Origin of the sequence: Prescottella equi, from assembly GCF_020171745.1 — a bacterium.
GTDB lineage: Bacteria > Actinomycetota > Actinomycetes > Mycobacteriales > Mycobacteriaceae > Prescottella > Prescottella equi_A.
The window spans coordinates 114932-172602 of the sequence record NZ_JAIVAH010000013.1 but is presented as its reverse complement, the minus strand read 5'-3'; the positions used below and the strand labels follow the sequence as shown (position 1 = coordinate 172602).

Here is a 57671-nt window from a genome sequence, read left to right as displayed (position 1 = left end):
CCTACAGCCTGTCCGAACCGCAGGCCGGCTCCGACGCCGCCGCACTGACGTGCCGGGCCACCGAGGTGGACGGCGGCTTCCACATCAACGGCAGCAAGGCGTGGATCACCAACGGCGGTCGTGCCGACTTCTACACGCTCTTCGCGCGCACGAGCGACGACGGCGCCCGCGGGATCTCGTGCTTCCTCGTGCCGAAGGAGACCGAAGGCCTCAGTTTCGGCAAACCCGAGGAGAAGATGGGTCTGCGTGCCGTCCCGACCACGGCCGCGCATTACGACGACGCCTTCGTTCCCTCCGAGCGGCTCATCGGCAAGACCGGACAGGGCCTGCCCATCGCGTTCAGCGCCCTCGACTCCGGACGCCTCGGCATCGCGGCCGTCGCCGTCGGCCTGGCACAGGGCGCGCTCGACGACGCCGTCGCATACGCCAAGGAGCGCAAGGCATTCGGCAAGCGCATCATCGACCACCAGGGTCTCGGGTTCGTCCTCGCCGACATGGCGGCCGCGGTCGACTCGGCCCGCGCCACCTACATCGACGCCGCACGCCGCCGCGACGCCGGGCTCCCCTACTCTCGCAACGCTTCAGTCGCGAAGCTCGTCGCGACCGACGCCGCGATGAAGGTCACCACCGACGCGGTGCAGGTCTTCGGCGGCTACGGCTACACGCAGGACTTCCCCGTCGAGCGGTACATGCGCGAAGCCAAGATCACCCAGATCTTCGAGGGCACCAACCAGATTCAGCGACTCGTCATCGCCCGCCAGCTCGCGGGCTGACGGACGTCAGTCCCCGCAGCAGCCGGAGCCGCCCGGTTCGATCGAAGTGCGCGTCTCCCGGGTGGCTTCGTTGCGGGCAGCCAGGTCCTCGTCCGCCGGGTAGTCGACGCGGACCAGTGAAAGCCCGTGTGCCGGAGCGACGGCGACTGCACTCGCACGCTCGCGCTCGGCGAGCAGGCCTGCCATCCATTCGACGGTGCGGCGACCCTCGCCGACCGCGAGCGCAGCACCGACCAGGCTCCGGACCATCGACCAGCAGAAGGCGTCGGCACTCACGAACGCCGTCAGTTCGTCGCCGACCTGCTCCCACTCGAACCGCTGCAGTTCGCGGACCGTCGTCGCGCCCTCGCGACGCTTGCAGAACGCCGCGAAATCGTGCAGACCCAGAAGCCGCGACGACGCCTCCCGCATCGCCTCGACGTCGACGTCCTTGGGCCACGCGACGGTGTCCCGGGCACGCAACGGCTCGACACCGTACCGCGCCGTGGTCAGCCGGTACTCGTAGTGCCGGCGAATCGCCGAGAACCGCGCGTCGAAATGCTCGGGCGCGAACGAGACATCCTTGACCCGAACATCTCTGGGCAGGAACCGGGCGAGTCTGCGGACCAGCCGCGACGGATCCTCGGGAATCATGTCCGCCGGGACGTCGACGTGCGCCACCTGACCACTCGCGTGGACACCGGCGTCGGTCCGTCCGGCGACCGTCAGCAGCACCGGGGTGCGGACGATCGCGCTCAGCTTCTCCTCGATCTCACCGCACACCGTGCGACGGCCGGGCTGACGCGCCCAGCCCGAGAAGTCGGTGCCGTCGTAGGAAATATCGAGCCGCAATCGAACGAACCCGCCGTCCCCGGAGGGAGCGGCGGGTTCGTTCGATTCAGCATGTGCCGAAACCAAGTGGACTAGTCCTTCTTGGCCTCGTCGGCGTCAGCTGCAGTCGCGGTCTCGTTCTCGACACCCTCGACGACGGCCTCTGCGTTCTCGACCTCGGCTTCGGTGGCGTCGGCCTCGACAGCCTCCACCACGTTCTCCTCGGCAGCCTGCGAAGCAGCGACGCGGCGAGCGCGGTCCGCCTCGGAGGTGACAGTCTTCTCCTTGACGAGCTCGATGATCGCCATCGGAGCGTTGTCACCCTTGCGGGGGACCGTCTTGATGATGCGGGTGTAACCGCCGTCGCGGTCGGCGTAGAACGGGCCGATCTCCGCGAACAGGCCGTGCACGACGTCCTTGTTGCGGATGACCTTGAGAACCTCACGACGGTCGGCAAGGGTTCCACCCTTGGCCTTGGTCACGAGCTTCTCGGCGTACGGACGCAGGGCCTTGGCCTTGGCCTCCGTGGTGGTGATTCGGCCGTGCTCGAAGAGAGCAGTCGCCAGGTTGGCGAAGATCGCCTTCTGGTGCGACGCCGACCCGCCGAAGCGGGCACCCTTCTTGGGCTTGGGCATTGGAGCTCCTCTGGGGCTCGCCCAGCACATTTGCCCATGTGCCGGGTGATACGGGTTACAGCTGTTCGGTCTCGGCGTAGTCCTGCTCGGTACCGTCAGCGTCGCTGAAGGAACCGGCATCCGTGTCGCTCCACGTACCGGTGGCGGCGTCGTAGCCGGCAACGGTGGTGGGATCGAAGGACGCAGGGCTGTCCTTGAGGGCGAGGCCGAGCGAATGCAGCTTGACCTTCACCTCGTCGATGGACTTCTGTCCGAAATTGCGGATGTCCAGCAGATCGGACTCGGTACGACCAACCAGCTCGCCGACGGTGTGAACACCCTCGCGCTTGAGGCAGTTGTAGGAACGGACCGTCAGGTCCAGATCCTCGATGGGGAGTCCGAAGGAAGCGATGTGATCGGCCTCGGCGGGCGAGGGTCCGATCTCGATGCCTTCTGCTTCGACGTTCAGCTCACGGGCCAGGCCGAAGAGCTCAACCAGGGTCTTGCCCGCCGAAGCGAGCGCGTCCCGTGCGGTGATGGAGTTCTTGGTCTCCACGTCGAGAATCAGCCGATCGAAGTCGGTGCGCTGCTCGACGCGAGTCGCCTCCACCTTGTAGGTGACCTTGAGCACCGGCGAGTAGATCGAGTCGACCGGGATACGGCCGATCTCGGCGCCGGACGCCTTGTTCTGGACGGCGGGGACATAGCCGCGACCGCGCTCGACGACGAGCTCGATCTCCAGCTTTCCCTTGTCGTTCAGGGTGGCGATGTGCAGATCCGGGTTGTTGACCGTGACGCCTGCCGGCGGAACGATGTCACCCGCAGTCACGACCCCGGGGCCCTGCTTGCGGACGTACATGGTGACCGGCTCGTCCTCTTCGGAGCTCACGACCAGGCCCTTGAGGTTCAGGATGATGTCGGTGACATCTTCCTTCACGCCGGGAACGGTGGTGAACTCGTGCAGGACGCCGTCGATGCGGATGCTGGTGACAGCAGCGCCGGGGATCGACGACAGCAGGGTGCGGCGCAGCGAATTGCCGAGGGTGTACCCGAAGCCTGGCTCGAGGGGCTCGATGACGAACTTCGAGCGGTTTTCAGCGATGACCTCTTCGGTCAGCGTGGGTCGCTGAGAAATGAGCATTGGATTTCCTCCTGTACGGGCGTCCGCCATATGACACCCACGATGGGAAAGGCTTGGGACCCGGGAGCGGCCGTTACCGACCGCTCCCAGGTATCACGCCTTACTTCGAGTAGTACTCGACGATCAGCTGTTCCTGCAGCGGAACCTCGATCTGTGCACGCTCGGGGAGCTGGTGCACCAGGATGCGGAGGCGTCCACCGACGACCTGCAGCCAGCCCGGGATCGGGCGATCGCCCTGGGTCTCACGAGCAACCTGGAACGGCAGGGTCGCCAGCGACTTCTCGCGGACATCGATGATGTCGTACTGCGAGACGCGGTAGCTGGGGATGTCGACCTTCTTGTTGTTCACGAGAAGGTGACCGTGCGTGACCAGCTGGCGCGCCTGACGGCGGGTGCGAGCGAGGCCTGCGCGGTACACGACGTTGTCGAGACGCGACTCCAGGATCTGGAGCAGGTTCTCGCCGGTCTTACCGGGGCGGGTGACCGCCTCCTGGTAGTAGCGACGGAACTGCTTCTCCATGACGCCGTAGGTGAAGCGAGCCTTCTGCTTCTCCTGCAGCTGGAGCAGGTACTCGCTCTCCTTGATGCGCGCGCGGCCGTGCTGGCCCGGCGGGTAAGGACGCCGCTCGAACGCCTGGTCGCCTCCGACGAGGTCGACGCGCAGACGACGCGACTTGCGGGTGATGGGTCCGGTATAACGTGCCATGTTCTTTTACCTATCCTTCCCGCTACTTAAACCCGACGCCGCTTGGGCGGACGGCAGCCGTTGTGCGGCTGGGGGGTGACATCGGAGATGGTGCCGACCTCGAGGCCTGCAGCCTGCAGCGAGCGGATCGCGGTCTCGCGGCCCGAGCCCGGGCCCTTCACGAAGACGTCGACCTTCTTGACGCCGTGCTCCTGCGCCTTGCGGGCAGCGTTCTCAGCGGCGAGCTGAGCAGCGAACGGCGTCGACTTGCGCGAGCCCTTGAAGCCCACGTGGCCCGACGACGCCCAGGAGATGACGTTGCCGGCCGGGTCGGTGATCGACACGATCGTGTTGTTGAAGGTGCTCTTGATGTGAGCGGCACCGTGCGGGACGTTCTTCTTGTCCCTGCGACGCGCCTTCTGGGTCTTCTTCGGACCGGTGCTACGTGACTTGGGAGGCATTACTTCTTCTTTCCTGCGACGGTGCGCTTCGGACCCTTACGGGTGCGAGCGTTGGTCTTGGTGCGCTGTCCACGCACGGGCAGACCACGGCGGTGGCGCAGGCCCTGGTAGCAGCCGATCTCGATCTTGCGGCGGATGTCCGCCTGCACCTCGCGGCGCAGGTCACCCTCGACCTTCACCGACTCCTCGATGTACTCGCGGAGCTTGGCGAGATCCTCGTCCGTGAGGTCCTTGCTGCGCAGGTCCGGGTTGACACCCGTGGCAGTCAGGATCTCCTTGGAGGTGGTACGGCCGATGCCGTAGATGTAGGTCAGTGCGATCTCCATGCGCTTTTCGCGAGGAAGATCGACACCTGCGAGACGTGCCATTTGGCATTCCTATCGGTGTGCGGAGGTCTGCTCCCAGTCCGTCCCCTGCGCATAAGACTCTGCGTTCCGATCGCAGTGGGGCCCCGGCCTCCGTGCCGGGGGTGGACCGGTACCTGCCCGTGAACGTGCTGAGCCCGGGTACCGGTTGGTGCTGAGAGGTCTTCTTTTGCTTGTTGCCAAGCAGATCTTCGAAGAAGCTGTGCTGCTGGGACTAGCCCTGACGCTGCTTGTGACGCAGGTTCTCGCAGATCACCATGACGCGCCCGTTACGGCGGATCACCTTGCACTTCTCGCAGATCTTCTTGACGCTAGGCTGAACCTTCACGTGCGTCTGATCTCCTGTTGTCTGTCCACCCGAGGGCAGACATAGTTCTCCCCGGCCGGGTGTGGCCGGGGAAGCTTTTACTTGTAGCGGTAAACGATGCGTCCACGCGACAGGTCGTAGGGCGAAAGCTCCACGACGACGCGGTCCTCGGGAAGGATGCGAATGTAGTGCTGACGCATCTTGCCGCTGATGTGTGCGAGGACCTTGTGGCCGTTTTCCAGCTCAATGCGAAACATCGCATTGGGCAGCGGCTCGACAACTCGTCCCTCGACCTCGATGGCCCCGTCCTTCTTAGCCATGTCCTCCGCGATCCGTTGAGTGGCGTATGGGTGCATCGGTTACCGTCACCGGTATCCGCTACAGCGGTGGCTCCAGTTGCCGGCCGAGAACGCCACTCCGACACCAGGTCGGACACGCAAACAACCGATACGCAGGGCGCACCGTTTTTCCATCCTACCGGCATTTGCCGACCAGGCCAAATGCGACCCCGTGTCGCAACGGTCCCCCAACCGAAGGAGTGAACCCCTCGCATGCGTGCCCTCGTCCAGCGAGTCACATCGGCGGCCGTCGCGGTCGACGGCGACGAAGTCGCCCGGATCTCCCCGCCCGAGGGCGGACAGGGACTGCTCGTCCTCGTCGGCGTGGGACACGACGACGATCCGATCGGCGCCGCGAACCTCGCCCGACGGGTGTGGCGCCTGCGCATCCTCGACGGCGAGAAGTCCGCGTCCGACGTCGACGCACCGATTCTCGTCGTCAGCCAGTTCACCCTGATGGCCGACACCCGCAAGAGCCGACGGCCGTCGTGGTCGGCGGCCGCACCGCGCCCCGTTGCCGAACCGCTCGTCGACGCGTTCGGTGCCGCCCTGCGTGAACTCGGCGCCACCGTCGAGGTCGGCCGATTCGGCGAACACATGCGGGTGAGCCTCGTCAACGACGGGCCGGTCACGGTGCTGCTCGAGGGCTGAGGCGCACCGCTCGACGCAGAAACCCCGGGCGGGCAGTGATCGGTCACTGCCCGCCCGGGGTTTCCGGGTAATTCTGCTCAGTTGTCGCCGGGACGGAGCGTGAGGATCCGCGGACCGTCCTCGGTGACGGCGACCGTGTGCTCCCAATGGGCGGCACGACTGCCGTCCGTGGTCACCACGGTCCAATCGTCGCCGAGCACCTCGGTCTCGTACGTCCCGAGGGTGAGCATCGGCTCGATCGCGAGGACCGACCCGATGACGAGGTGCGGACCCTTGCCGGGTGCTCCCTCGTTCGGAAGGAACGGATCCATGTGCATCTCGCGGCCGATCGCGTGCCCGCCGTAGCCGTCGACGATCCCGTAGGACCTGCCGTGCAGCTTCTCCGCGGCATGCGTGCCCAACTCGATGGCGTGGGAAACGTCGGTGAGGCGATTGCCCTCGACCATCGCCGCGATCCCCGCCTCCATCGACAGCCGTGTCGCCTCGCTCAGCTGAGCATCCGCCTCGCCGAGTTCACCGACACCGAACGTCCACGCCGAGTCGCCGTGCCAGCCGTCGAGGATGGCACCGCAGTCGATCGACACCAGATCACCCTCGACCAGGATGTCGTCCGCCGAGGGGATGCCGTGCACGACCCGATCGTTGACCGACGAGCAGATCGAGCCACTGAAACCGTGGTAGCCGAGGAACGACGGCACTGCGCCGGCGTCCCGGATCACCGATTCGGCGACTCGGTCCAACTCGAGGGTGCTGACACCGGGCTTGGCCGCGTCCCGCACCGCCACGAGGGCGGCGCCGACGATCGCGCCCGCCGCCGCCATGGCGTCGAGCTCACCCGCCGTGCGGAACGGTACGACCTTGCGCTTGCGGCCGAACGCCATTACTTCCCCAGCGCGGCCAGGGCGCGGGCGTTGACCTCTTCGACAGCGCCGACAGCGTCGACGGTGACGATCTGGCCGGCGTAGTAGTCCAGCAGCGGTGCCGTCTCCTCGCGGTAGACGCGCATACGGTTGCGGATGACGTCCTCGGTGTCGTCGGCGCGACCGCGGGAGAGCATCCGCTCCACCACGACCTCGTCGTCGACGTCGAACGCCAGCACGCCGTCGAGCTTGGCACCGAGACCCTCGAGGATGCCCTCGAGCGCCTTCGCCTGATCGACCGTGCGCGGGAACCCGTCCAGAAGGAAACCGTTGGCGGCGTCCGGCTCGGCCACGCGGGCCTTCACCATGTTGTTCGTGATCTCACTCGGGACGAGGTCGCCAGCATCGAGGTACTTCTTGGCCTCGAGCCCCAGCGGCGTCTCCTGTCCGATGTTCGCACGGAAGAGGTCTCCGGTGGAGATGTGCGGAACGCCCAACTTCTCCGACAGAATCGCGGCCTGGGTGCCCTTACCGGCACCGGGAGGACCAAGGAGGACAAGTCTCACTTGAGGAACCCTTCATAGTTTCGCTGCATAAGCTGGCTCTCGATCTGCTTCACAGTATCGAGGCCCACACTGACCATAATCAGCACCGCGGTGCCGCCGAACGGCAGGTTCTGCACACCGCCCGAATTGCCGATGTCGAGGAACAGATTCGGCAGGACCGCGATGGTGCCGAGGTAGATGGCACCCGGCAAGGTGATACGGCTCAGTACGTAGTTCAGGTAGTCGGCAGTCGGCCGCCCCGGACGGATGCCCGGGATGAAGCCGCCGAACTTCTTCATCTCGTCCGCGCGTTCCTCCGGGTTGAAGGTGATCGCGACGTAGAAGTAGGTGAAGAAGACGATCATGCCGAAGTAGATCAGGATGTAGACCGGGTTGGCCGGGTTCACCAGGTACTCGTTGATGAACCGCTGCCACCAGCTCGGATCCGTGCTCGTGTTGGCACCGGTGAGCTGCGCGATGAGGTTCGGCAGGTACAGCAGCGACGACGCGAAGATCACCGGGATGACGCCGGCCTGGTTGACCTTGAGCGGCAGGTACGTCGACGATCCGCCGTACATGCGGCGGCCGACCATGCGCTTGGCGTACTGCACCGGGATACGGCGCTGGCCCTGCTCGACGAACACGACACCCGCGATGATCGCCAGCGCCGCGACACACACGAGCGCGAAGGTCAGGCCGCCTCGGCTGTCGAGGATGGCCTTGCCCTCGGACGGGATGCGCGAGGCGATACCCGCGAAGATGAGCAGCGACATGCCGTTGCCGACACCACGTTCGGTGATGAGCTCACCGAACCACATGACGAGCGCGGCACCAGCCGTCATCACCAGCACGATGATGATCAGTCCGAACACGCTCTCGTCCGCAATGATCGGCTGGCTACAGCCCTGCAGTAGCTGACCGCGCGCAGCGAGCGCCACGATGCCGGTCGACTGCAGGATCGCGAGCGCGATCGAGAGATAACGCGTGTACTGCGTCATCTTCGCCTGGCCCGACTGGCCCTCCTTGCGGAGTTCCTCGAACTTCGGGATGACGACGGTGAGGAGCTGAACGATGATGCTCGCCGTGATGTACGGCATGATGCCGATCGCGAAGACCGACAGCTGCAGGAGCGCGCCGCCGGAGAACAGGTTGATCAGCGAGTAGATGCCGGCCGACTCGCCGCCGGAGACCTGGTCGATACAGGCACGGACGTTTCCGTAGTCGACACCCGGAGACGGCAGCGTCGCGCCGAGGCGATACAGGGCGACCAGACCGAGTGTGAAGAGGATCTTCCGCCTCAGGTCTACCGTCCTGAGGGCCGAGACAAAGGCGGAAAGCAAAGATCCTCCTGGCGCACGACTGACAGGGAAGCGAACCTATTGGTCCGTCCGGTGGATTGCAGAACTCTAGAACTCTAACAGTGACACATGAAATTACAGCCCAGTCCCGGGCTGTCCGGTCACCAGTATGCCTCGCTGGGAAGACCGCTGAACGAAGAATGGCCGCAACACCACCCCGAGGGACGGTGTTGCGGCCATGCTTGCGATCAGACGAGCCAGATCACAGCTCGGTGGTGGTACCACCGGCAGCGGCGATCTTCTCCTTGGCAGCGCCCGAGAACTTGTTCGCGGTGACCTGGACGGCAACCGCGATGTCGCCCTCGGCGAGCACCTTCACGAGCTGGTTCTTGCGAACCGCGCCCGCGGCCACGAGCTCGGCAACGCCGATCTGTCCACCCTCGGGGAACAGACGAGCGATGTCGCCGACGTTCACGACCTGGTACTCGGTGCGGAACGCGTTCTTGAAGCCCTTGAGCTTGGGCAGACGCATGTGAAGCGGCATCTGTCCACCCTCGAAGGCGGCCGACACGTTCTTGCGGGCCTTGGTGCCCTTGGTACCGCGACCAGCGGTCTTGCCCTTCGAACCCTCACCGCGACCGACGCGAGTCTTTTCGGTCTTGGCGCCGGGAGCAGGACGCAGGTGGTGCAACTTGATGGTCATGGTTAGACCTCCTCAACCGTGACGAGGTGGCGCACCACGTTGATCAGACCACGGTTCTGCGCGTTGTCCTCACGGAGGACCGACTGGCGAATGCCCTTCAGTCCGAGGGTGCGCATGCTGTCCCGCTGGTTCTGCTTGGTGCCGATGGTGCTCTTGACCTGGGTGACCTTGAGCTGTGCCATTACTTCACGCTCCCAGCCTGTGCACGAGCGCGGAGCATGCCGGCCGGGGCAACATCCTCGAGGGGCAGGCCACGACGGGCTGCAACCTCTTCCGGACGCTGCAGACCCTTGAGGGCGGCAACCGTCGCGTGCACAACATTGATGGCGTTGTCGCTACCGAGCGACTTGGCGAGGATGTCGGAGACACCCGCGCACTCCAGCACGGCACGCACCGCGCCACCGGCGATGACACCGGTACCGGGGCTGGCCGGACGCAGCATGACGACGCCGGCAGCCGCTTCACCCTGGACGGGGTGAGTGACGGTGGTACCGATCAGCGGCACGCGGAAGAAGTTCTTGCGAGCTTCCTCGACGCCCTTCTGGATGGCCGCGGGAACTTCCTTGGCCTTGCCGTAGCCGACACCGACGAGGCCGTTGCCGTCGCCGACGATCACGAGAGCGGTGAAGCTGAAGCGACGACCACCCTTGACGACCTTCGAAACGCGGTTGATGGAGACAACGCGCTCGATGTGGTTCGACTTCTCGGCGGCGTTGTCACGACGGTTGTCCCGACGATCACGGCCACCGCGGTTGTCGCCCTGGTTCGGGCCATTCTGTCCGGCGGGTCCGCTTCCGCCGTCACGCCTTTGACGTCCCGGCATCAGGCATTCCTTCCGTTAGTAATGTTGGTCATCAGAACTTCAACCCGCCTTCGCGAGCGGCATCCGCCAGGGCCGCGATGCGGCCGCTGTAGGTGTGGCCACCGCGGTCGAAGACCACGGCCTCCACGCCGGCAGCCTTGGCGCGCTCGGCGATCAGCTGACCGACCTTGGCGCCACGGGCGCTCTTGTCGCCCTCCAGCGCACGCACGTCGGCCTCGATGGTCGACGCAGCCGCCAGGGTCTTGCCTGCCAGGTCGTCCACCAGCTGCACGTGGATGTGCCGCGCGGAGCGGTTCACCACCAGACGGGGACGCTCCGGGGTGCCGGAGACCTTCTTGCGGAGACGGAAGTGACGACGCGCCTTCGACAGACGACGCGTCGTGGACGCGTCCTTGCCCAGCGGAATCCGCTTGGCTTTCTGGTTTGCAGTCTGGCTCATATCACTTACCCGTCTTTCCGACCTTGCGACGGACCTGCTCACCCTCGTAGCGGATGCCCTTGCCCTTGTACGGGTCGGACTTCCGCAGGCGGCGGATGTTGGCCGCGATCTGGCCGACCTTCTGCTTATCGATGCCGGTGATCGAGAATCGGGTCGGCGACTCGACAGCGAAGGTGATGCCCTCCGGAGCCTCGATCGGGACCGGGTGGCTGTAGCCGAGAGCGAACTCGAGGTCCTGCCCCTTCAGCGCCACACGGTAACCGACACCGTGGATCTCCATCTTGGTGGTGTAACCAGCGGTCACACCGACGATCATGTTCTGCACGAGGGTGCGCGACAGACCGTGCAGCGCGCGGCTGCGACGCTCGTCGTCGGGACGGGTGACCTCGAGGGCACCGTCCTCACCCTTTGCGACCGAGATCGGCTCGGCGATGGTCAGCGACAGCGAGCCCTTGGGCCCCTTGACCGCGACATCCTGGCCGGTGATGGTCACGTCGACGCCCGCGGGGACGGCAACCGGAATCTTTCCAATACGCGACATTCTGGTGGCCTCCCTTACCAGACGTAGGCGAGGACTTCCCCGCCCACTCCCTGATTGGCCGCCTGACGATCCGTGAGCAGACCGGACGACGTGGAAATGATGGCCACGCCGAGGCCGCCCAGGACCTTGGGCAGGTTGGTGGACTTCGCGTACACGCGCAGACCGGGCTTCGAGACACGACGCAGGCCGGCGAGGCTACGCTCGCGGCTCGGGCCGTACTTGAGGTCGACGATCAGCGTCTTGCCGACCTCGGCATCCTCGGTGCGGTAGTCGGCGATGTAGCCCTCGCGCTTGAGGATCTCGGCGATGTTCGCCTTGATCTTCGAGTGCGGCAGCTTCACCTCATCGTGGTACGCCGAGTTGGCATTACGCAGACGCGTCAAGAAGTCTGCGATCGGATCAGTCATGGTCATGAGTTGACCTGTGCACCTTTCTCGTTGGGGTTCCCATGCAACACCGGAGTCCGGTCCCGCTCCCCCGATCACTCGGAGGAGCGGGACCGGCCCGATCGTGGGCCTACAACGAAGTGGTTCTTTACTTCACCGTTCCCGCGGATGCGGGACGGAAGTCTTCTTCGGTTCGCTTACCAGGAGCTCTTGTGAACGCCCGGCAGCTCGCCGGCGTGTGCCATCTCGCGAACGCAGATTCGGCACAGACCGAACTTGCGGAACACGGAGTGCGGACGGCCGCACTTCTGGCAGCGGGTGTACGCGCGCACCGCGAACTTCGGCTTCTTGTTGGCCTTGTTGACCAGTGCCTTCTTAGCCATGGGCTCAGTTCTCCTTGAACGGGAAGCCGAGGTGCTTGAGCAGCGCACGGCCTTCTTCGTTGTTGGTGGCGGTGGTCACGACGGTGATGTCCATACCGCGCGGACGATCGATCTTGTCCACGTCGATCTCGTGGAACATCGACTGCTCGTTGAGGCCGAACGTGTAGTTGCCGTTGCCGTCGAACTGGTTGCCCGAGAGGCCGCGGAAGTCGCGGATACGGGGCAGCGCGATGGACACCAGACGGTCCAGGAACTCCCACATGCGGTCGCCACGCAGCGTCACGCGCGCGCCGATCGGCATGCCCTCACGCAGCTTGAACTGCGCGATGGACTTGCGGGCCTTGCGGATCTCGGGCTTCTGGCCGGTGATCAGCGTGAGGTCGGCGACCGCACCGTTGATCAGCTTGGCGTCACGGGCGGCGTCGCCGACACCCATGTTCACGACAACCTTGACCAGGCCGGGGATCTGCATGACGTTCGCGTAATCGAACTCAGCGTTCAGCGCGTCCTTGATTTCCGCACGGTAGCGGGCCTTCAGGCGCGGCTGGGTCTTGTTCTCGGTGGAGGTCATGTCAGATGTCCTTCCCGTTCTTCCGGGAAATGCGAACGCGCTTGCCGGTCTCCTCGTCAGTGCGGTAACCGACGCGGGTCGGGTTTCCGTCCGAGTCGACGACCATGACGTTCGAGACGTTGATCGGAGCTTCCTGCGTCACGATGCCGCCCGAGGAGGCGCCACGCTCGTTCGCGGAGACCGCGGTGTGCTTCTTGATGCGGTTAACGCCCTCGACGAGGACCTTGCCGGTCGCGGGGTAGGCCTGGATGACCTTGCCCTTCGCGCCCTTGTCCTTGCCGGCGATGACCAGCACGGTGTCACCCTTGTGCACCTTCATCACAGCACCTCCGGGGCGAGCGAGACGATCTTCATGAACTTCTTCTCGCGCAGCTCACGGCCGACGGGGCCGAAGATGCGGGTGCCGCGAGGATCGTTGTCCGCCTTGATGATGACGGCAGCGTTCTCGTCGAACTTGATGTAGGAACCGTCCGGACGACGGCGCTCCTTGGCGGTGCGGACGACGACGGCCTTGACCACGTCGCCCTTCTTCACGTTTCCACCCGGGGTTGCGTCCTTGACGGTGGCGACGATGATGTCGCCGATCCCGGCGTAGCGACGAGACGAGCCACCGAGAACGCGGATGCAGAGAATCTCCTTGGCACCCGTGTTGTCGGCGACGCGCAGTCGCGACTCCTGCTGAATCACTTACTTCTCCTTGACCTGGCTTGTTTCGACCAGTGCGAACCGCGACGGCTCGTGCTGATCGTGCGCGGCAGATTTCCGACCCGACGCGCGCGGTCCGTACCCGCCGATGGTGGGGCCACCACTGCTTTCACAGGGCAACCCCACCATCGTACTGGATACACTCTTCGGCTCTTACTTGGCCTTCTCGAGGACCTCGACCAGACGCCAGCGCTTGGTGGCCGACAACGGACGGGTCTCCATCAGCTGCACGCGGTCGCCGATGCCGGCGGTGCCGTTCTCGTCGTGCGCCTTGACCTTCGTGGTCCGACGGATGATCTTGCCGTAGAGCGGGTGCTTGACCCGGTCCTCCAGCTCGACCACGATGGTCTTCTCCATCTTGTCGGAGACCACGTAACCGGTGCGGACCTTGCGGCTGCCGCGCTCTTCGGTGCTGTTGGTGCTCACTGCCTTATCCTCACTCATGCCGCGTCACCTGCGTCCGGACCAGCGGCCAGGCCGAGCTCACGCTCACGCAGGACGGTGTAGATGCGCGCAATCTCGTGACGGACCGTGCGCAGCCGGCGGTTGTTGTCCAGCTGGCCGGTGGCCATCTGGAAACGAAGGTTGAACAGTTCTTCCTTCGCCTCGCGGAGCTTGGTGACCAATTCTTCCTCGGTCAGCTCGCGGAGCTCTGCAGCAGGGCTGGTGGTTGCCATCAGAACTGCTCCTCCCTCGTCACGATCCGGCACTTGCACGGGAGCTTGTGCATCGCGCGGCGCAGGGCCTCGCGGGCGATCTCCTCGTTCGGGTAGCTCATCTCGAACATGACCCGTCCGGGCTTGATGTTCGCGACCCACCACTCCGGCGAACCCTTACCGGAACCCATGCGGGTCTCGGCAGGCTTCTTGGTGAGCGGGCGATCCGGGAAGATGTTGATCCAGATCTTGCCGCCACGCTTGATGTGGCGAGTCATGGCGATACGAGCGGACTCGATCTGCCGGTTGGTGATGTAGGCGGGCTCGAGAGCCTGGATGCCGTACTCACCGAATGCCACCTGGGTACCGCCCTTGGCGGCACCCGAACGGCTCGGGTGGTGCTGCTTGCGGTGCTTGACCCGGCGCGGGATCAACATGCGTCAGCCCTCCTTCTGCTCGGTAGAAGCGGGAGCATCGGCGGTTGCGGTCGCAGCGCGACCGGCCTCGGTGCTGGTCGCCGTGGTGCCGGCAGCACCGGAGCGACGCGGACGGCTCGGACGCTCGCGACGCGGGCGCTCGGCCGGCGCAGCGGCGGACAGCTCACGCTTGCCGCCGACGATGTCGCCCTTGTAGATCCAGACCTTCACGCCGATGCGACCGAAGGTGGTCTTGGCCTCGTACAGGCCGTAGTCGATGTCCGCACGCAGCGTGTGCAGCGGAACGCGACCCTCACGGTAGAACTCCGAGCGGCTCATCTCGGCGCCGCCGAGGCGGCCCGAGCACTGCACGCGGATGCCCTTGACGTTCGGCTGACGCATGGCCGACTGGATGGCCTTGCGCATCGCACGACGGAACGCGACACGGTTCGAGAGCTGCTCGGCGACACCCTGTGCCACGAGCTGAGCCTCGGCCTCGGCGTTCTTGACCTCGAGGATGTTCAGCTGGACCTGCTTGCCGGTCAGCTTCTCGAGCTCGGCGCGGATGCGATCGGCCTCGGCGCCACGGCGACCGATGACGATGCCCGGACGCGCGGTGTGGATGTCCACACGCACACGGTCACGGGTGCGCTCGATCTCGACCTTCGCGATGCCCGCGCGCTCCATGCCGGTGGCGAGGAGCTTACGGATCGCGACGTCTTCCTTGACGTACTCCGCGTACTGCTTGTCTGCGTACCAGCGCGACTTCCAGTCGGTCGTGATGCCGAGACGGAAGCCGTGCGGGTTGATCTTCTGGCCCACTACTGACCACTTCCCTTCCGGCGGTTACGACCCGAGGCGGCACCCCGGTTCGCCACACTTTCCACAATGACGGTGATGTGGCTCGAACGCTTGCGGATCCGGAAGGCCCGGCCCTGTGCGCGCGGCTGGAACCGCTTGAGGGTCGCACCCTCGTCCACGAACGCCGTCGCGACGACGAGCGTGGCGGGATCCAGGTTCAGGTTGTTCTGCGCGTTGGCAGCGGCGCTGGCGATCACCTTCGCGACCGGCTCAGCCGCGGCCTGCGGTGCGAACTTGAGGATCGCGAGAGCCTCGTCGACCGACTTGCCGCGGACGATGTCCACGACACGGCGCGCCTTCATGGGGGTCACGCGCACATGGCGCGCGACCGCCTTCGCGGTGGGGTTCTGGGTTTCAGTACTCATCGACGCTTGCTCTTCCGGTCGTCCTTGATGTGGCCCTTGAACGTCCTGGTCGGTGCAAACTCTCCGAGCTTGTGGCCAACCATCGAATCCGAAACGAACACCGGAACGTGCTTGCGTCCGTCGTGGACGGCAAACGTGTGACCGATGAAGTCCGGAATGATCGTGGAACGACGGCTCCAGGTCTTGATGACCTGCTTGGTGCCCTTCTCGTTCTGCACGTCCACCTTCGCAAGGAGGTGGTCATCGACGAACGGGCCCTTCTTAAGGCTGCGTGGCATCCTTCACTCCCTCCTTGACTAGCGCTTCTTGCCGGTACGGCGACGACGGACGATGAGCTTGTCGCTCGCCTTGTTCTTGCGGGTGCGGCCCTCGGGCTTGCCCCAGGGGCTGACCGGGTGGCGACCACCGGAGGTCTTACCCTCACCACCACCGTGCGGGTGGTCGACCGGGTTCATGACCACACCGCGGACGGTCGGGCGGACGCCCTTCCAGCGCATGCGGCCGGCCTTGCCCCAGTTGATGTTCGACTGCTCGGCGTTGCCGACCTCGCCGACGGTGGCGCGGCAGCGCACGTCGACGCGACGGATTTCACCGGACGGCATACGCAGCGTGGCGTAGGTGCCTTCCTTGCCCAGCAGCTGGATGCTGGCGCCGGCGGAGCGGGCCATCTTGGCACCGCCGCCCGGACGCAGCTCCACAGCGTGGATCGTCGTACCGGTGGGGATGTTGCGCAGCGGCAGGTTGTTGCCCGGCTTGATGTCGGCGCCTGCGCCGGACTCGATCGGGGCGCCCTGCACCAGGCCCTTGGGGGCGATGATGTAGCGCTTCTCGCCGTCCGCATAGTGCAGGAGAGCGATGCGAGCGGTGCGGTTGGGGTCGTACTCGATGTGAGCGACCTTGGCCGGCACGCCGTCCTTGTCGTTACGACGGAAGTCGATCAAGCGGTAGGCGCGCTTGTGACCGCCACCCTTGTGACGGGTGGTGATACGACCGTGTGCGTTACGACCACCGCGACCGTGCAGCGGGCGAATGAGCGACTTCTCGGGCGTCGACCGAGTGATCTCGGCGAAGTCCGAGACGCTCGAGCCGCGGCGGCCCGGCGTAGTCGGCTTGTACTTACGGATTGCCATGAGTCTTCTCGTCCTCTATATCTCGTCAAGTCCCAGACGCTTACGCGACCGGGCCTCCGAAGATCTCGATGGGCTTGCTGTCGGCCGAGAGGGTCACGAGCGCACGCTTGGTGTCCTTGCGCTTGCCGTAACCGAAGCGGGTCCGCTTGCGCTTGCCCTGACGGTTGGCGGTGTTGACGCTGGTCACGGTGACGCCGAAGACCTTCTCGACGGCAATCTTGATCTGCGTCTTGTTCGAGTCCGGGTGCACCAGGAAGGTGTAGGTGCCTTCCTCGATCAGTCCGTAGGACTTCTCGGAGATGACCGGGGCCAGCAAGATGTCGCGGGGGTCGGCGATGGTGGTCACTTGCTCTCCTCCTCGTTCTTGGCCGGGCCCGCGATGAAGGTGTTCAGAGCCTCGAGGCTGAACACGACCTCATCGCTGTTGAGCACGTCGTAGGTGTTGAGCTGGTCGGGTGCGATGGGGTGCACGCCTTCCAGGTTCTGGACGCTCTTCCACGCAGCGATGTCCTCGCGGCCGACGACCAGCAGGAACTTCTTGCGGTCGGACAGCTCGCCCAGGAACGACTTCGCCGTCTTGGTGGACGGGGTCTGCCCGGCGACCAGCTCGGTGATGACGTGGATGCGCTCGCTGCGAGCCCGATCCGAGAGTGCGCCACGGAGAGCGGCAGCAATCATCTTCTTGGGGGTGCGCTGCGAGTAGTCACGCGGCTGCGGGCCGTGGACGACGCCACCGCCGGCGAACTGCGGCGCACGGGTCGAGCCCTGACGTGCGCGGCCGGTGCCCTTCTGGCGGTACGGCTTCTTGCCACCACCGCGGACCTCGCCGCGGGTCTTGGTGGAGTGCGTGCCCTGACGTGCCGCAGCGAGCTGCGCGACGACGACCTGGTGCATCAGAGCGATGTTCGCGGTCGCGTCGAAGATCTCGGAGGGGAGATCGACGGTGCCGTTGGTCTTGCCACCGGCAGCCTTGACGTCGAGGGTCAGCTTGGTTGCGGTCTCGGTCATGCCGAAGCACCACCCTTCACTGCGGTCTTGACGATCACGAGGCCGCCCTTGCGGCCGGGGATCGCACCCTTGATCAGCAGCAGACCGTTCTCGGCATCCACCTTGTGGACCGAGAGGTTCTGCGTCGTGATGCGGTCGGAGCCCATACGGCCCGACATGCGCATGCCCTTGAAAACGCGACCGGGGGTGGCACAGCCACCGATGGAACCCGGACGACGGTGGACGGCCTGCGCACCGTGGGAGGCGCCCTGGCCGGCGAAGCCGTGACGCTTCATGGTGCCGGCGAAGCCCTTGCCCTTGCTGGTGCCGGTGACGTCGACGTATGCGCCGTCCTCGAAGACCTCGGCCGTCAGCTCCTGGCCCACCTCGTACTCGGAGGTGTCGGCGACGCGGAACTCGACGACGTGGCGACGCGGGGTGACGCCGGCCTTGGCGAACTGGCCCGAGGTGGGCTTGTTCACCTTGCGCGGGTCGATGGCGCCGAACGCCAGCTGCACGGCGCTGTAGCCGTCACGCTCTTCCGTACGGATCTGGGTGACGACGTTCGGCCCAGCCTTGACGACGGTGACCGGAACGACCCGGTTGTTCTCGTCGAAGACCTGGGTCATGCCGAGCTTGGTGCCCAGGATTCCCTTGATCTGATTAGTCATTTGATATCTCCGCTGCGTCTTCCCAAGCTCACTGGATGTTCACGTCGACGCTGGCCGGAAGGTCGATGCGCATGAGCGCGTCGACCGTCTTCGGCGTCGGGTCGAGGATGTCGATCAGCCGCTTGTGAGTACGCATCTCGAAGTGCTCGCGCGAGTCCTTGTACTTGTGCGGCGAGCGGATGACGCAGTACACGTTCTTCTCGGTAGGCAACGGCACCGGGCCGACCACACGGGCCCCGGTACGGGTCACCGTCTCGACGATCTTGCGCGCTGATGCGTCGATCGCCTCGTGGTCATAGGCCTTGAGCCTGATGCGGATCTTCTGTCCCGCCACGCTTGTGTCCTTTTCTTGCCGCGTTTCGTAGAACCCGAACGAGCCGGGGACTACCTCGTCTGCACAGCCCTCGGCTGAAACACGACACGAACAACACACACTCGCGATCGAGACATCACTCGATCCGCTGCCGCTGTTCATGTGTCATGGTTCTCCGGTCCACGCGGTCGGGCGTGTCGCCCTGTCGCCCATTCCCGGGCCCCGGAAATCCCTTTCCAGGAGCCGCGAGAACCGCACCGGATGCGCCCGCGAGGGGCGCAAACTTCGGGTACTGCTTCCGTCTTGCATCGTCGTGACCAGGCACTTCGTCCCGATACTCGACTTTCATCCAGCCTGACTCGGGTCGCAACGGAGCGCGTCCCAGTCAAGGCAACCCGATCAGTATGCCGTAGCGGACCCCAGAGATCAAATCGCAGTCCCCCCGACATGCGAGGTCAGCGGCCAAATCGGACCCATCGAACTTACCGAAGAGTAAGGTTGCCGCCATGACGACTGCCCCGACCGCCACGTACCGAAGCTGGCAGAAGTTGCCCGCCAACGGATTCGGGCGCGCACTGTTCTCACTCGGCATGTGCGCGCGGGTGCCGTACTTCGCGACAGTGCTCCCTACCGTCGAGCGTCTCGAGCCCGGCCACTGCGAGGTGACCGCCCCGAAATGGTGGGGTGTGCACAACCACATCGGAACGTTCCACGCGATCGCGGCCTGCAACCTCGCCGAAGCAGCGATGGGCATGCTCGCCGAGGCAACCGTGCCGGCGAGCCATCGCTGGATTCCCAAGGCGATGAACGTGCGCTACCTCGCAAAAGCGCAGTCTCGCCTGCGGGCGACCGCGACCCTGGGCCCGATCCCGGACTTCTCCTCGGCCACCGACGGCGACGCGGGCATCGAACTCACCATCCCCGTCTCGGTCGCCGACAGAGCGGGGACCGAGGTCGTCCACGCCGACATCACCGTCTGGGTGACTCGCGCCTGACCGAGCGCCGGCCGCGACGCCGACCGGACTCGGAGCCGATATATTTGATCCGATCCCGATTTGTTGCACGCATCACACCAATGGGTCCCGAGGATCACTGTCCGATCGGGCACCCGCGAACGAGGCGGGCACACGCGTCCTGCCGAGGAGTAGTCATGGCCCCGCCCGCAACCCGGTCGACCGGAAACCTTCGACGCCGACCGCAGTTGTCCGATGACGTTGCCGTGCACGTGCGCAACGTGATCATGTCGGGTGGGGTGCGTCCGGGTGAGTTCATCCGCCTCGACGAGACTGCCGCCGAGCTGGGCGTGAGCGTCACCCCCGTGCGTGAGGCACTGCTGACACTGCGGGGCGAGGGACTAGTGGAGCTGGTCCCCCACCGCGGCTATGTCGTTGCCGCCCTGAGTCGCGACGACGTCAACGACGTCTTCTGGCTGCAGGGGCGAATCGCCGAGGAGCTGGCCGGACGGGCCGTCGACCACGTGGACGACGAGGCACTCGCCGAATTGACTGCGATCAACGATCAGCTGCGGCGTGCCGTCGAACTCGCGGACGCCGTCCGGATCGAGGAACTCGAGTTCGGCTTCCACCGGATCATCAATCGCCTGGCCGGGGCCCGGAAGCTGTCGTGGTTCCTGCTCGGTGCGACCCGTTACACCCCGGTCCACTTCTATTCGGCGGATCGAGAGTGGGGCGACGAGGCCGTGGCCAGCCACGCGCGGCTCGTCGCGGCACTGGCCGCCCGAGACCACGCCGGCGTCGCCGCCGAGACACGAGCACATTTCGACGACGGCGCGAAGCGCCTGGTGCGGCACCTCGAGACGATCGGGATCTGGGACTGACCGTTCGGTCGGTACCTTCCGGGAGGGGCCGCACGGTCCCGATCCCCGAAGCTCCGTCGGTCGTCGACGAGCTTGTGTCGGAGGCCACGCGGGTAACATTCTGCGACAGCGGCGGGAATACACGTCGACGATGGATGGACTCGTGGCCCCGAGGGGCGGTCAGCCATCCAACCCAGGTGAACTAGGCGGAGTGTCGATGCCAATATTCCAGGACGCAGCCGTGCTCGTCGACGACGTCCACAAATCCTTCGGAGACGTGAAGGCTCTGCAGGGCGTCAGTTTCGAGGCCAAGCGCGGAACGGTTCTGGGCATTCTCGGCCCCAACGGCGCGGGCAAGACGACGACGGTGAAGGTCCTGTCGACGCTTCTGCGCCCCGATCGGGGCCGCGCACTGGTCGCCGGGCACGACGTGGTCACGCACGCGCCCGACGTCCGCCGTTCGATCATGATGACGGGCCAGTACGCCGCGCTCGACGAGACGCTGTCGGGCAGGGAGAACATCGAGCTGTTCGGCCGGCTGATGGGGCTGGACCGCGCCTCCGCGAAGCAACGGGCGCAGGATCTGCTCAGCGAGTTCGATCTCCTCGACACCGGTAAGCGAGCGGTACGCAATTACTCCGGCGGCATGCGCCGTCGCATCGACATCGCGTGCGGACTGGTCGTGCGCCCCGAGGTGGTGTTCCTGGACGAGCCGACGACCGGTCTCGATCCGCGCAGCCGCCAGGGCGTGTGGGCGCTGGTCGACACCCTCAAGGCGCAGGGCATCACGGTGCTGCTGACCACGCAGTATCTGGAGGAGGCGGACCTGCTCAGCGACAACATCATCGTCATCGATCGGGGCACCGTCATCGCGGAGGGCACCGCGGATCAGCTCAAGGAACGCACGGGCGGCAGCTACTGCGAGGTCGTTCCGCTCGATCCGCAGCAGCTGCCGTGGGCGGTCCACGCACTCGGCAGCCTCGTCCCGCAGGAGGTTCGCGCCGAGATCGCCGAGGGCGGCGGCGACCGCGTGTCCATCCCGGCACCCGACGGCGCCTCGACACTCTCCGAGGCCCTGCGTCGCCTCGACGCCGCGGGCATCGAGCTCGCGGACATCGCGCTGCGCCGGCCGTCCCTCGACGACGTCTTCCTGTCCCTGACCGGCCATTCCGCGCCGGAGGCCGAGCAATGACCTCCAGCACGAACAGCGCCGCGAAGGGACTGGCGATGTCCGCGGCGTCCAAGCGCGCCTCGGTCGCCGTGCCCGCCAAGCGCGCCGGATCGCACCGGCGGCCGGACCCGAACGGGTTCCACCAGTGGCTCGCGCTCACGGGCCGGAGCCTCAAGACGATGGTGAAGACCGGTGAGCTCGCGGTCGCCGTCGTCGCGCCGCTGATCTTCACCGTCGGCTTCTACCTACCGCTGCGGTTCGTGATGAAGCTCCAGGGCATCGACTACGCGCAGTTCCTCATGCCGATCATCGTGCTGCAGGCGATGGCCTTCACGGCGATCTCGGCGTCTCAGGTTGCCTCCGTCGAGGCCCTGCACGGTCTCACGACCAGACTCAAGACGATGCCGGTCTCGGGCCCGGTGCCGCTCCTGTCACGCATGACCCGCGCCCTGGTGCGGTCGGTGATCACCCTCGCTGCGGCGTTGGTGTACGGCTATGCCATCGGCTTCCGGTTCAACGCGGGCGTGACGCAGGCCGCACTGTTCTGCGCCCTTGCGCTGGCGATCAGTGTCGCCTTGTCACTGGGCGCAGACGCGATCGGCACGCTGGCGAAATCCCCCGAGGCCACGTCACAGGCACTGGCACTGCCGCAGCTGATCCTCGGCATGCTGTCGTGCGGTTTCGTCCCGGAGACCGGATTCCCCGAGTGGATCCGGCCGTTCGTGCGTAATCAGCCGATCTCCCAGTTCTCGTATGCAATGCGAGACATGGCAGCCGGCGGGGTCACCGCGTCGACGCTGTTTCCGGCGGTCGCGTGGTGTGTGGGTCTGGTCGTGGTCTTCGCACCGCTGGCCGTGTGGGCAAGTATGAGGCGCAAATGAGTGAGTCCCCGGAGAACACGATGACGTCGGCTCGCTCGGCGCGGGCCTCTGTCTCGTCGATCGATTTCCCGCGGCCCACCGAGACCTGGCCGGAGTCGTCGCCGAAGGCGCTGTGGGTGCACAGCTGGGTCCAGTGCAAACGCCTCCTCATGCGCTGGTCGCGGGATCCGTCCACGATGATCCAGGCCCTGCTGTACCCGGCCCTGACACTCGTGATGTTCCGGATCGTCATCGGTAACACGGTGACCGCGGCGACGGGACAGCCCGCCATCTACGGCCAGGTTCCGATGATCATCCTGATCGGCGCGATGTTCGGCTCGATCGTCAGCGCGGTCGGATTGCGGCACGAACGCACGACGGGACTGCTGTCACGATTCTGGACACTGCCGATTCACCGTGCGGCGGGACTCGTCGGGCGGATGATGGCCGAGGCCGTGCGCGTGCTCGTGACGACCATCGTGATCCTCGTGGTGGGGATCATGCTCGGATTCCGGCTCACTCAGGGCCTCCTCCCCAGCATCATGTTGCTCGTCCTGCCGATTCTCTTCGGCATGGGTTTCGCCATGATGGTGACCGCTCTCGCAACGGTGTCCGGCGATGCGCCGCTCGTCGAGCTCGTGTCGATCGGCTGCACGCTCCTGATGTTCTTCAACTCGGGATTCGTGCCGGTGATGGCGTACCCGACATGGCTACAGCCGGTGGTCGCCGCCCAGCCGATGTCGTGCGCCGTGGATGCGATGCGTGGCCTCGCGCTCGGCGGGCCGGTCCTGGAACCCGTACTTCAGACGCTGGCGTGGTCGTTCGGGATGATGGCGCTGTTCGCCTACCCGGCGATCAGAGGCTACCGGCGCGCGGCAGCAACCGGAGGCTGAGCCAGGCCCGATGGGGGTCTGTATCGGTCCGGGCTCCCGCATGTGTCCCAGACACCGGAAGTTTGCCTGCTTCGCCGGGGTCCGGTCGCTTGTTTCTGATATGAATGCTGCGATTCAGCGGAGCCAGAACCTTCAGGAGTACCGAGCATGACCCAGCGACGACGCGTCACGACGAGACTTCTGGCAGCCGTGACGATGGTTCTCTGCGGAACGCTCTTGTCGTCGACCTCCGGTACGGCCTCGGCCGATCCCGGACCCGCCGGAATCGAGATACCGCCGGCCTTCACGTCGTTGGTGACGACGATCTCCTCCATGGGCTCGGCACCCGCGGGGGCGAACGACTGGGCATGCCGTCCTTCGCCTCAGCACCCTCGTCCCGTCGTTCTGGTGCACGGTACCGGGATGAGCATGACGCAGACCTGGACTACGGTGTCCGCTGCTCTGCGGGACGCCGGCTACTGCGTTTACGCGCTCAACTACGGAGCCGCCGCGCAGTCCTGGGGCAGCGGCGACATTCGCAGGTCGGCCGACGAACTGGCCTCTTTCATCGACGCTGTCCGCGCGCATTCGGGCTCCGCTCAGGTGGATGTCGTCGGACATTCCCAGGGCGGCACGATGACGCGTCAGTACCTGCGTTTCGATGGTGGCGCCGATCCGGCCGACCCGTCGCGGAACAAGGTCCACAGCCTCGTCATGCTCGGACCCACGACACACGGCACCACTTTCAACGGACTGCAAGGACTGGTCGATCCGTTCACCGCCTTGCGACTGACCGACGACGCGACCAACGAGCGGCTCGCCGAGTTCACCTTCGGTCTCGCGTCCTACCAGCAGTTCGTCGGATCGAAGTTCCTCGAGCAGCTCAACGCCGGGCACGAGACCATGCCCGGCGTCGACTACACCGTCATCGCGTCGATGGCGGACCAGATCGTCACTCCGCCCGCCGGGTCCTTCCTCGTGCCCGATCCCGGTTCGTCGGTGCGCAACATCTGGATGCACGACGTCTGCCCCGGGGCTCAGCTGTCGCATCTCGACCTACTGAACGATCCGCGCGCGGTGTTCCTGGTGCAGGCTGCCCTCGACCCGTCCTACGGGAAGCTCACCTCGGCACCCTGCTGATCGTGTGACCGTCGGCCTCGACGAAGAAGGGGACGGGACCTCACCGAGGTCCCGTCCCCTTCTCACGCGCTCAGCTCACCCGGTCTCGACGCTCGAGGTGTCGGGACAGAACGGGCGCAATCGTCCCAAGTGCCTCGGCCGACGTCATGTCCCAGTGCGTTGCCGCAACGGGTACGAGTTCGACGTCACCGGCGACGACACCACGCCAGGCCTCGACGCCGCGTGTGCCGTCCAGATCGGCGCTGAAGTAGAGCAGGTCACCCACGAAGCGTTCCGTCGGGCGGTACTCGTCGGTCACGGCGGACGCGTGCACGACACCGGACACCAGTGCCGCGATTCGATCACGGTCGAACTGACCGAACGGTGTGGCCAGGCCCTGCAGTGCTTCGACAGCACCGTCGACGGTGAGCTCGCCGAGCAACGGATTCTCGTCGAGGCCGGCACCGAGTCCGCCCAGCAGATCCGCCAATGAGGCTTCCTCCCCCGCGCTCTGCTCTGCATCGTCGGCCGCGATGTGGCTGTCGAGCATCGCCAGGGTGCCCACCTCGTCGCCGGCCGCGGACAGTTGCAGAGCCATGGCGTGCGCGATCGAACCACCCATCGACCAGCCGATGAGGTGGTAGGGGCCGCTCGGCTGAATCCGTCGGATCTCGGCGATGTACCGGGTCGCCCAGTCCTCGATGGTGGCAGGCAGGTCGCTGTCGCCGCTCAGGGCGGGCGACTGCAGCCCGTAGATCGGGCGGTTCGGATCCAGGTGTCCGGCCAGCCCCGCGAAACCCCACGCGAGGCCCGTGACGGGGTGGATGCACCACAGCGGAGCCGGCGCATCTCCGGCGGGACCGTCGTTCTCGGCGACACGCAGCGGAACCACGACTCCGAAGGCGGTGTCCCCCGGGCTGCCCACGTTCTCGAGATCGATGCGTGCGGCCAGGCCCTCGACGGTCGGCGCAACGAAGAGCCACTGCAGGGCGACGTCGATGCGGTGCTCGTCCCGCAGCGCTGAAACCACCTTCACCGCGACGAGCGAATTGCCACCCAGCGAGAAGAAGTCGTCATCCAATCCCACGCGATCGACGTCGAGCACAGCGGCGAAGGCCGAGGCCACCGCGATCTCGGTCGCGGTGTCCGGGGCGCGGAACTCGCGGGCCTCGAAGGCAGGTTCGGGCAGTGCCCTGCGGTCGAGCTTGCCCGAACCCGACAGCGGGAACTCGTCCAGGACGACGAAGGCCGTCGGCACCATGTAGGACGCGAGGTTGTCGGCGGTCGCGGCACGCAACGCCGTCGTGTCGATCGCCTCGCCTCGAACCGGCACCACGTAGGCCACCAGCCGGTCGCTTCTGACCTCGACCGCCGCCTGCGCGATGGACTCCTGAGCGAGGATCACCGCCTCGATCTCCCCCAGCTCGATTCGCAGGCCGCGAATCTTCACCTGGAAATCGGTGCGGCCGAGATACACCAGTTCTCCGTTGTTGTCCCACCGCACGAGGTCTCCGGTGCGATACATCCGTCCGCCGACGTCGTGAGGGCTCGCGACGAACCGGTCGGCGGACAGATCCACTCGGCCGTGGTAGCCGCGCGCCAGCTGGTCGCCCGCGAGATAGAGCTCCCCGGCGACGCCGACGGGGACCTGACGAAGCCGGTCGTCGAGCACGTACGCGCGGGTGTTCCACACCGGCCGCCCGATCGGAACATGTGCCGCGGAAGGACCGGCGAGTTCGTGGAACGTCGTCGTGATCGCGGCTTCGGTCGGGCCGTACGTGTTGTGCAGCGTACCGACGCAGAATTCGCCCAGTTCCTCGGCGAGCTCCGCCGTCAGCTCCTCACCTCCGGCGAACAGATGCCGGAGAGTACTCAGGGCGTCGCCCTCCCCCTCCGCAAGGAGCGTCGCGAGCACCGAAGGCACGAACTCGGCGACCGTGATCCGGTTGTCGCGCATCACCGATGCCAGATAGTCGAGCTCCCGATGACCGCCGGCACGGGTAATCACGAGCAGGGCACCGACGGCCAGCGGCAGGAAACACTCCCACACCGACACGTCGAAGGTGAACGGTGCGCGCTGCATGATGCGGTCGTCGGCAGTGATGTCGTATTCGTCTGCCAGCCAGCGCAACTGATTGACGATCGCCCCGTGGCTGACGGACACGCCCTTCGGGCGTCCCGTCGAACCCGACGTGAAGATCACGTACGCGGTGTTGGAGGGTCGTAGGGGAAGCAGTCGTTCGGAATCCGTGACGGGGGTGTCGTCGTACGCCGACAGATCCAGCGCGTCCACCTCGAACCGGCGCACCCCCTCCGGGAGCACCCGCGCCCGGGCCGACGTCGTCAGCACCAGCTCCGGCGCCGCGACGTCGAGGACGTACCGGATTCGCTCACCCGGATGCTCCGGATCGATCGGCACGTACGCTCCGCCGGCCTTCACGATCGCGTACATCGCCACGAGCATGTCGAGCGACCGGTCGAGGGCAAGCCCGACGAGGGCCTCGGGACCGACGCCGTGCGCGATCAGGTGACGAGCCAGCCGATTGACGCGGGCGTCGAACTCCCGGTAGGTGAGCGTGACGCGCTCGAACGACACCGCCGCGGCGTCCGGCCGCACCCGGACACTGGAGTCGACGAGATCGGCCAGCGTCTCCGGCACCACGACGCGCGCAGTGGAATTCGATCCTCCGACCAGCTCGCGGTGCTCCGTGGGATCCGCGACGTCGAGCAGACCGATCCGGGTGTCGGGCGCGGCAACCACCTGGTGCAGGATCCGCACCAACCCGTCGACGAGCCGATGTGCAGTGGCGTCGTCGAAGATGTCCGTCGAATAGGTCAGGTGGACGTCGATTCCGGCCGGACGGCCATTGCTGTCCCGATTGTCGGCACACGCGAAGTCGAGATCGAACTGCGTTGTGGCGGACGACGCATCGACAGTGGAGATGTGCAGGTCTCCGAGCGAGAACTCGGTGCGTCCGAGGTTCTGGAACGCCAGACTCACCTGGAAGAGCGGCGAGTACGACTGTGAACGAACGGGATCGACCACCTCGACGAGGCGTTCGAACGGCAGATCGGCGTTGTCGAACGCGGCGAGGTCGGTTTCCCGAGCGTGCGCGATCATCTCGGCGAACGCCCACTCGTCGTCGATCCGTGTGCGCAGCACCAAGGTTCCGACGAACATACCGATCAGATCGTCGAGAACTGCCTCGCCGCGACCGGCCGTCGGGGTTCCCACGGCGATGTCGGAGTTGCCGCTGTACCGGGACATCAACACGGCCAGGGCTGCATGCACGACCATGAACGGGGTTGCCCGGTGCGCCCGCGCCAACGCCTCGATTCCCGTATGCAGATCGGCATCGATCCGAACGGTGTGGGCGCCGCCTCGACCCGACGACACCGCCGGGCGAGGGCGATCCACCGGAAGGTCGAGCACGTCGGGCAGTCCGTCGAGCGCATCTCGCCAGTATTCGATCTGCTTGGACACCAGGCTGTCCGGGTCGTCCTCCGAGCCGAGGAGTTCCCTCTGCCACATCGCAAAATCGGAGAACTGGACCTGCAGCGGCTGCCACGCGGGAGCGCGGCCTGCAGTCCGGGCCGCGTACGCGAACATGACGTCGCGTGCGAGCGGTCGCGTCGAGAACCCGTCGGCCGCGATGTGGTGCACGACGACCGCGAGGACGAAGTCGTCCGGGCCGACCCGGAGCAGGCTTCCCCGTAGCGGAACCTGGGCCGTCACATCGAACGACGCGTGCACCAGGTCGGCGAGTCGGCCGAGCAGTTCGTGCTCGGGGACGTCCACCGGTGTCAGGTCCGGGGCTCCGCCGTCCAGGACCAGCTGGTAGCAGGTGCCGTCGATCTCCGGGTACACGGTGCGCAGGACCTCGTGCCGGTCCACGACGTCCTCGATTGCGGCCTGCAACGCCTCGACGTCGAGCGCGCCGGTGAGCCTGAGGAGCATGGGGATGTGGTACGCCGAAGACTCCGGGTCGTACCGGTTGAGGAACCACATCCGTTGTTGCGCAAGGGACAGCGGGATTCGTTCCGGACGCTCACGGGCGACCAGCGCCATGCGGCGTCCACCCCCGCCGAGCTTCTCCACGCCCGCGGCGAGTGCCGCGACGGTCGAGTCCCCGAACACCAACCGCACCGGAACATCGAGGTCGACCGCTGCGCCGATCCGTGCCACGGCCTGTGTCGCGATCAGCGAGTTTCCGCCCAGTTCGAAGAAGTCGTCGTCCAGGCCCACTCGCTCGATGCCCAGCAGGTCACCGAAAACCTCGGCGACGACCTGTTCGATCGCAGTGGTGGGTTCCCGGAAATCCCGGACGCCGATCACCGGATCGGGTAGTGCCCTGCGGTCCACCTTCCCGTTCACGTTGAGCGGCAAGGCATCGAGCTCGACGAAGGCCGACGGCACCATGTAGGACGGAATCGACTGGGAGAGAGCGAGTTCGATGCCGGTCGCGTCGAACTCCGAGACAGCGTCCGGCACGACGTAGGCCACGAGTCGATCGCCCACCCTCTCGTCGCTCCACACCGTGACCACAGCTTCCGCGACCGTGTCGAGCGCTCGCAACGCGGCTTCGATCTCCCCTAGCTCGATGCGGAAGCCGCGCACCTTGACCTGGAAGTCGGCGCGCCCGACGTAGTCGAGGGTGCCGTCGGGCCGCCAGGACGCGATGTCGCCGGTGCGGTACATCCGCTCCCCCGCGCGCCCGAACGGGTCGGCCACGAACCGGTCCGCGGTGAGCGCCGGACGTCCGAAGTAGCCGCGGGCCAGCTGCGAGCCGGCGAGATACAACTCCCCGGGCACGCCGACCGGCACCGGACGCAACCGGTCGTCGAGGACGAGGAGCCGGGTGTTCCACTCGGGGCCGCCGATCGGTACCGCGGCACCGTCGACACCGGCGACGCGCTGCGCCGTCACCGACACCGCCGCCTCCGTGGGCCCGTAGAGGTTGACGAGTTCTGCTGTCCCGGAGACGATCCGCGCCGCGGTGTCCACCGGGAGCACCTCGCCGATCGTGAGGATGCGGCGCAGCGAGCCGGGAAGCCTGTCCCCGGACTCGACGAGCAGCGCCTGCAGCATCGACGGGACGGCGTGCAGGGTCGTCACGCCCTCACGACGCATCAGCGTGTTGAGGTAGGCCGGATCCCGATGGCCGTCCGCCGATGCGACGACGAGGCGTCCGCCCGAGGTCAGCGCGGACCAGAACTCCCAGACGGACAGGTCGAACGTGGCGGCCGTCTTCAGGAGCGCCGCGTCCGAGGCATCGAGTCCGTACTCGGCGCGCTTCCACTCGAGCTGGTTGACGACGGCCGTGTGGCTGACCGCCACGCCCTTCGGCCGGCCCGTCGAACCCGACGTGAAGATCACGTACGCGGTGTTCGCTTCCCGCAGGGGTGCCGTGCGCTCGCGATCCGCGATCGGACCGGCTGCGAACCGCGCGCCGTCGAAGGTGTCGACGTGCAGCACCGGAACAGCGGCGGCGACCGAGAAACCGTCCCGCTCGGTGGACAGCACGCAGGTCGGCTGCGCCGCCTCGAGGATGTAGTCGGTGCGGTCGGCGGGGTGGTCCGGATCGATCGGCACGTACGCGCCACCGGCCTTCGCGACGGCGTACATGCCGACGATCAGTTCCACGGATCGGCGCATCGCCAGCGCGACGAGCGACTCCGGCCCCACGCCGAGCTCGATCAGCCGGCGTGCGAGACGGTTGACACGATCGTCGAGCTCCCGATAGGTCAGGTTCCCACCGTCCGCGACCAGCGCGGGCGCATCGGGTGCAATCGCCACCTGCGCATCGAACAGGTCGACGAGCGTCCCCGTCCGCTCGATCGTGTGCGCGGTGTCGTTCCATTCGGTGAGCACACGCTCGCGCTCACCGGAGTCGATCATGTCGAGATCACCGACCGGGAGGGCCGGATTCACCACGACGGCACGCAGGATCCGCGTGTACATCCGGGCGAACCGCCGAACGGTGTCTTCGGTGAACAGGTCCGTGGCATAGGTGAAGTTCACGGTGAAGTCGGCCGGGTTGCCGTCGGTGTCGACGTCGTCGACGACCGTCACGTGGAGGTCGAACTTGGCGATCTCGAACGGGGTGTCGATCGGGGCGACCTCGAGGTCCGGAAGCTCGAGTGCTCCGGTCTTCATGTTCTGGAACGAGAATCCGACCTGGAACAGCGGGTGCCTGGCCCTCGACCGCACCGGGTTGAGAACCTCCACGAGACGCTCGAACGGCACGTCGTCGTTGGCGAAGGCGTCCAGGTCCGCGCCCCGGACACGGTCCAGCAGGTCCGCGAACGGTTCCGCGAGATCCACCCCGACCCGCAGTGCGAGGGTGTTGACGAACATTCCGACCAGGTCGTCGAGCGCGGCCTCACCGCGCCCCGCGATGGGCGTGCCGACGACGATGTCTCCCGAGCGGGAGAGGCGGGCAAGGAGAACCGCGAGGGCCGCATGCATCACCATGAACGACGTGGCGCCGTGCTCCCGGGCCAGTTCGACGAGCCGGCGGTGTGTCTGCGCGTCCACCCCGGCGCCGACCGTCGAGCCGGCATACGACTGCTCCGCCGGGCGCGGACGATCGGTCGGCAGATCCAGCTGGTCGGGCACACCGGCCAGCTGGTCGCGCCAGAACGCGATCTGCTGCGAGACAAGGGATTCGGTATCGTCTTCGGATCCCAGAGTTTCCCGTTGCCACACGGCATAGTCCGCATACTGAACGTCCAACGGCGCCCAACCGGGAGCCGCGCCGGCGCAGCGGGCGACATATGCGGTCATGACGTCCCGGATCAGTGGCCCCACCGAGACACCGTCGGACGAGATGTGGTGCACCACCAGGGCGAGGACGTACTCGGATCCGCCCTCGACCTGCGCGTCCGCTTCGACCACCTGGAACAGACGAATCCGCAGCGGGACCTCGGTCGTGACGTCGAATCGTGTGAAGGCGAGCGCCGACAGTCGCGCACTCAGTTCCTCGGCGTTCACCCGCTCGGGACCGAAATCCCACCCGGACAGCGCAGCGTCGACGGGGAGCACCGACTGGTAGCCGACTCCGTCGACTTCCGGATACCGAGTGCGCAGCGACTCGTGTCGCCCGACGACGTCCCCGACGGCCAGACGAAGCGCCTCCACGTCGAGCCGCCCCGACAGGCGCACCGCGATCGGGATGTTGTTGACGGCCGACTCGGGTTCGAGCCGGTTGAGGAACCACATGCGCCGCTGCGCGAGTGACAGCGGGACCCGTTCGTCCCGCGGCGTCGCCACGAGCGTGGCGCGGCCGCCATCGACCTCCGTATGAAGTTGCGCGGCAAGACTTTCCACGGTGGAACTGTCGAACAGGTCGCGCACCGGGACGCGGGCGCCGAGGGCGGCACCGAGCCTGGCCACCACCTGTGTGGCGACGAGCGAGTTTCCACCGAGGTCGAAGAAGTCGTCGTCGAGTCCCACCTGATCGACACCGAGCACCTCGGCGAACACCTCGGCGACGAGCAGTTCCGTCGCGGTGACCGGCGCGCGGAACACTCGATTCTCGAAGACCGGCTCGGGCAGGGCCTGACGATCCAGCTTGCCGACCGCCGTCAGTGGAATCTCGTCGAGGACCACGATGGACGCCGGAACCATGTACGACGGCAACAGCGATTCGACGTGTCGCATCATGGTGGCCGCGTCCACGCCGTCGTCGGCAAGGACGTACGAGACGAGTGCTGTCTGGCCGGACGGCATCCGGTGACCGATCGTGGTCGCGAACGACACTCCACGGCAATCGGTGAGCGCCGAATCGATCTCGCCGAGTTCGATGCGGAAGCCCCGCACCTTGACCTGGAAGTCGGAGCGTCCGACGTACTCGATCGACAGGTCGGTCACACCCCCCGTCGCTCCGCTCGCCGAGACCGTCCACCGCACGACATCCCCGGTGCGGTACATCCGCTGCCCGGGTGCCCCGAACGGGTTCGCGACGAACCGGTCCGAAGTGAGTCCGGCGCGGCCGTGGTAGCCCCGTGCAAGCGCGCCGCCCGACAGATACAGCTCACCCGCGACGCCCACCGGAACGGGCCGCAGCCGGGTGTCGAGGATCAGCGCCCCGACGCCGGCGACCGGCGCGCCGACGGTGATCGGCTTGCCCGCGAACAGTTCACCGCGGGTCGACACGATCGTGGTCTCGGTGGGGCCGTAGGCGTTGAAGAACTGCCGGTCGGGCGCCCAGCGTCCCACCAGTTCCGTGGTCGACGCATCGCCGCCGACCGACAGCAGTCGCAGGTCGTCGAGACCGGTGGGATCCATCGATCCCAGCACGGCCGGGGTGATGATCGAGACGGTCACGCGGCGCTGCGCCAGCAGCGCGTGCAATTCCTCGCCGCCGATGATCGACGGAGGCACCACCACGAGCTCCGCGCCGGCCGCGGCGGCCAGCGCCCATTCGAACACCGACGGGTCGAAGCTCGGCGAGCAGATGTGCAGCACGCGGTCGGTCGCGTCCACGTCGTACAGCTCGACCGACTGGTCCACCAGTCCGGACAGTCCGCGGTGGGTCACGACGACGCCCTTCGGCTTGCCCGTCGATCCGGACGTGTAGATCACGTAGGCGGCGTGGTCCAGCAGCAGCGTACGTGTCCGGTCGGCGTCGCCGACGGGCGTCACCGGGTGTCCCGCGTCGGCTGCCGCGCGTTCGAGATCACCCAACGACCACCACGAGACGGCGCCCGGCAGGCTGTCGATCGCGTCGGCGGCCGCGATGCCCAGCACGGCAGCGGAATCGGTCACCATGTGCTCGATGCGATCGCCGGGGTACGTCGGGTCCACCGGGACGAACGCTGCGCCGGTCTTCGCGACCGCCCACACGCACAGCACCATCTCCCAGGAACGCGGGAACGACAGCGCGACAACGCTCTCCGGGCCGAGCCCGCGTGCGATCAGTTCACGGGCAAGCACACTCGACCGCTCGTCGAGGTCGCGGTAGGTGAGCGTCGTAGCGCCGCAACTCAGAGCGGGCGCGGCCGGATTCGTCGTCACGTGGCGTCCGAGGATCGCGGTGAGCGTCTCGACGCGGGTGACCCCGGGCCCCTCGACACCGGTGAGGGTGCCGAGTTCGGACGCGGAGAGCAGGACGGCGTCGCCGACGGCCGCGGAATCGTCCGCCACCACCGATTCGAGGACCCGGACGAACCTGTCGCCGAGATCCCGGATCGTGGCCTCGTCGAACAGATCGGTGGCATAGGTCATCTCGACCAGACGCTCGGCGACCGTCACCTGCAGATCGAACTTCGCGAGTGCGATGTCGAAGTCGACTCCCGACACCGTGAGCCCGGGCAGTTCGAGGGACTGCTGGGCGATCCCGCTCTGGAAGGCCAACGCCACCTGGAACAGCGGGTGCCGGGCCTGCGAGCGCGCCGGGTCGAGGATCTCGACCAGACGCTCGAACGGCAGGTCCGCGTGCTCGAACGCGGCCAGGTCGGTGGACCGGACCTGAGCGAGGAGGTCGGCGAAGGACCGTCCGCCGTCGACCTCGGTCCGCAGGACCAGGGTGTTGACGAACATGCCGACGACGTCGTCGAGGGCGGCCTCGCCGCGGCCCGCGACCGGGGTGCCGATCGCGATGTCGGAGGTGCCGCTCAGCCGTGCGAGCAGCACCGCCAGCGCCGCATGGACCACCATGAACGGCGTCGCACCGTGCACTCGAGCGACGTTGTCGATGCCGTCCTGTAGCTCGGCACCGATCGAGAACCTGTGCGTGGCACCACTGTTGGAGGCCACGGCCGGCCGGAGCCGGTCCGACGGCAGATCCAGCTGCTCGGGCAGGTCGGCGAGCTGCCCGGTCCAGTACGAGACCTGCTGCGCGATCAGCGACTCGGGCTCGTCCTCGCTGCCGAGGACCTCACGCTGCCACAGCGCGTAGTCGGCGTATTGGACGTCCAGCGGCGCCCAGCCCGGAACCTCGCCGGCCGAGCGGGCCGCATAGGCGAGCATCACGTCGCGGGTCAGCGGGCCCATCGAGAAACCGTCGGCCGCGATGTGATGCAGCACCAGGACCAGAACGTGATCGGTCGGCGACAGCGCGAACACCCGGGCCCGTACGGGGAGTTCGACAGTCAGGTCGAAGCCTGCGAGCGCCCATTCCTCGATCCGCCCGACGAGCGCATCGTCGGTGACCGGTTCGATCTCGAGTCCGAAGTCCACCGCATCGGTGGACCGGATCAACTGGTGGCCCACACCGTTCGTGTCGGGGAACACCGTCCGCAGCGACTCGTGCCGCGCGAGGACGTCCTGCACCGCCGCACGCAGGGCCTCGGTGTCCAGCGCGCCGCTGAGCCGGATCGCGAGGGGAATGTTGTTCACCGCCGAGTCCGGCTCGAAACGGTTGAGGAACCACATGCGCTGCTGCGCAAGGGACAACGGCACCCGGTCCGGACGCGCCCCGGCCGCCAGCGCCTTACGGGCACCCGCACCCGCGAGCGACTGCAACGCCGACGCCAGCGCGTCGACGGTCGACGCCTCGAACAGCACCCGCACCGGAACCGTCGTGTCGAACGCGACGCCCAACCGGGCCACGACCTGCGTCGCCACCAGCGAGTTGCCACCCAGGGCAAAGAAGTCGTCGTCCAGACCAACCCGATCCACACCGAGCACATTGGCGAACACACCCGCGACGATCTCCTGCATCGGTGTCGTCGGCGCCCGGAACTCACGGACCTCGAACACCGGCTCCGGCAACGCCTTCCGATCCAACTTGCCCGACGCATTCAACGGGAACGCATCCAGCACGACGAAGGTCTGCGGAACCATGTACGACGCCAGGCTCTTGGCCACGTCTGCCTTCACCGCGGCCTCGTCGACCGTCGCGCCGGCCGCCGGCACCACGTACGCGACCAGCTGATCCGACTTCACCAGGACAACCGACTGCGCGATCGACTCCTGCGCCAACAGCGCGGTCTCGATCTCGCCCAGCTCGATCCGCAGACCACGCAACTTCACCTGGAAGTCCGTGCGACCGATGTAGTCGAGCTCGCCGCCCGCCGTCCACGTCACCAGGTCGCCCGTGCGATACATCCGCTCCCCGCCATCGGAGAACGGGTTCGCCACGAAACGATCCGCCGTCAGATCACTGCGGCCCACATAGCCGCGCGCCAGCTGGACGCCAGCCAGATACAACTCACCCGGAACACCCACCGGTACCGGGTTGAGACGCCCATCGAGCACGAACAGCTGCGTGTTCCACACCGGCGCACCGATCGACACCGACGCCACATCATCCGCGGTGACCTCGTGGAACGTCACATCCACCGCAGCCTCGGTCGGGCCGTACAGGTTGTGCAGCGCCGCACCCGGCACCACGTCACGCAGCCGCGCAGCCGTCTGTGCCGGCAACGCCTCGCCCGACGCGAACACCAGACGAAGCGAATCCACCTCGGCAACAGCAGGCTCCGCCACGAACACCGCCAGCATCGACGGCACGAAATGCGCCACGGTGACGCCGCGCTCGACCATCACCCGCGCCAAATACGCCGGATCCCGATGACCATCCGGGGCGGCGATCACCAACCGCGCACCCACCTGCAACGGCCAGAAGAACTCCCACACCGACACATCGAACGTGAACGGCGTCTTCTGCAGAACCGTGTCCGCCGAACCCAGGCCGTACTCGGCCTGCATCCACACCAGACGATTCACAATCGCCGCATGCTCGACCGCCACACCCTTCGGACGACCCGTCGAACCCGACGTGAAAATCACATACGCGGTGTTCGAACCACGCAGCGGGGCAACCCGATCCGCATCCGACAGCGAAGCATCCGAGAACCCGGACACATCCGTCTCGTCGAGAAGCACGACGGAGACAGACCTCTCCCCCGCGACCTCGAAACCGTCTCGCGACGTCGACAACACCAACGCCGGAACAGCCGTGTCCAGGATGTACCCGTTACGCTCCGCCGGCTGATCCGGATCCACCGGCACATACCCGGCACCCGCGGTCAGCACCGCATACATGCCCACCAACAGATCCAGTGATCGCCGCATCCCCAGACCCACCAACGAGTCCGGACCGACACCCTCCGCGATCAGGAACCTCGCCGTCCGATGAACCCGCGCCGCGAACTCGCCGTATGTCAACGACTCGCCCTCGAACACCACCGCAACAGCGTCCGGCGTCCGCGCCACCTGCGCCTCGAACAGATCCACCAACGTCGCATCCGGAACCGGGTGATCGGTGGCGTTCCACTCCCCCACCACCAGCGAGCGCTCCGCGGGCTCGAGCAGTTCGATATCGCCCACGGTCGACGACGGGGCGTCGACGACTGCACCCAGCACCTGATCGAACCGGCTCCCGAAGGTCACCATCGTCGACGCGTCGAACAGATCGGTGGCATACGTCAGTGCCACCGAGTAGCCGGCGTCGGCGGACTCGAGGATCGTCACCTGCAGATCGAACTTGGCTGTGGCCGCATCGAATTCGACCTCGGACACCGTCAGGTCGCCGAGTACGAGGTCGGCGCTGCCGAGGTTCTGGAAGCTGAGCATCACCTGGAACAGCGGATGCCGCGCCTGCGACCGGGCCGGGTCGAGGATCTCCACCAGCCGCTCGAACGGGATGTCGGCGTGCCCGAAGGCTGCGAGGTCGGAGGTGCGCACCTGCACCAGAAGTTCGTCGAAGGTCGCCGCGGGCTGCACATCGCTGCGCAGCACCAGGGTGTTGACGAACATGCCGATCATGTCGTCGAGCACCTGCTCGCCGCGACCGGCGACCGGGGTGCCGACCGCGATGTCCGACGTTCCGCTGAGCCGCGCGAGCAGCACCGACAGCGCCGCATGGACCACCATGAACGGGGTGGCGCCGCGCTGACGGGCCAGTTCGTCGATCGCCGTCGACAGCTCCGCACCGAGTTCGAACCGGTGGGTGGCGCCGTGGTTGGACGCGACGGCGGGACGCGGCCGGTCTGCGGGCAGATCCAGCTGGTCCGGAAGCCCGGCCAGCGTGGCCGTCCAGTGGGCGACCTGCTGCGCCAGCACCGACTGCGGGTCGTCCTCCGAGCCGAGAACGTCACGCTGCCACAGCGCGTAATCGGGGTACTGCACGTCGAGCGGAGCCCAGCCGGGCAGTGTCCCCGCGGACCGGGCCGCGTACGCGAGCATGACATCGCGGGTCAGCGGTCCGATCGAGAAGCCGTCGGCCGCAATGTGATGCACCACGAACACGAGCACGTGCTCGGTCGGCGACACCGCGAACAACCGTGCCCGAACCGGGATGTCGCGGGACAGCTCGAAACCCGCACCGACCAGGGCGCCGACCCGGTCCAGGATCGCGTCGACCGAAACATCCTCCACCGGAAGAAGTTCGCCGATCTCACTCGACTCGCGAATTACCTGGTGGCCGACGCCGTCGATGTCCGGGAACACCGTGCGCAGCGACTCGTGGCGGTCGACGACGTCGCTCACCGCGGCCCGCAGCGCCGCGACGTCGAGCGTGCCGGAGAGCCGGATCGCGACCGGAATGTTGTCGACGGTGGAGTCGGGTTCGAAGCGGTTCAGGAACCACATCCGCTGCTGCGCCAGCGCCAGCGGAATCCTTTCGGGGCGAGGGCCGGCCGTCAGCGCCGTGCGAGCGTCGCCGCCCGACGCGGCGTCGACCTGGGCCGCCAGCGCCTCCACCGTGGATGCTTCGAACACCGCACGCACCGGGATCTGCGCGGCGACCGCGGCCGACAGCCGGGACACCACCTGCGTTGCGATCAGCGAGTTGCCGCCGAGCTCGAAGAAGTCGTCGTCGAGACCCACCTGCGGGACGTCGAGCACGTCGGCGAACACCGACGCCACTAGTTCCTCCGTCGGGGTGACCGGCGCCCGGAACTCGCGGGCCTCGAAGACCGGAGCCGGCAGCGCCTGACGGTCCAGCTTGCCGACCGGGGTGAGGGGAATCGTGTCGAGGACCATGGCCGTGGAGGGCACCATGTGCCGGGGCAGCGATCGGCCGACGAACTCGAGCAGTGCGGGCACGTCGATCTGCCGGCCGGCCACCGGGCGCACATAGGAGACGAGGACCTTGCTGCCCGTCGTCGCCTCGTGGGCCACCGTGGCGGCGAAGTCGACGTCGTCGTGCTCGCCGAGCGCGGCGTCGATCTCGCCCAGCTCGATGCGGAATCCGCGGATCTTGACCTGGAAGTCGGAGCGTCCGACGTACTCGATCTGCTGGTTCGCGTTCCAGCGCACCACGTCTCCGGTGCGGTACATCCGGTTTCCGGGATCGCCGAACGGGCTTGCCACGAATCGTTCGGCGGTGAGCGCGAATCGGCCGTGATAGCCGCGCGCGACACCCGGGCCCGACACGTAGAGCTCGCCCGCGACACCGACCGGGGTGGGGCGCAACCGGTCGTCGAGCACCACGAGCGACATGCCCTGGGTGGGACCACCGATCGTGATCTGTTCACCGGGGACCAACGGATCGGAGATCGCGGTCATGATCGTGGTCTCGGTGGGGCCGTAGCCGTTGAAGAACCTGCGGCCGGACGTGGCCCAGCGCGCCACCAGGTCGGGCGGGCAGGCCTCGCCGCCGACGACGACGTCGAGGAAGGTGTCCAGCCCGGCCGGGTCGACCGACGCCAGCGCAGCCGGCGTCACGAATCCGTGCGTGACGCGGTGCGTCGCAATCAGTTCGGCGAGGTCGTCGCCGCCGTACACCGTGGGCGGCGCGATCACCATCGTCGAACCGGCGCCCACCGCGAGCAGCAGCTCGAGCACCGAGGCGTCGAAGCTGGGCGAGGCGAAGTGCAGCGTCCGGGCCTGCGGGGTGAGCCCGTACCGCCGGACCTGTTCGGCACAGAAGTCGCCGAGGCCGGCCTGGGTGACCACGACGCCCTTGGGCCGCCCCGTCGAACCCGACGTGTAGATCACGTAGGCCGGATCGGTGTCCGCCAACGTCCGGGTGCGGTCCGCGAAGGAGATCGGTTCCGGGGACCGATCGGCCAGCGCGCGTTCGAAGTCGTCGTCGAGCACCAGCCATTCGACGGAGTCCGCGAGCGCGTCGCGCGACTCGGCGGTCGTCAGTCCGACGAGGACACCCGAGTCGGTGACCATGTGCTCGACGCGGTCGGCCGGATAGTTCGGGTCGACGGGCACGTAGGCGGCACCCGACTTCGCGACACCCCACACCGCCGACACCGATTCGATGGACCGCGGGACGGCCACGGCAACGGAGTCGCCCGGCCCGATGCCCCGTTCGATCAGGACCCGGGCGAGGCGCGAGGACCACGCGTCGAGGTCCGCGTAGGTGCGGGAGCGGTCGGCGCACACGAGCGCGGTGGCCGACGGGTCCCGCTCGACGGCCGCAGCCAGCAGCTGCGGCAGCGTCGTCGACCGGGGACGGCTCCGCCGCGTAGGGCGTTCGCGCCGCTCCGGCCGCGGGCGCCTGGTGCGCTTGCGTTCGTCTCCGTCACTCCCGTGCAGCTCCCGACTCTGCTCGCTCATGCGTTCCGAACACCTCGTGTGTCGATCGCCGACACGCGACGGCTTGGCATCTCACAACGCACCACAGTGACTCTTTCCTTACACCTACATCGCCCGGGACAAACCATCATTATCGCCTCACACGGACCACACCTCCGCATCGGCGACGACCCGCCGGACGTCCGGCCGTCCCTCCGGCCGGGCGCCGTCGGTGAGCACCAGAACCTCGAGATCCTCGAGTTCCGCGACGTCGAGGGCCTGCGCGCAGGCCGCCGACACGAATGCATGGGTCACCCATTCGTCGGCGAGAAGGTCGGTGACGTTACCCTCCGGTACTGCCGTGACGACGGTCACCGCGCCCGCGGTGGACGCCACGAGCAGCTCGGTGACCGACCAGATGCTGCTCAGGGGCTCGGTACACACGGTCCGGGACTCGTAGGTGACGTCGTAGCGGGCGCGATCGCGCTCGGCGAGTGCCACCACGTATCCGTGGGTGAGCGAGATAGATCCGTCGGCCGCCGCGAGTGCGGGATCCTCGGAGCCCAGGCGGCGGATCCGCTCGGTGTAGGTGACCGGCCTGCCGGACTGCTCGTCGATGCGGATCCGGTCCGCGTCGCGATCCAGCACGACCCATTCGATGCTGTCGGGCAGGTCCTCGACGAGTGCGGACGTCGTTACGCCGACCTTGGCCGTCATGTCGGACGGCAACCGGTCGCCCTCCGCTGCCTCGATCGGCACCAGAGCGGCGCCGCTCTTGAGCACCGCCCACGCCGCAACCACCGCATCCGCCGAGCGGGGCAGCGCGATCGGCACGTGGTGACCGGGGCCGACGCCCTCGCCGATCAGCAGCCGCGCCAGTCGCGACGACTGCTCGTCGAGATCGCCGTAGGTGATCTCCTCACCGTCGTCCGAGATCGCCGGCGCCTCCGGGTCGGCCTCGACCACCGCTGCCAGGATCTGCGGCACGGTGCTGTCGCTGGGCACGACGGTCGCGCCCGGCCCGGCGTCGGCGGATCCTCCGGACGTCGCGGCGCCCTGCAACTGTGCTCGCTCCGCGTCGGACACGATGTCGATGTCACCGACCACCACCCGGGCGTCCGCAGCGACGGCCTCGAGGATCCGTACGAATCGCCGGCCGAGCGTCGCCACCGTCGACTCGTCGAACAGGTCCGTCGCGTAGGTCAGCAGAGCCTCGAGATCTCCGGACGGTGCCGGGATCAGGGTCAGCTGCAGGTCGAACTTGGCCGCCCGCTCCTGATCCGGTACCGCACCCACCGTCAGGCCGGGCAGCTCGAGTGCGGCCTGCTGCTGGTTCTGGAACGACAGCACCGTCTGGAACAGCGGGTGCCGCGCCGTCGAGCGAGACGGCGCGACGGCCTCGACGACGCGCTCGAACGGCAGGTCCGCGTTGCCGAAGGCGGCCAGATCAGTCTCCCGCGACCGCGCGAGGACATCCGTGAACGTCATCGACGACGTCAGTTCCGTCCGCAGCGCCAGCGTGTTGACGAACATGCCCACCAGATCGTCGAGTGCGGCGTCCCCGCGTCCGGCGATCGGGGTGCCGACCGTGACGTCCCAGGTTCCGCTGAGCCGCGCCAGCAGCACGGCCAGCGCACTGTGCGCCACCATGAACAGCGATGCGCCCTCGGCCCGCCCGAGTGCGTCGAGTGCGGTGTGCAGTGCAGCCGGGATCGTGAAACCGGTCTCGGCTCCCCTCATCGACGCCACCGCCGGACGTGGCCGGTCGGTGGGGAGATCGAGCAGATCCGGTGCGCCCGACAACGTCCGCACCCAGTACTCGAGCTGCTCCGCGGCCACCGTGCCGGGCTCGTCCGCCGAGCCCACCACCTCGCGCTGCCACAGCGCGAAGTCCGCGTACTGCACCGCGAGCGGGGACCACTGCGGCGCCGCGCCCTGGCTGCGAGCGGCATACGCGGCGACCAGATCACGCGCCATCGGCGCCATGGAGACGCCGTCCGCACCGATGTGGTGGACGACGAACGCGAACACGTGTGTTTGGTCGTCGATCCGGAACAGCCCGGCCCGCAGCGGAACTCCGCTGGTCACGTCGAAGCCGAGGCCGAGCAGGCCACCCACGCGAGTGAGCACGTCGTCCGCGGTGACGGGGACGGGCGTGAGATCGAACTCGACCCGATCGGCCGGCACGATCACCTGGTGCGGGCCGTCCGCGTCCTCCGGGTAGTACGTGCGCAGCGCCTCGTGCCGGACGAGGACGTCCTGCAGGGCCGCCCGCAGCGCCGCGACGTCCAAGTCTCCGGTGAGCTGCATCGCCAGCGGAATGTTGTACGTGGTGGACTCCGGTTCGAGCCGGTTCAGGAAACACATGCGCTGCTGGGCCAGCGAGAGCGGAATCCGCTCCGGTCGCGGACCGGCGACGAGCGCCTTGCGCGCCCCGGCACCCGCCAGGGCCTGAGCCCGGGCCGCGAGCGCGCTCACCGTCGACGCCTCGAACAGCACCCGTACCGGCACCTGGGCGTCGAGCGCCGCGCCGAGACGCGCGACGACCTGCGTCGCGACCAGCGAATTGCCGCCCAGCGCGAAGAAGTCGTCGTCCAGACCGACCCGCGCGGCCCCGAGGACGTCGGCGAACACGCCCGCGACGATCTCCTCGACCGGCGTCGTCGGCGCCCGGAACTCGCGCACCTCGAACACCGGCTCCGGCAGCGCCTTCCGATCCAGCTTGCCGGACGCGTTGAGCGGGAACTCGTCCAGCACCACGAACGTCGACGGCACCATGTACGACGCCAGACTCCTGGCCAGAGCAGCCTTCGTGGCCTCGGCATCGAAGGGCCCGTCGGCCACCACGTACGCGACCAGCTGATCACTCTGGACCAGCACCGCGGCCTGCGCGATCTCCGGCGCCGCCAGCAGGGCCGCCTCGATCTCGCCCAGCTCGATGCGCAGACCGCGCAGCTTCACCTGGAAGTCCGTGCGGCCCAGGTACTCCAGCTCGCCCTCAGGGAAATCCCCCGTCGCTTCGCTCGCCCCGACCGTCCACTTCACCAGATCGCCCGTGCGGTACATCCGTTCACCGCTGCCGGTGAACGGATTCGCCACGAATCGCTCCGCGGTCAGGTCGCCCCGACCCTGGTAGCCGCGGGCCACCTGAGCGCCGGCCAGATACAGCTCACCCGCGACACCGGCCGGAACCGGACGCAGACGCGAATCCAGGACGTAGGCACGGGTGTTCGATGCGGGCGCGCCGATCGGAATCACGACCACATCCGACGCACCCACCTCGTGCCGGGTCGCCTGCACCGTGACCTCGGTCGGGCCGTACACGTTGTGCACCGACGCATCCGTGACGGACCGCAGTCGCGACACCGTCCGGGACGAAAGTGCCTCGCCACCGCAGAAGACCCGGGAGAGGGACGCCGCGCCCGCCGGGTCGAGGTGATCGATCGTCGCGTCGAGCACCGACGGCACGAACTGTGCGACCGTGATCGACCCGTCCGCGATCTCGCGTGCCAGACCCGCGGGATCGCGGTGCGCGTCCCGCGACGCGACGACTGTCGTCGCCCCGGTCTGCAACGGCCAGAACAGCTCCCACACCGACGCGTCGAACGTGAACGGGGTCTTGAGCAGCACCCGATCGTCCGCGCCCAGGCCGTACTCGGTCTGCATCCACGCGAACAGATTCGTCACCGCCGCGTGCGGGACGGCGACACCCTTGGGCCGGCCCGTCGAGCCCGATGTGAACAGCACGTAGGCCACCGCGGCGCCACGCAGCGGAGCGGTGCGCTCGGCGTCGACGATCGGTGCATCGGAACGCCCGGACAGATCGACGGCGTCGACGGAGATCACCGGGATGTCCCCGGCCGCAACTCCGCCGTCCCGCGTCGTGGTGAGCACCAGCGCCGGGCGCGCGACCTCGAGCACGTAGTGGTTGCGTTCCGCCGGCTGATCGGGGTCGAGCGGAACGTAGCCGCCACCCGCCGCGACCACGGCGTGGAGGGCGACGAGCTGCTCCACCGACCGGCCCATCGCGACCGCCACCAGGGACTCCGGTTTGACACCGGCGTCGATCAGCTGGCGGGCCAGACGCCGCACCCGCGAGGCGAACTCGCGATAGGTCAGGGTCTCGACGCCGGACGCGACGGCCGTCGCATCCGGCGTCGCCGCAACCTGCGCGTCGAACAGATCGACCAGTGTGGAGTCGTCGACGGGACGGGCGGTCGCATTCCACCGCTCGAGCACCTGCACGCGCTCGGTCTCGTCGAGCAGCTCCACGTCGCCGACCACGACGGCCGGGTCCGAGGTGACCGCCGCCAGCACCCGCCGGAACCGCTCCCCGAACACGCGCATCGTGGACTCGTCGAACAGGTCCGTCGCGTACGTCAGGTCGACGGACAATCCGTCGGCCGACTCCGAGAGTGTCACCTGCAGATCGAACTTCGCGGCCACAGAGTCGACGTCCACGCCGGACACCGACAGGCCCGGCAGCTCGAGCGACGCCGGAGCGAGATTCTGCAGCGTCAGCATCACCTGGAACAGCGGATGCCGGGACTGCGAGCGCTCGACGTCGAGGATCTCGACGAGCCGCTCGAACGGCACGTCCGCATGCTCGAAGGCCGCGAGATCCGCAGCCCGCACGTCCGCGAGGAGTTGCGCGAACGTCAGGTCCGGCCGGACATCGGATCGCAGCACGAGGGTGCCGACGAACATGCCGACCAGGTCGTCGAGCGCCGCCTCACCGCGGCCGGCGACCGGGGTGCCGACCGCGATGTCGGAGGTGCCACTCAGCCGGGCCAGCAGCACCGACAGCGCCGCGTGCAGCACCATGAACGGCGTCGCGCCGTGCGCCCGCGCCGTGCCGTCGACGGCCGCGTGCAGATCAGCGTCGATCGTGAAGCTGTGCGAGGCACCGTGATTGGACGCCACCGCGGGGCGGGGGCGGTCGGACGGCAGGTCGAGCTGACCGGGCAGGCCGGCGAGGGTCCGCTTCCAGTGCGCGAGCTGCGTCGACATCGCCGATTCCGGATCGTCCTCCGAACCGAGGACGTCACGCTGCCACAGCGTGTAGTCGGCGTACTGCACCGCCAGCGGCGCCCACGACGGGAGGGTGCCGGCCGAGCGGGCCGAGTACGCGGTCATCACGTCGCGGGTCAGCGGGCCCATCGAGAAGCCGTCGGCCGCGATGTGGTGCACCACGAGCACCAGCACGTGCTCGGTGGGCGAGACCGCGAACAGACGAATCCGCACCGGGATGTCGGTCGTGAGGTCGAAGCCGGCCACGACCATCTGCTCGACGAGCACCGGCAGGTCGGCCTCCGCGACCGCCTCGGCGGCGACGGGGGCCGCGACGTCGGACGCCGGGCGGATCGACTGGAAGCCGACACCGTCCACGTCGGGGAACAGGGTGCGCAGCGATTCGTGCCGGTCCAGGACGTCACCGATTGCCGCGGAGAGGGATTCGACGTCGAGCTCACCCGACAGTCGGATCGCGAGCGGGATGTTGTTCACCGCCGATTCAGGTTCGAACCGGTTCAGGAACCACATGCGCTGCTGCGCGAGCGACAGCGGAATCCGGTCCGGACGCGGACCGGCGACCAGCGCCTTCGTCCGGCCGGCGGTGGACACCGACACCCGGGCGGCGAGGGCTTCGACGGTCGAGGCGTCGAACAGCACCCGCACGGGCACCGTGGTGTCCAGTGCCACGCCGAGTCGGGCGGCCACCTGCGTGGCCAGCAGCGAGTTGCCGCCGAGCGCGAAGAAGTCGTCGCCGCGGCCCACCCGGTCGACGCCGAGGACGTCGGCGAACACGGATGCGACGGCTTCCTCGACCGGGGTGGTCGGGGCCCGGAATTCGCGCGCCTCGAACTCGGGTTCGGGCAGGGCCTTGCGGTCCAGCTTGCCGCTGCCGGTGAGCGGCAGGCGGTCCAGGACCACGAACGCCGACGGCACCATGTACGCCGTGATGGCGCGGGCCGCGAACTCCTTCAGTGCGGCCACGTCGATCGACCGGTCTTCGGCGGCCACGATGTACGCGACGAGCTGGTCGCGCACCACCACGACCGCGGTCTGGGCGACCGAGTCGTGCGCGGCGAGAACGGATTCGATCTCGCCGAGTTCGATCCGGAAGCCGCGCAGCTTCACCTGGTCGTCGGCGCGGCCGACGTACTCGAGTACCCGGTCGGCGGTCGTGCGCACGACGTCGCCGGTGCGGTACAGGCGTGATCCGGGTGCGCCGAACGGGTTGGCCACGAACCGTTCCGCGGTGAGCGCGGGGCGGCCGAGGTAGCCGCGGGCCATACCGGCTCCGGCGAGGTACAGCTCACCGGGGACGCCCGCGGGGACGGGCCGCAGGCGGCCGTCGAGCACGAAGGCGTCGGCGCCACGGATGGCCCGGCCGATCGTGACGGGCTCGCCGGGGACGAGGGCGCCGGAGATGTTGGACGCGACGGTCGCCTCGGTGGGGCCGTACGCGTTGAACATCCGCCGGCCCGGCGCCCATCGCGCGACGAGTTCGGCCGAGCAGGCCTCACCGCCGACGACGACGGTCTGCAGCGCACCCAGGCCGGCCGGGTCGACCGAGGCCAGCGCCGCCGGCGTCACGAACGCGTGCGTGACGTGGTGTGTGCGCAGCAGGTCGGCCAACTCGTGGCCGCCGTAGATCGAGGTCGGCGCGATCACCATCGTCGCACCCGCACCGAACGCCATCAGCAGCTCGAGGACCGACGCGTCGAAGCTGGGCGACGCGAAATGCAGCGTCCGGGAATCGGACTCGATGCCGTAGCGCTCCACCTGCTCGGCCGCGAAAGCCGCCAGACCGGTGTGCGTGACGACCACGCCCTTCGGCACACCCGTCGAACCGGACGTGTAGATGACGTAGGCGGCGTCCGTCACGCGCAGCGGCGCGGTGCGGTCCGCGTCGGTCACGGCGTCGGCGGATCGCGCGGCGACCTCGTCCGCCGTCGCCGCGTCGTCGAGGACGATCCACGGCAGCGCGGCGGGCAGGGCGCCGACGTGCTCGGCGCGGGTGATACCCAGGAGCGCCCGCGAATCCGACACCATGTGCGCGACGCGGTCGGCCGGGTAGTTCGGGTCCACCGGGACGAAGGCGGCGCCGCTCTTGGCGACGGCCCACAGGGCGACGACGGACTCGATCGACCGGGTGAGCGCAACCGCGACCACCGACTCGGGTCCGGCGCCGCGCGCGATCAGCGTGCGCGCCAGACGGGACGACCGCTCGTCGAGTTCGCGATAGGTGACGGTCTCGTCGTCCGAGACGAGTGCCGTCCGGGCCGGATCCGAGGTCGCGGCGGCGGACAGGATCTGCGGCAGCAGCACCGGGGCCGGGCCGGCATTGCCGGCCGCCGCGGTCAGTGCGACCGTCTCCGCCGCGTCGAGGAGGTCGATGTCCCCGACCACGACGGAGGCATCGGCGGCGACGGCCTCGAGCACCCGGACGAACCGGTCCGCGAACGTGCGCATCGTCGACGCGTCGAACAGGTCGGTCGCGTACGTGAGGTCCACGTCCAGTCCACCTGTCGCCGAATCGCTCTCGGCGACCGTGACGGCCAGATCGAATTTCGCGACGGCGGCGTCGAAGTCGACACCGGACACCGTCAGGTCGCCGAGCGCGAGTTCGGTGCGGTCCATGTTCTGGAACGACAGGGCCACCTGGAACAGCGGGTGCCGGGCCTGCGAGCGGGCCGGGCTCAGCACCTCGACCAGTCGCTCGAACGGCACGTCGGCGTTGCCGAACGCCGCGAGGTCGGTGGCCCGGATACCGGTGAGCAGGTCCGCGAACGGGAGGTCGCCGCGGACGTCGGCCCTCAGCACGAGGGTGTTGACGAACATGCCGACGAGGTCGTCGAGGGCGGCCTCGCCGCGGCCCGCGACCGGGGTGCCGATCGCGATGTCGGCGGTGCCGCTCAGGCGTGCGAGCAGCACCGACAGGGCCGCGTGCACCACCATGAAGGTCGACGCGCCGTGCTCGCGAGCGATCGCGTCGATGCGTCCCGACGTCTCGGTGCCGATCGAGAAGCGATGCGATGCACCGCTGTTCGACACGACCGCGGGACGCGGACGATCGGCGGGCAGGTCGAGTCGGTCGGGCAGGTCCGCAAGCGCGTCCCGCCAGAACTCCACCTGTCGCGCGATGACCGACTCCGGATCGTCCTCGCTGCCGAGCACCGTGCGCTGCCACAGCGAGTAATCGGCGTACTGGACCGCGAGTGGCGTCCACGCCGGGGCGGCGCCGGCCGACCGCGCGGCGTACGCGGCGACGATGTCTCGCGTGAGCGGACCCATCGAGAAGCCGTCGGCGCTGATGTGGTGCACGACCACCACCAGCACGTGCTCGGTGGGCGTGACCGCGAGCAGTCGCATCCGGAACGGGACGGCCACGGTGACGTCGAAGCCCTGCGAGATCGTCTGCGCCACAGCGTCGGCGACGTCGGATTCGCGCACCGGTTCGGCAGCGAGGTCGACGGTCACCCGGTCCGCGGGCAGGATCACCTGGCTCGCAGCGCCGTCGGCCTCGGGGAAGACGGTGCGCAGCGACTCGTGCCGATCGATCACGTCGGACACCGCGACGCGGAGCGCGTCGACGTCCAGCGCGCCGGTCAACCGGATCGCGACCACGATGTTGTTGGCACTGGACGCGGTGTCGAAGCGGTTGAGGAACCACATCCGCTGCTGCGCCATCGACAGCGGAACGGTGTCGGGGCGGTCCTGCGCGACCAGCGGGGCCCGGGTGTCACCGCCCGCAGTCACGGCCGCGTCGACGAGGGCCGCGAGCCGCGCGACGGTGGGAGCGTCGAAGAAGTCGCGCACGTCGATGCGGATGCCGAGATCGGCGTTGATGCGCGCGACGACGCGGGTGGCGCTGAGCGAGTTGCCGCCGAGCGCGAAGTAGTCGTCGTCGACACCGATCCGCTCGGCGCCCAGCACCTCCGCGAACGTCGCCGCGAGGGTCTCCTCGGTGGGCGTTCTCGGCGCCCGGTACTCGCTCGCGAGCGACGAGAAGTCCGGCGCGGGAAGGGCCTTGCGGTCCAACTTGCCGCTGGCGTTGAGCGGGAACTCGGCCAGCGCGACGAACAGCGACGGCACCATGTACTCGGGCAGGCGCGCGCTCACCGCGGCGGCCAGTTCGTGCCGGTCCACGTCGGCGCCACCGTCGGTGACGACGTACGCGACGAGGTGGTCGCCCAGGTCGGCGTCGGCGTGCACCACGACGACGGACTGCGAGACGGCTCGGTGGTCCAGCAGCGCCGACTCGATCTCGCCGAGTTCGATGCGCAGACCGCGCAGCTTCACCTGGAAGTCGGTGCGGCCGATGTACTCGAGCTCGCCCGAGCGGGAGAGCTTGACCAGGTCACCGGTGCGGTACATGCGGTCGCCGGGGGCGCCGTACGGGTCCGCGACGAAACGGTCGGCCGTCAGATCCGGGCGCTGCAGGTAGCCGCGGGCCAACTGCACGCCCGCGAGGTACAGCTCACCCTCGGTGCCCGCCGGAACTCGGCGCAGTCCCTCGTCGAGCACGTACAGGTCGGTGTCGGCGACCGCGGCACCGATCGGCACCGTCGCGTGGTCGTCCGCCGTCACCTCGTGGAAGGTGACGTCGACGGCGGCCTCCGTGGGGCCGTACAGGTTGTGCAGTGCCGCTCCGGAGATCTCCCGGAAGCGGGCCGCGGTCTGCGGCGGCAGCGCCTCACCGGATGCGAACACGTTCCGCAGCGTCGTGACGGTCTCGGCACTCGGTTCGGAAACGAACACCGACAGCATCGACGGCACGAAATGCGCGACGGTGACGCCGCTCTCGACCATGATCCGTGCGAGGTACGCCGGGTCCCGGTGCCCGTCGGGCGCGGCGATCACCAGGCGCGCTCCGGCCTGCAAGGGCCAGAAGAACTCCCACACCGACACGTCGAACGTGAACGGCGTCTTCTGCAGCACCACGTCGGCGTCGGTCATGGGGTACATGTGCTGGCGCCAGCGCAGATTGGCGACGATCGCGCCATGCCCGACCGCGACGCCCTTGGGGCGCCCGGTGGAACCGGACGTGAAGATGACGTACGCGAGGTTCTCCGCCGACAGCGGCGCCGACCGGTCCGCGTCGGTGACCGGCGCGTCCGAGCATGCCTGCAGATCCAGCGAGTCGATCGCCACGATCGGGGTGTCGGTGTCGAGGGTCAGCCCGTCGCGGGTCGTAGTGAGCACCACGACGGGACGCGCGATGTCGAGGACGTAGCCGAGGCGGTCGGCGGGGTGATCGGGGTCGAGGGGCACGTAGGCGCCGCCCGCCTTGACGATCGCGTACATGCCGACCAGCAGATCGAGCGAGCGGCGGATCCCCAGACCCACCAGACTGTCCGGTCCCACACCGAGCGAGATCAGTTGGCGCGCCAGGCGATTGGCCCGCGCGTCCAGCTCCTCGTAGGTGAGCGTCGTGCCGTCGAACTCGAGCGCGACCGCGTCGGGAGTGCGGGCCACCTGCTCGTCGAACAGCGACGCCAGCGTGGCGGCCGGCTCCGCGGCGGGCGCGGCGGTCGCCTGGTCGCCGAGCACCTCGGCCGCGTCGGCGAACAGGGTACTCAGGAGTCCGGGCAGTCCCCCGGTCTCGGGTGCCTCGAGCAGCCCCGGAGCCACGGTGGACAGCACGACCGGGACGAGCGCGTCGATGCCGAGCACGCCGCCCATCGCGGCATCGAGGTTCTCGATCTCCTGCTTCAGTCGGGCGTACGTGACGGTGGTGTCACCGGCGGTCACGGCGATCCGATCGGCATCGACCTCGACCACACCGGCGAGGAGCCTGGGCAGGTCCTCGATCGTCAACGCGTCGACTCCGGGCTGCTGGGCCGCCATGTACTTGTCCTTCCCGACATGTGAAATCTTGGATCGCTCGATGCGGGGGAGCCGACGGGTCGGTTCCCCCGCATCATCCGACTGCGATCACTCGTGTCCGCCCTCGATGATCGCCGATGCGGCGACGATCATCTCGGCAACTGCCGCCCGGTACCCGTCCGCGCCCAGCGCGGGCAGGATGCCCGGCAGCAGGCCGGTCAGGGAGACGGTCATCAGTGCCTCCGCCTTCAGCGCCGCGCCCATCAGGGTGACGGTCGCCTCCAGCTTTTCGTGCAACTGCCCGAACGTGACGTCGGTGCCGTCGTGCGCGATGGCCACCGTGTCCGGCGCGACCCGCGCGGCGCCCGCGACCAGTTCGGGGAGGTCGTCGACCGTGAGCTGCTTCTTCGGCTCGAGTGCCGCCCGTTCAGCGTCGGTGGTGACGTCGATCGCGCGCAGCACCACCGCCGGGTTCGCGGTGACGGCGTCCAGGATGCGCACGAACCGGTCGGCGAAGACCTCGACCGTCTCCCGGTCGAACAGTTCGGTGGCGTAGGTGAACGATCCGTCGATGCCGGTGAGGGCACCGGCCTGGTCGAACTGCTCCACCGCGGTGAGCTGGACATCGAACTTCGACTGATCGGCACCGAGATCCAACGCCGACACCTCGAGGCCCGGCAGCGCGAACGTGCCCGTCTGCATGTTCTGGAACGTGAGCATCACCTGGAACAGCGGCGAGTAGGCACTCGATCGACGGACACCGGCCGCCTCGACCACCTGCTCGAAGGGCACGTCGGCGTTGGCGAACGCCGCAAGATCCTGGGTCCGTGCCTGCGCGAGCAGATCCGCGAACGACGCGCTCGGCTCGACGCGGGTGCGCAGCGCCAGCGTGCCCACGAACATGCCGATCAGATCGTCGAGGGCGGCGTCACCGCGACCCGCGACCGGGGTGCCGATCGTGATGTCGTTCGATCCGCCGAGCCGCGACAGCAGGACCGCGAGCGCAGCGTGGAAGACCATGAACGTCGTCGCGCCCTGCTCGCGTGCCGTCTTCTCCACGCGCGCAGCGAGATCCGCATCGACAGCGAACGGAACCGCGGCGCCCGCGAGCGACGGACGGGCCGGGCGCGGGCGATCGGTCGGCAGCGCCGACAGCTCCGGCGCCCCCTTCAGCTCGTCCACCCAGTAAGCGATCTGCCGGGTCACGGCCGATTCCGGATCGGACTCGTCGCCGAGAACCTCGCGCTGCCACAGCGTGTAGTCGGCGTACTGCACGCCCAGCGGCTCCCACTGCGGCACACCGCCGTCGACCCGGGCCACGTACGCGAGCATGACGTCGCGGATCAGCGGGCCCATCGAGAACCCGTCGGCCGCGATGTGGTGCGCGACAAACGCGAGCACGTGCTCGGTCTCGCCCACCGCGAACAGCGCCGCCCGGACGGGAACCTCGGTGGTGACGTCGAACCCGCGCCCGAGGAACTCGATCAACCGGTCGGTGACGTCGGCCTCGGTCACCGCGATCGGCTGCAACCGCGGCACGGCCCGATCCGCCGGGACCAGTACCTGCGCCGGGCCGTCTGTGCTGTCCGGGTACGTGGTGTGCAGCACCTCGTGCCGCGCGATCACGTCGGCCACGGCGCTCGCCAGGACCCGGGCGTCGAGCGCGCCGGACAGGCGCACGGCGACCGGGATGTTGTAGGCCGCCGAGGCCGTGTCGACCTGGTTGAGGGTCCACATCCGCTGCTGCGCGAGCGACAGCGGAACGTGCGCCGGGCGCGGCCGCGCCGTGAGCGCGGGGCGTCCGCCCTGGCCGACGAGCGGTGTGACCGCGGCCGCGACACCCGCGACGGTCGAGTCCTCGAACACCACGCGCACCGGCACCTGCGTATCGAGCGCCGCACCGAGGCGAGCCACGAGCTGGGTGGCAACGAGCGAGTTGCCGCCGAGTTCGAAGAAGTCGTCGTCCAGACCGACCCGTTCGACCCCGAGGACGTCGGCGAAGGCGCCGGCGACGATCTCCTCGATCGGCGTCGTCGCGGCCCGGAAGTCGCGGGCCTCGAACACCGGCTCCGGCAGTGCCTTGCGGTCGAGCTTGCCGTTCGTGTTGAGCGGCAAGGTCTCCAGCACCACGTACGCCGACGGCACCATGTACGACGGCAGCGTCCGCGCCAGCGCGTCGTTGACCGCCGCGGTGTCGGTGCCGGCGTCGGCCACCAGGTACGCGACGAGACGCGTGCCGGTGTGACCGTCGGTGTACGCCGTCACGGCGGCCTCGCGCACCGCGGGAAGCTCCCGCAGCGCCGCCTCGATCTCGCCGAGTTCGATGCGGAAGCCGCGCACCTTCACCTGGAAGTCGGCGCGCTCGACGTACTCGAGTTCGCCCGCGGCATTCCAGCGGACGACGTCACCGGTGCGGTACATCCGCTCCCCGGTCGCCCACGGGTCCGCGACGAAGCGGTCGGCCGTGAGGTCCGCCCGGCCGTGGTACCCGCGGGCCAACTGTGCGCCCGCGAGGTACAGCTCGCCGGTCACCCCGGCGGGCACCGGGCCCAGCCGTGAGTCGAGGACGTACACCCGGGTGTTCCACTCCGGCACACCGATCGGCACGACGACGGTGTCCGCGTCGGTCACCTCGTGGTGGGTCACCGACACCGCCGCCTCGGTGGGTCCGTACAGGTTGTGCAGCACCGCGGTGTTGTGCGCGCGGAACGACTGCGCCGTCGCGGCCGGCAGTGCCTCACCGATCGCGAAGATGCGGCGCAGCGACGACGGCAGCGCCCCACCGGCGGTCGTCGTGAGCATCGACAGCATCGACGGGACCACGTGCAGCGTCGTCACCTGCTCGTCGCGCAGCACGTCCAGCAGGTAGCCCGGGTCGCGATGACCGTCCGGCGACGCGATGACGAGCCGGCCACCGCAGGTGGTCATCGACCAGAACTCCCACACCGACAGGTCGAACGTCGCGGCGGTCTTGAGCAGCGCGGCGTCCGACGCGTCCAACGCGTATTCGTCACGCATCCAGAGCAACTGGTTGACGATCGCGCCGTGCGACACGGCGACGCCCTTCGGCCGACCCGTCGAACCCGACGTGAAGATCACGTACGCGGTGTTGCGGGAGTCCAGCGGGCGCAGTCGATCCGTGTCGGTGACCGAAGTGGCCGGGAAGGAGTCGAGGTCGACGGTGTCGATCTCGAGCACCGGCCACTGGGCAACCGCGGTGCGGTCCCGCGATGTGGTGAGCACGCACACCGGCTGCGCAGCATCGAGGATGTAGCCGGTCCGCTCCGCGGGCTGGTCCGGGTCGACCGGAACGTAGGCGCCGCCGGCCTTCGCGACCGCGTACATGCCGACCAGCAGATCGACCGAACGGCGAATGGACAGGGCCACCATGGACTCCGGCCCCACACCGTCCGCGATCAATCGTCGGGCGAGACGGTTGACGCGGGCGTCGAACTCCGCGTACGTGACCCGCTCGGCGCCGCTGACGAGGGCGACCCCGTCGGGGGTCGCCGCGACCTGGGCGTCGAACAGGTCGACCAGGGTCGCCCGTTCGGTCGGAGCCGCGGTGGCGTTGTGTTCCACCAGCAGTCGCGCGCGCTCGTCGAGTCCGAGCAGGTCGACGTCGCCGACGGGCAGCGTCGGCTTGACGACGACGGTGCCGAGCAGGCGGGCGAAGCGGTCCGCGAACGAGCGGACCGTCGGCTCGTCGAACAGGTCGAGCGCGTACGTCATGGACGCCTTCATGCCCACCGGGTCGCCGCTGTCGTCGTAGCGGTCCTCGACGATGAGGTGCAGATCGAACTGCGCCACACCCGATTCGATCTCGGCCGCCTCGACGGTGAGCCCGGGCAGTTCCAGCGTGCCGCTGTCGTGGTTCTGGAACGAGAAGCCCACCTGGAACAGCGGGTGCCGCGCCGTGGACCGGGTCGGGTTGAGGTGCTCGACCAGCCGCTCGAACGGCACATCCGCGTTCGCGAACGCTTCGAGGTCCGTGTTGCGGACACCGGACAGCAGGTCGACGAACGACTGCGCGCCGTCCACGCGGGTGCGGAACACGAGCGTGTTGACGAACATGCCGACGAGCGCGTCGAGTTCGGCCTCGCCACGACCCGCGATCGGGGTGCCGACGGCGATGTCGTCGCTGCCCGACAGCCGCGACAGCAGCACCGCGAATGCCGAATGCACCGCCATGAACAGCGTCGCGTTCTGCTCGCGCGCAAGATCGCGCAGCGCCCGATGCGTCGGGCCGTCGATCTCGAACTCGACGAGTCCGCCGCGGAACGTCTGCACTGCGGGACGCGGGTGGTCGGTGGGCAGATTCAGCTGGTCCGGCAGCTCGGCGAGTGTGTCGCTCCAGTACCCGAGCTGCTGCGCGGCGAGCGACTCCGGATCGCTCTCGTCGCCGAGGATCTCCCGCTGCCACAGCGAGTAGTCCGCGTACTGCACCGCGAGCGGCGCCCAGCCCGGGGCGTGCCCGGTAGCGCGCGCGGCATACGCCGTCATGACGTCGCGGGTGAGCGGTGCGAGGGACACACCGTCCGCACTGATGTGGTGGACGACCATGCCGAGAACGAATTCGCTTGCGCCCGTGCGGTACAGCTCCACCCGGATCGGGACGTCGGAGGTGACATCGAACCGGGTCGCAGCGAGCTCGCGCAACCGGTCCGGGACGTCGGCCGGATTCACGTCGGTGACCCGGAGCGGCGCATGTGCGTCCGCCGCGGCCAGGATGACCTGCGCGGGGCCGTCGTCGGTCGCCGGGAACACCGTGCGCAGCGACTCGTGCCGTGCCGTCACGTCGGCGAGCGCCGATTCGAGCGCCGCGACGTCGAGGTCCCCGGACATCCGCAGCGCCAGCGGAATGTTGTACGCGGTCGACTCGGTGTCGAACCGGTTGAGGAACCACATGCGCTGCTGCGCGAGCGACAACGGAATCCGCTCGGGACGCGGCCGGGCCGCCAGCGCCTGGCGGGTACCGCCGGCCTGTTGTGTCAGCCGCGCCGCGAGGGTCTCGACCGTGGGCGCCTCGAACAGCTCCCGCACCGGGACCCGCGTGTCCAGGGCCCGGCTCAGGCGCGAGACCACCTGCGTCGCGACCAGCGAGTTGCCGCCCAGGGCGAAGAAGTCGTCGTCCAGACCCACCCGGTCGACGTCGAGAACCTCGGCGAACACGCCGGCCACGATCTCCTGCGTCGGCGTCGTCGGAGCCCGGAAGGCCCGCGTCTCGAACACCGGCTCCGGCAGCGCCTTCCGATCGAGCTTGCCCGACGCGTTCAGCGGGAAGGCGTCGAGGACGACGAGCGTCTGCGGCACCATGTACGACGTCAGCGACGTGGCCAGCGCGGCCTTGACCCGGTCGACGTCGAGCGCGCCGTCCGCGACCACGTAGGCGACCAGCTGATCGGACTTGATGAGCACGACGGACTGCGTGATCTCCGGCAGCGCCAGCAGCGCCGTCTCGATCTCGCCGAGCTCGATCCGCAGACCACGCAGCTTCACCTGGAAGTCCGTGCGGCCCAGGTACTCCAGCTCGCCCGCAGGGAAATCCCCCGTCGCTTCGCTCGCCCCGACCGTCCACTTCACCAGATCGCCCGTGCGGTACATCCGCTCGCCGCTGTCGGAGAACGGATTCGCCACGAAGCGGTCCGCCGTGAGATCGGCGCGGCCGAAGTAGCCGCGCGCCAGCTGGGTTCCCGCGAGGTACAGCTCGCCTGCGACGCCCGCCGGGACCGGCGCGAGACGACCGTCGAGCACGTACGCCCGGCTGTTCCAGACCGGCGAGCCCATCGGGACGCTCGCGCCGACGGTGCCCGCGACCGGGCGCGCCGTCGCGTGCACCGCGAACTCCGTCGGACCGTAGAGGTTGTGCAACTCGGCATGGTTTACCGCGTTGAACCGGTCGGCGGCCGAGGTCGGGAACGCCTCACCGGCCACCTGCACCAGCCGCAGCGATTCGCAGTCACCGGACGCCAGTTCCGCCGTGAACGCCGTCAACATCGACGGCACGAACGACGTCGCCGTCACCGACTGCTCCTCGATGACCCACTTCAGGTACGCCGGATCCCGGTGTCCGTCGGGGGCCGCGATCACCAGGCGGCCACCGACCGCCAGCGTGCCGAACAGCTCCCACAGCGACACGTCGAACGTGAACGGCGTCTTCTGCAGCACGACGTCGTCGGCCGACAGCGCGTACTCGGCGCACAGCCACTCGATCTGGTTGACGATCGCGGCGTGGTCCACGGCCACGCCCTTCGGCCGGCCCGTGGAACCCGAAGTGAAGATCACGTACGCGGCGTTGGTCGGCCGCAGCGGCGCACGACGCTCCGCATCGGTGACCGGGGCGTCCGAGAACCGCGAGAGGTCCACGTCGTCGAGAGTCACGGGGCGCGCGGAGCCGGGCAGGTCGACGCTGTCACGCGAGGTGCTCAGCAGCAGAACCGGATTCGCCGTCTCCAGGATGTACGCGTTGCGCTCGGCCGGCTGGTCGGGATCGATCGGGACGTACCCGCCGCCCGCGGCGAGCACGGCATACATGCCCACCAGCAGGTCCAGCGATCGACGCATACCCAGACCCACCAAGGTGTCCGGGCCCACGCCCTCGGCGATCAGCAGCCGCGCCGTGCGGCGCACCCGCGCCGCGAACTCGGCATAAGTCAGCAACGCACCCTCGAACACGAGTGCCGTGGCGTCCGGCGTCCGAGCCGTCTGCGCGTCGAACAGGTCCACCAGCGTGGCGGCCTCGACCGCGTGATCGGTCGCGTTCCAGCCACCCAGGACCAGG

General features: G+C 68.1%; 43 protein-coding genes (2 of these 43 running past the window's edge). 8 read left to right on the top strand and 35 right to left on the bottom strand.

Annotation, left to right across the window (positions count from 1 at the left end; genetic code table 11):
* Positions 1 to 773: the 3' portion of an acyl-CoA dehydrogenase family protein gene (locus LCL87_RS10920; RefSeq protein ID WP_225019473.1), read on the top strand. 370 nt of this gene lie to the left of the window's left edge; the window shows 773 of its 1143 coding nt (coding positions 371-1143); the start codon falls outside the window, past its left edge; its stop codon occupies positions 771 to 773.
* A 6-nt stretch (positions 774 to 779) separates the two neighbouring features.
* On the opposite strand, the gene truA is transcribed toward LCL87_RS10920, so the two are convergent.
* From truA to infA, 8 genes are all read right to left on the bottom strand, one after another.
* Complete coding sequence (gene truA, locus LCL87_RS10915; RefSeq protein ID WP_225019470.1) at positions 780 to 1670, bottom strand: tRNA pseudouridine(38-40) synthase TruA; 891 nt, start codon at positions 1668 to 1670, stop codon at positions 780 to 782.
* 5 nt (positions 1671 to 1675) lie between these two features.
* Complete coding sequence (rplQ, locus tag LCL87_RS10910) at positions 1676 to 2218, bottom strand: 50S ribosomal protein L17 (RefSeq protein ID WP_225019468.1); 543 nt, start codon at positions 2216 to 2218, stop codon at positions 1676 to 1678.
* A gap of 55 nt (positions 2219 to 2273) precedes the next feature.
* Complete coding sequence (locus LCL87_RS10905) at positions 2274 to 3338, bottom strand: DNA-directed RNA polymerase subunit alpha (protein WP_225019466.1); 1065 nt, start codon at positions 3336 to 3338, stop codon at positions 2274 to 2276.
* A 100-nt stretch (positions 3339 to 3438) separates the two neighbouring features.
* Entirely contained in the window at positions 3439 to 4044 is a 606-nt protein-coding gene (gene rpsD / locus LCL87_RS10900; protein WP_225019464.1) for a 30S ribosomal protein S4, read from the bottom strand.
* A 26-nt stretch (positions 4045 to 4070) separates the two neighbouring features.
* Positions 4071 to 4484 (bottom strand): 30S ribosomal protein S11, encoded by a 414-nt coding sequence (gene rpsK / locus LCL87_RS10895; RefSeq protein WP_005239680.1) that lies wholly within the window; start codon positions 4482 to 4484, stop codon positions 4071 to 4073.
* Entirely contained in the window at positions 4484 to 4852 is a 369-nt protein-coding gene (gene rpsM / locus LCL87_RS10890; RefSeq protein WP_107982823.1) for a 30S ribosomal protein S13, read from the bottom strand. The genes rpsK and rpsM overlap by 1 nt, the downstream gene beginning before the upstream one ends.
* Before the next feature lie 211 nt (positions 4853 to 5063).
* A complete protein-coding gene (gene rpmJ, locus LCL87_RS10885) occupies positions 5064 to 5177 on the bottom strand; it encodes a 50S ribosomal protein L36 (protein WP_003938068.1) in 114 nt (37 codons plus the stop codon).
* Positions 5178 to 5254: 77 nt separating this feature from the next.
* On the bottom strand, positions 5255 to 5476 hold the full coding sequence (gene infA, locus LCL87_RS10880) for a translation initiation factor IF-1 (RefSeq protein WP_003418601.1): 222 nt from the start codon (positions 5474 to 5476) through the stop codon (positions 5255 to 5257).
* Between the two features lie 231 nt (positions 5477 to 5707).
* On the opposite strand from infA, the gene dtd reads away from it, so the two are divergent.
* The gene (gene dtd, locus LCL87_RS10875; protein ID WP_225019462.1) at positions 5708 to 6145 is read left to right on the top strand and encodes a D-aminoacyl-tRNA deacylase; all 438 of its coding nucleotides are present in this window, start codon (positions 5708 to 5710) and stop codon (positions 6143 to 6145) included.
* Between the two features lie 77 nt (positions 6146 to 6222).
* Here the strand turns inward: dtd and map are convergent, their stop codons facing one another.
* The 24 genes from map to rpsJ all read right to left on the bottom strand — a co-directional run bounded on the left by map (position 6223) and on the right by rpsJ (position 18819).
* The gene (gene map / locus LCL87_RS10870) at positions 6223 to 7026 is read right to left on the bottom strand and encodes a type I methionyl aminopeptidase (RefSeq protein WP_225019459.1); all 804 of its coding nucleotides are present in this window, start codon (positions 7024 to 7026) and stop codon (positions 6223 to 6225) included.
* A complete protein-coding gene (locus LCL87_RS10865; protein WP_225019457.1) occupies positions 7026 to 7571 on the bottom strand; it encodes an adenylate kinase in 546 nt (181 codons plus the stop codon). The genes map and LCL87_RS10865 overlap by 1 nt, the downstream gene beginning before the upstream one ends.
* Positions 7568 to 8890, bottom strand: coding sequence for a preprotein translocase subunit SecY (gene secY, locus LCL87_RS10860; RefSeq protein ID WP_005518396.1), 1323 nt, complete (start codon positions 8888 to 8890; stop codon positions 7568 to 7570). Before secY ends, LCL87_RS10865 begins: the two co-directional genes overlap by 4 nt.
* Positions 8891 to 9110: 220 nt before the next feature.
* Positions 9111 to 9551, bottom strand: a complete 441-nt coding sequence (gene rplO / locus LCL87_RS10855) for a 50S ribosomal protein L15 (RefSeq protein WP_225019455.1) — start codon at positions 9549 to 9551, stop codon at positions 9111 to 9113.
* Between the two features lie 2 nt (positions 9552 to 9553).
* Positions 9554 to 9733, bottom strand: a complete 180-nt coding sequence (gene rpmD, locus LCL87_RS10850) for a 50S ribosomal protein L30 (protein ID WP_225019453.1) — start codon at positions 9731 to 9733, stop codon at positions 9554 to 9556.
* A complete protein-coding gene (gene rpsE, locus LCL87_RS10845) occupies positions 9733 to 10374 on the bottom strand; it encodes a 30S ribosomal protein S5 (protein ID WP_225019451.1) in 642 nt (213 codons plus the stop codon). The genes rpmD and rpsE overlap by 1 nt, the downstream gene beginning before the upstream one ends.
* Before the next feature lie 31 nt (positions 10375 to 10405).
* On the bottom strand, positions 10406 to 10813 hold the full coding sequence (rplR, locus tag LCL87_RS10840; RefSeq protein WP_127918764.1) for a 50S ribosomal protein L18: 408 nt from the start codon (positions 10811 to 10813) through the stop codon (positions 10406 to 10408).
* 1 nt (position 10814) lies between these two features.
* Positions 10815 to 11354 carry a 50S ribosomal protein L6 gene (gene rplF / locus LCL87_RS10835; protein ID WP_225019449.1) on the bottom strand — a complete coding sequence of 180 codons (540 nt, stop codon included), beginning with the start codon at positions 11352 to 11354 and terminating at the stop codon, positions 10815 to 10817.
* A gap of 14 nt (positions 11355 to 11368) precedes the next feature.
* Positions 11369 to 11767, bottom strand: a complete 399-nt coding sequence (gene rpsH / locus LCL87_RS10830; protein WP_005518386.1) for a 30S ribosomal protein S8 — start codon at positions 11765 to 11767, stop codon at positions 11369 to 11371.
* Positions 11768 to 11937: 170 nt separating this feature from the next.
* Positions 11938 to 12123 carry a type Z 30S ribosomal protein S14 gene (locus LCL87_RS10825; RefSeq protein WP_005518383.1) on the bottom strand — a complete coding sequence of 62 codons (186 nt, stop codon included), beginning with the start codon at positions 12121 to 12123 and terminating at the stop codon, positions 11938 to 11940.
* A gap of 4 nt (positions 12124 to 12127) precedes the next feature.
* Positions 12128 to 12694, bottom strand: a complete 567-nt coding sequence (gene rplE, locus LCL87_RS10820; RefSeq protein WP_005518382.1) for a 50S ribosomal protein L5 — start codon at positions 12692 to 12694, stop codon at positions 12128 to 12130.
* Between the two features lies 1 nt (position 12695).
* On the bottom strand, positions 12696 to 13013 hold the full coding sequence (gene rplX / locus LCL87_RS10815; protein WP_225019447.1) for a 50S ribosomal protein L24: 318 nt from the start codon (positions 13011 to 13013) through the stop codon (positions 12696 to 12698).
* Positions 13013 to 13381, bottom strand: coding sequence for a 50S ribosomal protein L14 (gene rplN / locus LCL87_RS10810; RefSeq protein WP_005518379.1), 369 nt, complete (start codon positions 13379 to 13381; stop codon positions 13013 to 13015). The genes rplX and rplN overlap by 1 nt, the downstream gene beginning before the upstream one ends.
* A 171-nt stretch (positions 13382 to 13552) precedes the next feature.
* The gene (gene rpsQ, locus LCL87_RS10805) at positions 13553 to 13843 is read right to left on the bottom strand and encodes a 30S ribosomal protein S17 (protein WP_225019446.1); all 291 of its coding nucleotides are present in this window, start codon (positions 13841 to 13843) and stop codon (positions 13553 to 13555) included.
* The gene (gene rpmC / locus LCL87_RS10800; protein ID WP_225019444.1) at positions 13840 to 14076 is read right to left on the bottom strand and encodes a 50S ribosomal protein L29; all 237 of its coding nucleotides are present in this window, start codon (positions 14074 to 14076) and stop codon (positions 13840 to 13842) included. The genes rpsQ and rpmC overlap by 4 nt, the downstream gene beginning before the upstream one ends.
* The gene (rplP, locus tag LCL87_RS10795; protein ID WP_005518375.1) at positions 14076 to 14492 is read right to left on the bottom strand and encodes a 50S ribosomal protein L16; all 417 of its coding nucleotides are present in this window, start codon (positions 14490 to 14492) and stop codon (positions 14076 to 14078) included. Before rplP ends, rpmC begins: the two co-directional genes overlap by 1 nt.
* A 3-nt stretch (positions 14493 to 14495) precedes the next feature.
* Positions 14496 to 15293, bottom strand: a complete 798-nt coding sequence (rpsC, locus tag LCL87_RS10790) for a 30S ribosomal protein S3 (RefSeq protein WP_005518374.1) — start codon at positions 15291 to 15293, stop codon at positions 14496 to 14498.
* Complete coding sequence (gene rplV / locus LCL87_RS10785) at positions 15293 to 15697, bottom strand: 50S ribosomal protein L22 (RefSeq protein ID WP_225019442.1); 405 nt, start codon at positions 15695 to 15697, stop codon at positions 15293 to 15295. Before rplV ends, rpsC begins: the two co-directional genes overlap by 1 nt.
* Positions 15694 to 15975: a 30S ribosomal protein S19 gene (rpsS, locus tag LCL87_RS10780; RefSeq protein ID WP_005518370.1), complete on the bottom strand. Its 282-nt coding sequence runs from the start codon at positions 15973 to 15975 to the stop codon at positions 15694 to 15696. The genes rplV and rpsS overlap by 4 nt, the downstream gene beginning before the upstream one ends.
* Before the next feature lie 18 nt (positions 15976 to 15993).
* A complete protein-coding gene (gene rplB / locus LCL87_RS10775) occupies positions 15994 to 16827 on the bottom strand; it encodes a 50S ribosomal protein L2 (protein WP_005518369.1) in 834 nt (277 codons plus the stop codon).
* A gap of 40 nt (positions 16828 to 16867) precedes the next feature.
* Positions 16868 to 17173: a 50S ribosomal protein L23 gene (gene rplW / locus LCL87_RS10770; protein ID WP_005518367.1), complete on the bottom strand. Its 306-nt coding sequence runs from the start codon at positions 17171 to 17173 to the stop codon at positions 16868 to 16870.
* Positions 17170 to 17835: a 50S ribosomal protein L4 gene (rplD, locus tag LCL87_RS10765; protein ID WP_225019440.1), complete on the bottom strand. Its 666-nt coding sequence runs from the start codon at positions 17833 to 17835 to the stop codon at positions 17170 to 17172. The genes rplW and rplD overlap by 4 nt, the downstream gene beginning before the upstream one ends.
* Positions 17832 to 18485, bottom strand: a complete 654-nt coding sequence (gene rplC, locus LCL87_RS10760; RefSeq protein ID WP_225019438.1) for a 50S ribosomal protein L3 — start codon at positions 18483 to 18485, stop codon at positions 17832 to 17834. Before rplC ends, rplD begins: the two co-directional genes overlap by 4 nt.
* Before the next feature lie 28 nt (positions 18486 to 18513).
* The gene (gene rpsJ, locus LCL87_RS10755; RefSeq protein WP_003938093.1) at positions 18514 to 18819 is read right to left on the bottom strand and encodes a 30S ribosomal protein S10; all 306 of its coding nucleotides are present in this window, start codon (positions 18817 to 18819) and stop codon (positions 18514 to 18516) included.
* A gap of 485 nt (positions 18820 to 19304) precedes the next feature.
* On the opposite strand from rpsJ, the gene LCL87_RS10750 reads away from it, so the two are divergent.
* The 6 genes from LCL87_RS10750 (at position 19305) to LCL87_RS10725 (ending at position 24657) form a co-directional block, all read left to right on the top strand.
* Complete coding sequence (locus tag LCL87_RS10750; protein WP_225019436.1) at positions 19305 to 19793, top strand: hotdog fold domain-containing protein; 489 nt, start codon at positions 19305 to 19307, stop codon at positions 19791 to 19793.
* A 155-nt stretch (positions 19794 to 19948) separates the two neighbouring features.
* Positions 19949 to 20635 carry a GntR family transcriptional regulator gene (locus LCL87_RS10745; protein WP_225019434.1) on the top strand — a complete coding sequence of 229 codons (687 nt, stop codon included), beginning with the start codon at positions 19949 to 19951 and terminating at the stop codon, positions 20633 to 20635.
* Positions 20636 to 20831: 196 nt separating this feature from the next.
* On the top strand, positions 20832 to 21806 hold the full coding sequence (locus LCL87_RS10740) for an ATP-binding cassette domain-containing protein (protein ID WP_225019432.1): 975 nt from the start codon (positions 20832 to 20834) through the stop codon (positions 21804 to 21806).
* Entirely contained in the window at positions 21803 to 22666 is an 864-nt protein-coding gene (locus LCL87_RS10735) for an ABC transporter permease (RefSeq protein WP_225019430.1), read from the top strand. Before LCL87_RS10740 ends, LCL87_RS10735 begins: the two co-directional genes overlap by 4 nt.
* Positions 22663 to 23538 (top strand): ABC transporter permease, encoded by an 876-nt coding sequence (locus LCL87_RS10730; protein ID WP_225019428.1) that lies wholly within the window; start codon positions 22663 to 22665, stop codon positions 23536 to 23538. The genes LCL87_RS10735 and LCL87_RS10730 overlap by 4 nt, the downstream gene beginning before the upstream one ends.
* A gap of 147 nt (positions 23539 to 23685) precedes the next feature.
* A complete protein-coding gene (locus LCL87_RS10725; protein ID WP_510850739.1) occupies positions 23686 to 24657 on the top strand; it encodes an alpha/beta fold hydrolase in 972 nt (323 codons plus the stop codon).
* Positions 24658 to 24727: 70 nt separating this feature from the next.
* On the opposite strand, the gene LCL87_RS10720 is transcribed toward LCL87_RS10725, so the two are convergent.
* The 3 genes from LCL87_RS10720 to LCL87_RS10710 all read right to left on the bottom strand — a co-directional run.
* Entirely contained in the window at positions 24728 to 40099 is a 15372-nt protein-coding gene (locus LCL87_RS10720) for a non-ribosomal peptide synthetase (protein WP_225019426.1), read from the bottom strand.
* 117 nt (positions 40100 to 40216) lie between these two features.
* Complete coding sequence (locus LCL87_RS10715; RefSeq protein ID WP_225019424.1) at positions 40217 to 50911, bottom strand: non-ribosomal peptide synthetase; 10695 nt, start codon at positions 50909 to 50911, stop codon at positions 40217 to 40219.
* 87 nt (positions 50912 to 50998) lie between these two features.
* Positions 50999 to 57671: the final stretch of a non-ribosomal peptide synthase/polyketide synthase gene (locus LCL87_RS10710; RefSeq protein WP_225019422.1), read on the bottom strand. The gene runs 14042 nt beyond the window's last position; only the last 6673 of its 20715 coding nucleotides appear in the window; the start codon falls outside the window, past its right edge — the gene reads right to left on this strand; its stop codon occupies positions 50999 to 51001.

What these genes read in the sequence shown, in the direction of transcription:
- rplR (WP_127918764.1), bottom strand. Translation starts at nt 10,813, where the DNA reads ATGAGCCAGACTGCAAACCAGAAAGCCAAGCGGATTCCGCTGGGCAAG.
- rpmD (WP_225019453.1), bottom strand. Translation starts at nt 9,733, where the DNA reads ATGGCACAGCTCAAGGTCACCCAGGTCAAGAGCACCATCGGCACCAAG.
- rplE (WP_005518382.1), bottom strand. Translation starts at nt 12,694, where the DNA reads ATGACCTCCACCGAGAACAAGACCCAGCCGCGCCTGAAGGCCCGCTAC.
- rplD (WP_225019440.1), bottom strand. Translation starts at nt 17,835, where the DNA reads ATGACCGAGACCGCAACCAAGCTGACCCTCGACGTCAAGGCTGCCGGT.
- rplQ (WP_225019468.1), bottom strand. Translation starts at nt 2,218, where the DNA reads ATGCCCAAGCCCAAGAAGGGTGCCCGCTTCGGCGGGTCGGCGTCGCAC.
- rpsS (WP_005518370.1), bottom strand. Translation starts at nt 15,975, where the DNA reads ATGCCACGCAGCCTTAAGAAGGGCCCGTTCGTCGATGACCACCTCCTT.
- rplX (WP_225019447.1), bottom strand. Translation starts at nt 13,013, where the DNA reads ATGAAGGTGCACAAGGGTGACACCGTGCTGGTCATCGCCGGCAAGGAC.
- rplB (WP_005518369.1), bottom strand. Translation starts at nt 16,827, where the DNA reads ATGGCAATCCGTAAGTACAAGCCGACTACGCCGGGCCGCCGCGGCTCG.
- rpsD (WP_225019464.1), bottom strand. Translation starts at nt 4,044, where the DNA reads ATGGCACGTTATACCGGACCCATCACCCGCAAGTCGCGTCGTCTGCGC.
- LCL87_RS10735 (WP_225019430.1), top strand. Translation starts at nt 21,803, where the DNA reads ATGACCTCCAGCACGAACAGCGCCGCGAAGGGACTGGCGATGTCCGCG.
- rplV (WP_225019442.1), bottom strand. Translation starts at nt 15,697, where the DNA reads ATGAGTACTGAAACCCAGAACCCCACCGCGAAGGCGGTCGCGCGCCAT.
- LCL87_RS10740 (WP_225019432.1), top strand. Translation starts at nt 20,832, where the DNA reads ATGCCAATATTCCAGGACGCAGCCGTGCTCGTCGACGACGTCCACAAA.
- rpsM (WP_107982823.1), bottom strand. Translation starts at nt 4,852, where the DNA reads ATGGCACGTCTCGCAGGTGTCGATCTTCCTCGCGAAAAGCGCATGGAG.
- LCL87_RS10725 (WP_510850739.1), top strand. Translation starts at nt 23,686, where the DNA reads ATGACCCAGCGACGACGCGTCACGACGAGACTTCTGGCAGCCGTGACG.
- LCL87_RS10715 (WP_225019424.1), bottom strand. Translation starts at nt 50,911, where the DNA reads ATGGCGGCCCAGCAGCCCGGAGTCGACGCGTTGACGATCGAGGACCTG.
- rpsH (WP_005518386.1), bottom strand. Translation starts at nt 11,767, where the DNA reads ATGACCATGACTGATCCGATCGCAGACTTCTTGACGCGTCTGCGTAAT.
- rpsE (WP_225019451.1), bottom strand. Translation starts at nt 10,374, where the DNA reads ATGCCGGGACGTCAAAGGCGTGACGGCGGAAGCGGACCCGCCGGACAG.
- rplC (WP_225019438.1), bottom strand. Translation starts at nt 18,485, where the DNA reads ATGACTAATCAGATCAAGGGAATCCTGGGCACCAAGCTCGGCATGACC.
- LCL87_RS10730 (WP_225019428.1), top strand. Translation starts at nt 22,663, where the DNA reads ATGAGTGAGTCCCCGGAGAACACGATGACGTCGGCTCGCTCGGCGCGG.
- rplP (WP_005518375.1), bottom strand. Translation starts at nt 14,492, where the DNA reads ATGTTGATCCCGCGCCGGGTCAAGCACCGCAAGCAGCACCACCCGAGC.
- rplO (WP_225019455.1), bottom strand. Translation starts at nt 9,551, where the DNA reads ATGACCATCAAGTTGCACCACCTGCGTCCTGCTCCCGGCGCCAAGACC.
- LCL87_RS10720 (WP_225019426.1), bottom strand. Translation starts at nt 40,099, where the DNA reads ATGAGCGAGCAGAGTCGGGAGCTGCACGGGAGTGACGGAGACGAACGC.
- dtd (WP_225019462.1), top strand. Translation starts at nt 5,708, where the DNA reads ATGCGTGCCCTCGTCCAGCGAGTCACATCGGCGGCCGTCGCGGTCGAC.
- map (WP_225019459.1), bottom strand. Translation starts at nt 7,026, where the DNA reads ATGGCGTTCGGCCGCAAGCGCAAGGTCGTACCGTTCCGCACGGCGGGT.
- rpmC (WP_225019444.1), bottom strand. Translation starts at nt 14,076, where the DNA reads ATGGCAACCACCAGCCCTGCTGCAGAGCTCCGCGAGCTGACCGAGGAA.
- rpsK (WP_005239680.1), bottom strand. Translation starts at nt 4,484, where the DNA reads ATGCCTCCCAAGTCACGTAGCACCGGTCCGAAGAAGACCCAGAAGGCG.
- rplF (WP_225019449.1), bottom strand. Translation starts at nt 11,354, where the DNA reads ATGTCGCGTATTGGAAAGATTCCGGTTGCCGTCCCCGCGGGCGTCGAC.
- LCL87_RS10750 (WP_225019436.1), top strand. Translation starts at nt 19,305, where the DNA reads ATGACGACTGCCCCGACCGCCACGTACCGAAGCTGGCAGAAGTTGCCC.
- LCL87_RS10905 (WP_225019466.1), bottom strand. Translation starts at nt 3,338, where the DNA reads ATGCTCATTTCTCAGCGACCCACGCTGACCGAAGAGGTCATCGCTGAA.
- LCL87_RS10825 (WP_005518383.1), bottom strand. Translation starts at nt 12,123, where the DNA reads ATGGCTAAGAAGGCACTGGTCAACAAGGCCAACAAGAAGCCGAAGTTC.
- infA (WP_003418601.1), bottom strand. Translation starts at nt 5,476, where the DNA reads ATGGCTAAGAAGGACGGGGCCATCGAGGTCGAGGGACGAGTTGTCGAG.
- rpsQ (WP_225019446.1), bottom strand. Translation starts at nt 13,843, where the DNA reads ATGAGTGAGGATAAGGCAGTGAGCACCAACAGCACCGAAGAGCGCGGC.
- LCL87_RS10745 (WP_225019434.1), top strand. Translation starts at nt 19,949, where the DNA reads ATGGCCCCGCCCGCAACCCGGTCGACCGGAAACCTTCGACGCCGACCG.